Below are 40,553 nucleotides of genomic sequence, written 5' to 3'. Positions count from 1 at the left end.
GGCGTGGCTCATATTCACGCGTGCCTTCAGACCTTGCGGATGAACCTAGCATCGTCAGCGGTCCGCGGTTGCAAAAGATTCTGTAAAGTTATTTGAACGATCTGTTGCAATGTTTCCATGCCAGCGGGCGCCCTGCGAGACTTGGACATGATCTCGTTTCATCGTCCTGACGAAAGGTCTCGCTTGCGGGCTCTGAAACTGGAGTCGCCCTCGGCTCCAGTCCAATGTCGCGGACCTGATCTCGTTGGCGATGTAGTTTCGCTGCAGGCGCGCAACGCTGTCGAGGCGGCCATGGCCAGTCAAAGTTTCTCTAGAATGTGAATGTTCACAACCCATTCCAGAGAGACCGACCATGACCACTTCAGATTCTACACCCGCCGCCGCGGTGCTGGTAGCGATCGACATTGCCAAGGTGCGCAATGAAGTTCTGATCGAAGCACCGGGCCACAAGCGCCGGCGTCGCCTTTTGGTCCTCAACACCCGTGTTGAGCACGACCATCAGATCGAAGTGCTGCAGGCGTACGGCCGCCCTGTGGTCTGCGCCTTTGAGGCGACCGGGAACTATCACCGGCCGATAGCATGGCGCCTGGCTAATGCGGGTTTTGAGGTGCGGCTGGTGTCGTCGCTGGCGCTGGCCCGAACACGAGAAGCGTTGCACAACAGCTGGGACAAGAACGATCCAAAGGATGCCCAGGTGACGCTGCACATGCTCAGGATCCAGGCGACGCAGGTCTAAATGATCCGCTGCGCGCCGGCATCAACGACGTGCGGGAACTGTCGAAGACCCATGAAGCGATCGCCAGGGCCAAGACCGAGATCCAGCACCGTATCCTGACGCACTACCTGCCACTGTGTTTTCCCGAGATCGATCGATTCCGGGGGAACAGCCGCAGCGATTGGTTCTTCGCCTTCCTCCATACCTTTCCGACGCCAGCAAGCATCACGGCGCTGACAAAGGAGGAGTTTGTGACAGCAGCTTGGGATGTCGTCGGCCGCAAGGTCAGCAAGACACAGATTCTGATGGATATTTACGAGACGGCGCGCTCATCGATCGGACTGCCGCTGCCGCTTGATGCCCCTGCCATTCGCATGTTCCGGATGGTCATTGACGAAGCACGCAGCCTGATCCGGCAGCGCAATGAGATCGAAGCGCAGGCCGACGAGCTGTTGCGGCACAGCCAGGATTATCAGCTCCTGCGACAAATCCCGGGCATTGGACCGATCAACGCATTGACCATCATTGCCGAAGCCGGCGATCTTCGCCGTTTCGCTCATCATCGCCAGTTTCTAAAGTTCTGCGGGCTGGACCTCTCGACACAGCAGTCAGGCCAATATCGGGGCCAGACCCGCCTTTCCAAATTCGGCAATGCTCGGCTGCGCCGCACCCTGTGGATCGCCGGACAAGTCGCCATCCGCCAGCGGGAGAATGGCTTCCGTCATAAGTTCGAACGCTACATTGCGCGGGATCGCGACAATCCCGATCTACGCCGCAAGGCAGTGACCGCTATTACCGCCAGATGGCCCGCGTCGTGCACGCTGTCGTCAAAGGTGGTTCCGACTACCGGCCCTTCGTTGAAGGGCCGGTAGTCAGGTGTCAGCTAGGGCCGTGAGGGCATCGATTCGATGACCCTGTAGATAATGTTCGGGTCTTCCGCCTGGATCAGAAGCTCGTGTTGAGGACGGTGAGGGCCGCCTGCGTGCGGATCCTGTGTTTGCTATGGACGAGACCTTTTCCCTTGCCGGTGGAAGCCGCCTGGCTCGACGACTTGACCAACGTCACGCAGCAAGGGCATGCTGACGAACAGAGAGACCTGACTGCAGGCTCCATTTCGTTCCGCGATTAGGACGGTGTCGCTCAGCCGCTCGATCGTGTCGGGTCAACCGGTTGACCTAGCCGAAGCGGCCTTCGACAGCGATGATGATGAGGTCGGGCACCTCCTTACCCCCTGATGCCCAATTTAGTGGCAATATGGGCGATGGCCTCGCGGTGGCAGCAGTCGAGCGCGAAAGCGACGCGAACCCCCTCGCCATTGTCGCAGCCGATCTCGGCCCGTCGTCAGCGGCGGCGATCCGCCCGTCAGGACGGGTTTCTTGCGGCGGTAGCATATCTCGGCGGCGTCTCAATGATCCCATCGATCCGGGAGACCAGTTCGCCATTGGGCGGCCAATTCGGCCGTGTCCATGGCCCTGAACGCCCAGCAGTATTGGAGCGCGGCGACGCTTGTCTCGCATACCGCCTCCATTGGGAACGCTCCCAAAGCGACCGCCGCCGCCGCTTCTTTTTGCCGAGCAGGCGCCGCAACTGGCGCACCGGTGCTGGAGCGCCCGAAAGCCAGCCGAGTTGCGTGTTATGACCGGCTTTGGGCGAATGCCCAAATCCATCGGCACCCTGAAACTCTCTTCGTCGGCGCCTCGAGATTCCTAACGCTGCAGCCCGACGCCTCCACCGGTGCGCAGAGCTGTCTCGAACACCGCGCTGGCGACTGCAAGGTCGGCAAGGGCAAAGCCCGGAAATAGAAAGAGTGTGCGCTGGCTTGGATCCGAAGAGCGACCGCGCTCAACTCCACTCGCCAGCATTGCCAAATCCGAATCAAAGGGGCCGGGATAGGCGAGCTTGGATCGGTTTTCTGGATCCTCCGCCTGCGCGCGATCGTCCACGACGCGAAGATCGAATACGTTGAAAGTTTCCACGCGCCACGACCGACCGAGGTCGACCGCGCTGACGAAGCTGCCTGGACGCAGTAGGCTCGCATCGAGGAAGGGAGTGAGCGTAGTGGTCCCGGGCACTGTCGTTATGACGATGTCACAGGCGAGCGCGTCATCGGCCGCCGTAGTTTCGCGGCTTTGCAGACCCTTCTCTCGTGCGATGACTGCCAACCGGCGCGCAGAGGTTGCGTTCCGGTCGAAGCAAACTGCTTCGGCCAACCCTGGGAAAAGATCGTACATTGCTTCAAGGTGCCCAAGCGCCTGTTGACCGCAGCCTACAAATCCAATGGAGGTACTGTCCGGGCGAGCAAGATATTCCGCAGCAAGTGCCGACATGGCGGCGGTTCGTAAAACTGTGAGGCTGTTGCCATCCATGATAGCCAGAGGTCGTCCAGTATTAAAATCACTGAGGATAACAAGACCGTTTACGTTCGACAGCCCTCGTCCGGAATTTTCTGCGATGCCGACCCATTTGGCTGCAGCATAAGGAGGCTCGGGCGAGGCTGCGCACATCGCTTGAAAGAAATGTCCAGGAGCGATTGCAAGGGTCTGTTTCGGACGCACTTGAACTCGGTGTTGCGCGTGCAAACGAAACGCTCGCGCGAGGCTCAGGCGTAGATCGGCTGGATTGGGCCTAAGGGCCGCGATTTCAGCCCCGCTCAGGTAAAGCAACTGATCATTCATCGCCGACTCTCCTCAGCAATCGCCCAAGCGCATGGCTCACCACTCGCGAGCTTCTCGGGATGCTCTTTTCCGGCTTCAGCAATCTTCTGCCCCTGTTGTGTTTTCTCGACCATGAATCCTACCGCGACGCCGAACTTATTGTAGGAGCCGCCGGAGATCGCGTTCTAGTTCATTCAGTGCATGGTCGCATAGTTCGGCCTCTCCAGACGACGTCGCAGTTGTTGCGCTTGGCGAGCAAGTCCAGTCCTTGCTCGAGGAAGCACATCAGCGACTGCCGGGCGCTGCCAAGTACCGCGACCTTTCAAACACCAAGTGATGGCCTCCTGCACGCGGCGATCAGGAAACTGGTCACCGACCTTCGCGAAGAAGACGGGGCTGCAACCGCGAGCGCGAGGAGCCTCATCGTAGAGACGAGAGTGAGCGCAGGAGCAGAAGGTCGAGCTCATACTCGTTTGAGGTTCCCCTTTCAATCCCGGCAGCAATCGGTCATTGCCCTGGCGTGGCGCATAGATTGTCTCCTGATCGATTAGCACGGTGTCGACGTGGCACACTAGATGAGTTGCTGCCGGTCGCGGCTGTTGCGGGCAAAGCGCGAGATCTCTTCCTGTGCCGCAAACCGCACTCACCCGGCCAAGGCAGAGCTCGGCGACCGTCGGGTCAAACCGGCGCGTGCGATGCCGCCAGCGGCAGAGTGACCGAGTCATCGATCGTCTCCATAGGGGACCAGCCGAGCGCCATCAGGCGGTCGTGCATTGCATGTTGAAGCATACTGCTCTCGCGATTGTGCAGAACCTGATGGGCGCGGAGCCGCCGGGCACGGTCTTCCGGGAGTCGCGTGCCACGCGTCACCGCAGTCGTCTTCGTGGCGGGCTGATCGAGAACAGATCGAACTGGGGTGTCGTCAGCTGCCGCGGCATGGACATATTCCGATTTCGGATCGTGAGACAATGCTGCGCCTATCCCTGTGTTATGAAGAAGTCTCGCCAGCGATCAAGCACTGCAAGGTGGTCCCGCGGAGCAGTCGTGATGCGCCAGCTCGTGCTGAAGACCCACTCAGCCCCGGTCCATTGACTGGGCCAGAAAGGCTGCAGTGAAAAACCGTCGTGCTACCCTTCTCGATCACCTCAACGATATGGGGCAAGCTAACCGCTGCAATCACCCAGCGTGTTGAAACCTTTTTGCCACAGCTGAGAGCCGCAGGCGCTAACGTGGTCCAGTTTGCAGCGGGCATACTGACGCGCACCCGAGGGCAGCGCCTGCGGCATCGGTGGCCGTCACGATCCGTCTGCTCCCGTCACGGCCGTCGACCACGAATGGCGCGCCAGCGCGCGGCGCCGCTACGCCGGTCATCCGCTGCAGACGGTCGGTGGACCAGCTCGGCAGGTACAGCACGACGAGCCTCGTGCTCTGGTGCATCACCCAGCCGATATTTTGCGCCCGCCGTCGCCCATGCGGGCCTGCCGCCCGATCGGGTTACCTGGAGGCCGGCGGCTAGGCCAGTGTCCTTGCCTGCATGGAGGAGGGCCGCGGCATGGCGGCTTAAGAGGCCGCTGTCGGGGATGTCGCCCAGGTCTCAATGAAGGCCTCGCGACGCCTCATGCTCGCCGCGGAGGGGACCGGAACCATCGGTCTCGCGCTACGGCTGGCGGCGAGACCGACGTGACCGATTTCGGGCAGCCCGCCGCCCCACGCGCTGGCGGGTGTCGGTGCTGCCCTCCACGTCAAGGCAGGTTCCCGGTATGAGCCGAGCCAGCTGGCCGGTCGAGTTGATCCCCACCCGGGCTGGCGAAAGCGCTAATTTCGAATTGGAAGCCTGTGATGAAAAGGGGCGCCTTCCATGCGCGCGGCGATGCCGGCGATGAACCCGCATGTGGGGTTCATCATCGTCAAGTGGGAATATGGCGGCAGATGTCAAAAGAATGGCCGCAAATGTCCATGCGTTTCTAATTTGCGCGATCTAATCATCACCCGGTGATCTCGCGTGAATCGGCGTCACGAACGCCGCCATTTGGAGACCGAGCGGTTAGGCGAGTTTCGAGAAGCATGGTTCGGTGCTATGCGGACTTGTCCTCCTCGATTGGCATTTCCGTGCCAATGGCGGCATGCGATATGCAAGAGGAGCGAGCCGCTCAGCTTGGGCAATGGGATAAATCCCAGAAAAAGAGTTCGGAGCGTCCGCCGTGCCCGAACTGATGCGGCCAGATCTGAACGACCTTGGATCGGGGGGCGCGGGCTTGGGTCAAACGGGGGCTGTTTTGGAGGTAACCCACCTTCAGATTGTTTTCTGCTTTAGCGCAACCAGAATGCACGCAGCTAAATGTATCTATGCTCAGCTCCTGCCTGCGACCTCCAACCGTCGACAAGCATCACGTTAATCAACTGCGCTAGCTGCATAAGGTCGATCATGGATGACAATACCTGCCAATGTCCGAGGCTACTTTGAGCTCGCCATCGGGAGAAACGGCCCCGCAACTATGACGAGGGGCGGCGACAACGTTGTGGCCGCTCTACCTTGTTCTTTTCATGCTGCTGCTCTCGGCGGTGGTGCTGGCCTTCGCCATCGTGCTCGGCCGTGCCCGGAGGCATTGGTTCTGATGGCGGCGTTAGCGATGTCTCCTTCACTCACGCCGGCAACGTCGCATCGACCCCGCGCGGGATTTCGGTTCGGGCCGAAGCGGGTGCCGTGCTGCCAGAACCGCCGATGTCGGCGGAGTCGCCAAACTAAGCGTTCGATGGCGGCAGATGTCAAAACTGTGGCAGAGCGCGTCAAGGCGGTCCCAATTGCGCATCTAACCTTAGCCGATGGAGCTCGCGTGAATTTGGCTTCGTGAGCGCCGTCATTTGCCGGTAGGGATTGAAGCTCGAGGCGCCCAAAAGAGCCCAACTGAGAAGAGACGACACGATACGATCGGAGATTTCAAGCAAGGTCTCCAGGTTCCTTGAAGAGACCGGTTGTGAAACTGGCTATGGATTGGGCCGTAGGGGCCTTCGCGTGAACAAAATATCGCTAGTATAGACCTTTGGCTGCTTGCCGTGCCCGAACACATGCAAGTAATTGGCCGAGCTTGCAACTCAGTTTACCCATTGTGTGAGAGGAGCTGAAATGACTGATTGGTTCCGGCTGGAGCGAACCGTAGTACTAGCCGTTGATCTGCAAGGCGAGAACCTCCCTGAGGGCGCTTGCGCGGTGGAGAATTATCCAGACGTTCTGAGCAAGGCTCACAAGGTGTTGGACTCTTGTCGACGAACTGGTTTTCCGATCATTTACACGCGCCATTGGCTCGACCCGAGGGGTATCGACGCGCCGCGATATGAGTCACTGGATGACCGCGGCCGGCCGCCGCACAGCGTCGCCGGTTCAACGCGCGGCGAGATCTGTCCCGAGGTCGCCCCGCAGGACGGGGACACCGTCATCGACAAGCAGCGCTTCACCGCCTTTTACGGCACGAAGCTCGATCTTGTTCTGAACCGCATGGATATCGAGCACCTGATCATCTTCGGGGTTTGGACGGAGGCCTGCCTGGAGACGACGGTATGGGATGCTCTTTGGCGCGATTTTCGGATCACGCTGGTGAAAGATGCGTGCGGGAGCGCGACCGGGACAATTCACAAGACTGCCATGCTTGACATGGCTAATTGGCTGAGGGGCGGGATGATCTTTGGGGCGGAGGAATTGGCTAAGGCGGATGGGAATGACTATCGCGCATGGCGCTTCGAAAAGCCGTTCTCGATGCCGTACCGGACCGAAACAATCGATTCCTTGTACGAATCCCTGTAAGCGCGGAAATCGCGGCGCACATCAGATTGCATTCAAAGAGGGCGACAGACGAATTCCTGGAGACATTATCGCACCGCATCAGCAGCGGGATCGCGGCGCTGACGCGATTTGGATCGGTGCTAACCAGCTCAACCAGCAGCACTAGCCTGCCACGATCCGATAGGTGCGCTTCCAACATCGACGATATGGCGGATACTATCGGTAATGTGGCGCCATATGTCAAATGGTTGTCGCGGATCCCCAACTATGTTCAGCCTCGAAATTCAACAGGACATTGCTCTTATGGGACTTCCGAGTCACGTCAAATACGTCATCGTAGGCGCCGGCATCCACGGCCTGTCGGCCGCTTGGCATCTGGGCGAGAATTTGCGCAAGAGCGGCAAGGGCAGCGGCAAGGACATCCTGGTCGTCGACAAGACCGCCATCGCGGCGGGCGCCTCCGGTATTGCCTGCGGTGTGGTGCGCAACAACTACTTCCAGCCCGCCATGCGCCGCCTGATGGCGCACAGCGTCTCGGTCTGGGAAGGCGACCCGGAGGCCTTCTCCTACCACCCGGTCGGCTATATGCAGATCAGCCCCGAGGTGATGCACGCGGACGTTGCCAGCATTTACCAGCAGCAGAAGGAGATTGGCTATCCGTCGGTCTTCATCGAAGGCGAGAAGGACTGCATGAAGTACATGCAGGGCATCTTCTCCGACTGGCAGGCCAAAGGCATCACGTCGGTGCTGCACGAGGAGAAGGGGGGCTATGCCAACAACACGCGCTCGATCTACGGCCTCGCCAAGAAAGCGGAGAACGAGGACGTGCGGATCGCGACCGGCGTGAAGGTCCTCGGTTTCGAGAAGGACGCCAATGGCGCGGTCAAGGCCGTCGTCACCGACAAGGGCAAGATTGGCTGCGACCAGGTCATCATCGGCGCCGGCCCGTGGGTCAAGCAGATCTGGGACATGCTCGAACTGCCCAAGGCGATCTCGATCAAGGGCCGGGACGGCAAGATGCACCAGGACGTGCCAATGTGGACCTTCTGGTCGCTGCAGGAAGGCACGCTCGGCGTGAACCCGGAGCTGCAGCGCACCAATGACGGCAAGATGCCGCCAGTGATCCATGTGGACACCGATGCGCCGCTCCATTCCGATGTCGACGGCACGGTGATCACGGACAAGCTGTGGGGCATCTACTACAAGCCTGATTTCCACTTCGGGGGCGTGCAGGGCGGCGCCATGCCGTTCAAGGTGCCGACTGCGCCAGAGCAGGTGAAGATTGATCCCTACGGCCCGGAGAGCCCGGACTTCATTGTCGGCGACGACTTTGCCCACATGTGGGTATCGGCGCTGGCCTTCTGCCAGAAGCGCTTCGAAGGCACCATGCCGAAATACAAGAAGGAGCCGTCCGGCGGCATCGGCAGCTTTACAGCGGATTCGTTTCCGGTGTTCGACCGCTTCTGCGAGAACGTATACGTGATCGCCGACAGCAACCACGGCTACAAGATGATCGGCGTCGGCAAGCTGGTGGCCGACGACATCTGCGGTAACGAGAGCGACCTGCTGCGGCCGTTCCGCTTCTCGCGCTTCGCCGAAGGCAAGCTGCATCCGACCTCGCACTCGCCATTCCCCTGGAGTTGACCTGGCAGTCACAGCCAGACTTGGGACGGGATCGGGTGGACCCAATGAAGGCATTGCGCCTGAGCTCTCTTGCTTGACCGGAGGAAATAACTCGTGAGAGGATCGAACGAACCTCGTGAAACTCAGCTCGAGAGGTGCTCGGCAACGGGCTTCGCTCTTGAGCAGACGCAAGACTCAATTTTCCACCTTGATCTCCATAGGACTGCTGCGGGGCGAGCAAAGCCCGGCCCGCTGGAATCGGTCTATGTGACCATTCCGCGCGACGGCGTGAGGCTTGCTTTGGATATCTTCCGTCCACTGGGCGACGACCGCAACACCAAGCGCGACACAATTCTGGTGATGACACGCTACTGGCGTGGCCAGAAGGCAGACCTCTCTGCCGGTGATGGCGACCAGCTCGTGCTGCACAAGAACTTTTCGAGCCTCTTTGTGCCGCATGGTTATGCCGTGGTCGTCGGAGACGTTCGCGGCACCGGTGCATCTTTCGGGGTTTCGCTGTATTCCCGCTCGCGCGACGAGACCCTGGACTTCTCGGACGTGCTCGACTGGATCGTTGCACAGCCTTGGTCCACGGGCCGTGTCGTCGGCTATGGCTTGTCCTATACCGCCAACACCGCGGAATGGATGGCGGAGCGCAACCATCCGGCGCTGAAGGGCATCATACCGATGGCTGCCTCCTACGACCCCTACGAAGAGGTTTACTTTCCCGGTGGAGTGTCCACCGCCTACGGAACGGCATGGGCTGACATGGTCAGAAACCTGGACCTCAATTTGCCCTCGCCGGGCGTTCGTCCCGTCGGGCCTAGCGGCGAGGCCGACCTTGCCGCGGCCCTACGAGATCACCAGCCGGGACGATCCTTATCTGAGGGTCTTCGGCAAGTGACGTTCAAGGATGATCGCCTCGCGATTGGGGCGGAGCGTCCATGCTCGATTGGAGCAACAGGGAAGCGGCGGACCGGGTCTCTCGCTCGGGCACCCCATACCAAAACTGGGCGAGTTGGTTCGACCTCGGGATGGCGCACGGAGCCGTTTGCCGCTTCCTGCTCCAGTCAAATCCGATGAACGTAATCATAGGCCCGTGGAACCACGACGGCAGCGGCACCTACGATCCGCTCCAGGCAGATGGCGCGCCGATCCTGCCCACGCCCTCGATGCAACACGCGAATAACCTCCGCTTTGCGAACTTGTGCTTTTCTGGCCGGGCTGCCCGGGAGCAAGGGAAAGTCCTCCACTACTACACGCTAGGAGAGGGTTGGAAATCGACCGCGGTTTGGCCAGTCCCGGCCACCCGCCAACGTTGGTACATTTCAACTGGCTTCCGACTTACAGCATCGCCTGATCGTGCCGGCTTAGACTCGCTTCAGGTCAACCCTGCGGCGCAGGAGGACGACACGTCGATGCGGTGGGATACCGACCGCCTGGGGTTTGGAAATCGCCGAACGTTCCTCGATGGGCGCCTCGCCTATACGAGCGAGCCGTTGACGCGCGACCTCGAGATCACCGGACATCCCGTAGTCTACCTGAACGTCACCTCGACCTGCGAGGACAGCGCCGTTTTCGTCTATCTCGAAGCCGTAAAGCCGGACGGGGAGTCCTATCTCCTCACGGAAGGTCAGCTGCGAGCGCTGCACCGGAAGGTGTGGACCGACTCACCGCTCAGCGCGCTTGGACCTCAGCATAGCTATTTGAAACGCGACGCCGAACCGCTCATTCCTGGCGAGCCCGCCATTTTGATCTTTACCCTGTTCCCGATCTCCGCCCGTCTTCCCTCAGGTTACCGCCTCAGGGTGTGCCTTGCTTGCAGCGACAAGCCGAATTTTGCCAATATGCCCGCCGATGGCGCGCCCCCGTTGCTCAAATTTCATCGGGGCGCGGCGGGTTGTTACATCGACCTGCCGATCATCGAAAGCTGAGCGAAAGCCAATCAGCCCATTACGAACGACAATGGAGGCCGATAACAGCTAACTGGACCCTGGGTGCGTGTAGAAGGTCTTCCCGGATTCCGGTATGACGCCACGGCCACCAGGAGCCGTTAGGACGTGAGCACCAGAAGGCGGCCTGTAGGTCTAAGACTGACAAAACAATCCTGCCATTTGGCAACTGACATTTGACCGGTCGGAGCCAGAATATTTACGGGCAAAATCAATGTGGGCGTTGTGCCATTCGCGCTCGACCGGAGCAAACTGATGAGTGTATCGAAGGAATGTGGCGCAACCCAGCTCGATAGCCGCTCGGAAACGGGCTCCGATCGTGAGCAGACGCACTTTCGCCTAGATCTCAATGGCACGGCCGCGGGGCAATACAAGCTCGGTCCGCTGGAATCTGTGTACGTGACCATGCGCGACGGCGTAAGGCTTGCGTTGGACATCGTCCGTCCCCTGGGCGACGACGCCAGCACAAGGCGCGACACCATTTTGGTGATGACGCGCTACTGGCGCGGCATCAAGGGAGACCCGCCCCACCGCGATGCCGGCCGGTTTGTGCCGCATGGCTATGCCGTGGTCGTTGGTGATGTTCGCGGGACCGGTGCTTCCTTCGGCGTGTGGCCATATCCCTGCTGGCGCGAGGAGACACTGGATTTCACGGAGGTGCTCGACTGGATCGTTGCACAGCCCTGGTCAACGGGTCGTGTCGTCGGCTATGGCTCATCTTATACCGCCAACACTGCGGAATGGATGGCAGAGCGAAACCATCCGGCGCTGAAGGGCATCATACCGCGGTTTGCTTCCTACGACCCCTATGAATATGTCTGGCTTCCAAGTGGAATTCCCGCCGTCTCCGGCGCGCGGCTCTGGGGCAGCCGCAGCAAGAACCAGGACCTAAATATGGTCGTCAGCGGGGATGGCGAGCGCCGACCGTCGCCAGGAGTTCGTTCCGTCGGGCCGGGCGGGGAGGCGGACCTTGCCGCGGCCCTGCGCGATCATGAGTCCGTGCCACCGGTCTGGGAGGGTCTCGAGCAGGTGACGTTCAAGGACGATCGCCTCGCGGCTTGGGGCGGAGCGTCGATGCTCGACTGGAGCGTCATGGAAGCAGCGGACCGCGTCTCTCGCTCAGGCGCGCCAATCCAAAACTGGGCGAGTTGGTTTGACGCCGGTACCGCGCAGGGAGCCGTTCGCCGTTTCGTGGGGCAGTCAAATCCGATGAACGTGATCATCGGTCCGTGGAACCACGGCGGTGATTACCCTTGGGATCCCCTCCGTGCCGATGGCGACGCGATCCCGCCAACGCCGCCGACCCAGGACGCAAACGACGTCCGCTTCGCGGACTTGTGCTTCAACGGTCATGCCGCCCGCGAGCAAGGGAAGATCCTCCATTATTACACTCTTGGAGAGGGCTGGAAATCGACCCGCTTTTGGCCGCTCCCGGCTACCCGCCAACGGTGGTACATGGCAAGTGATTCGCGGCTGAGTTCGTCGCCCGGCGGGCCGGGGTTCGACTCGTTCCAGGTCGATCCTGCGCTGGCAGAGGTTCCCTCAAACCGGTGGGCCACCAGTACTGGCGGCGCGCTGAAAGTCGATTACGGAGATCGGCGACAGCTTGACGGAGTGCGCCTCGGCTATACCAGCGATCCGTTGATCAGCGAACTCACGATCACCGGACATCCTGTCGTGCACCTGAACATCACCTCCACCCGCGAGGACGGCGCCTTTTTCGTATATCTCGAAGCCGTTAAGCCGGATGGCGTATCCTGTTATCTCACCGAGGGCCAACTGCGCGCCCTGCACCGGAAGGTGTGGACCGACTCACCGTTCAGCGCGCTTGGACCCCAGCATAGCTATTTGAAGCGCGACGCCGAACCGCTCATTCCGGGCGAGCCCGCCATCCTGACCTTCACGTTGCATCCGATCTCCGCCCGCCTCCCGGCGGGATACCGTCTGCGGGTGTGTCTTGCTGGCAGCGACAAGACTACGTTTGCCGATGTGCCCGCCGACGGCGCGCCGCCGTTGCTCAAATTTCATCGTGGCGCGGCGGGTTGTTACATCGACCTGCCGATAATCGAGAGCTAGTCTCTAGGGCCTTCCGGTGCGCCATGCAGGAATTTTGCTCACGAAAGGACTAGAGGCGGATTTATCAGAACGATGGGTTCGACGGCCTAACAAGACGCCACCCGTACGAGAGGGCCTTCAACGTCTGCTAAGGGCATAGCTGAAACCTCGCTAGGATCATTCATCCAGCCAAAAGATCTGCTGGCCATTCTTTTTTCTGCGACGACAGGCACGTTCGACTGGCGGGTGCTATGCGACGTGAAGGAAGCCCTCCAGGGGCCAACGAACAAACTCCTCATCGCGATTGCCGTCAAAAGCCTTGCTTGCCCCGAATCCACAGGAACTGGACGCGACATCAGCTTCGAGTTTGCAGCAAGCTTGGTGCATCCTTCAAACTTGGAAGTGACTGACCTCCCGGAGCCCGCTGCCTCCATCTCGCGCGCAATGTCCTCCGAACACGTCCGCGGAGTGAACGAGCTAAGGGAAGTCTTCGGGAGCAGATTTAAGCTAGCGATCGCTAAGCCTCCATGCGATCACGCGCTGCGCATGCAAGCCCACTCGACCGGGGAGCAACCCTCCTCAGTAAGACGCGGCTACGCGGCTGCAAATCGGTGACCATCGCCGCTGCCACTCCGCTGTGGAATAGCAGAGACCGATTCAAGCCCCGGATAACGGCTTTGGTCTGCTCCAGACCATCCGCATTTGCGGTCGGATTCCCGAACAACGAGGCCTAGAGAGGACGGAACTCATAACACCGGGTGGATCCAGCAGTGTTGCCGCGGTCTAGAAACTTGCCAGGCATGGTGATCCTCCAGTCCATAAAGCAGCCGAACGGTCAACGGCATGACTCTTGTCCGAACGTTGAGACGGCAAAACCACCCAGGCGCACCATCGCCATGCGTTCTTGGAGAACTGCACCGTGAAGCGAGTCGTCACGCATGGCGAGGGGCAATTGACGGGGTGCGACGGCAAGGTGTTCGATGAAGAGTTTCGCGGTGGCTCGGACTGCCGACTATCGTTAAAGCAGAGATCGCGCGCTAATTTCAGCACATGCCAGCGCGAAATGGCGGCAAAAGTCAACGATATGACCGAAAGTGTCAATTCGATTCCAGTAGCACGATTTAACTATGCTCGATGAGCGCGCGTGAATTGCCATTGCGCGCGAGCACCGCCCGGGCACTTGAGCCCAGCTCCAGCGACGCGACAGCATCGCATGTTAAGCAAGTGTATGTTCAATGAGTGCCCCGCCGAGCCGATCATCAGTCATGCAGCGGTCTGAAATGGCTAAGACGGATTTCACGTTCTCAATGCCGCTTCGCGTCCGCTGGGCGGAGGTTGATGCACAGCGGGTCGTCTTCAACGCAAACTACGTCAACTATTTCAGTCTCGCATTGTGGGAGTACATGCGGGCGCTGAGATTCCGTCTCGTGGATCGTGAAGATCATATCGATTTCCATACCGTCAAGATCAGTGTTGAGCTAAAGGTCCCCCTCCATTTTGATGACGAAGTGGAGATTTTCGCCCGCGCATCCTGCATCGGACGGACGAGTCTTACCTTCGCCCTCGAGATCTACCCTAGGGACGGTGAGACGATGCACAGCTCGGGCGAGATCGTTTGGGTGAGTTTCGACCGTACCAATTATCGGCCGGCACCTGTCCCCCAAGCTTTGGTTGATTTGTTGCGCGGTAGAGAAGGGGAGCACATGCGGGTCAAGCCTTTCGTGCCGAGGGATTAGAGGAGTCATGAAGGGGAATTGCCGGATGGCGATGCAAGCGGGGCTCGAGCTAATCACGCTCGACGGCTCGTGCCTGAACCTTCTTTCTGTCGACTTTCGCGCCGTGATGCTCGGAGTGCTAGGCAACAGGACGGCCGAGACGCGCGTGGAGACGCTTAGCTACTACAGCTTCTCCGACAGCAGTGTTGGCTCGAGATTTGGACCAACAAGCCGCGCTCGGGCCGTGGGAACCTTCCCGGACGGCCAGAGCAGCCTGAAACGGATCAGCTGGACGGCGAGCAGGCACATCGCAGGCAGCCAATGGTCCGCCCGAAAATCCATGATCCGCTCTATGAGGAGCAGACCGCAGCCCTCGCCCGGAGAAAAAGTGCGAACGTTTTCTGGCCCAAAAATCCAAGAGACAGCCCTGCTACCGTCGCCGCATCACAATCACTGCGAGTGCAAACTCACGTGGAGGGGGCGATGACCGCGGCGCTTGAACGCTTGACAGCGTTTCTGTCCGAACTTCGGTTCGAAGACCTACCGAAACCTGTCGTCGCGCAGGCCGAGCGCTGTCTTATCGACTTGCTTGGTACGGCTGCCGCCGGCGTGCTTACTCCTGCATCCCAAATTGCTCGTGACTTCTCGGCCGCGTTTCTCGCCGCCGGTGCTGGAACCTCAGGTGCAAGTCTCTTATTCGACGGGCGTCGTTGCAGCGCGGTCGGTGCATCGCTGGCTGGCGGCATCACAATCGATGCCATTGACGCACATGATGGTCATCGTCTGGTGAAAGGGCATGTCGGGTGCGCCGTGCTTCCGGCGCTTCTCGCGCTGATTCAGGACCTGGTCGTGACGCCCACCGGCCGCGAGTTTCTCACGCTGTTGGTGCAAGGCTACGAGATCGGCACCCGCGCGGGGATTGTACAGCATGCGAGCACCTGCGATTTCCATTCATCGGGATCCTGGAACTCCATAGCCTGCGCCGCCCTGGGAGCGCGCCTGATGCATCTGGGCCATGAGAAGCTTCGGCATGCACTTGGGATTGCTGAGTACTACGGTCCGCGCAGTCCCATGATGCGCATGGTGGCTCATCCGACCATGGTGAAGGACGGTTCCGGCTGGGGCGCAATGGTTGGTGTCTCTGCCGCGTACCTTGCGCGGCAGGGATTTTCTGGCGCCCCGGCGACCATCATCGAGAGCGAGGAGGCGGCAGCGCTTTGGGATGATCTGGGCGTGCGCTGGCGCATCGAGGAGCAGTATTTCAAGCCATATCCCGTCTGCCGTTGGGCGCATCCGGCGATCGATGCCGCGCTCGATCTGAAGCGCCGGCACGCGCTTACGCCACAACAGATCGAGCGGGTTGAGATCCGAACATTTGCCGCGGCCGTCGCCCTCGGCTCGCGGGTGCCGACCGAGACCGATGCCGCACAGTATTCCACAGCCTTCCCCGTCGCCGCAGCGCTGGCCCACGGGCAGGTGGGCACCGAAGAAATCACCGGACGTGGTTTGAGCGACCCGCTCACCGCCGCCCTGCAAAAGCGCATTGTACTGGTAGAACACGGACCCTACAGCAACGTGTTTCCGGCGGAGCGATGGGCTGAGGTCGTCATCAGCACGACGGACGGACGCCGGCTAGCTTCAGGTCCAGCGACACCACGCGGCGACCCGGAATGTCCGCTCCGGACCGATGAGTTACGTTCGAAGTATCGCGCCCTGGCTAGCACTTCGCTTGAGACCGGCAGAATGACACGTATCGAAGATGCTGTGTTCAGGCTCGCCGACGGGACAAGTGGATTGTGCGAGCTACTCCAGGAGCTTTTTCGTCCACCAGACTGCCAACCACAGCTAAGCTAGGGACGTCGTGCTATAGCTCGTCCCACCATGGGCTTTCCAAGCACTGCCGTCATTAGACTTGCCGGACTGGTGAGACCCGTGGCAGCGTTGGCCTGAGGCGATCAGCCGTAACCGCGCCCGAGGCATGGGTGGCGCAACTCGTCCGCTTTCCTTCTCAATGGCATCGAGCGGGCGATCTGCCTGGGAGCTCGTCGCGACCGGAACGAGCCATTCGTCCGTTCTTCGCGTTGCCTTGCCGACTTCGAGTTGGGTGAAGGCGCTGGAGGACTGCGTCGCCTCGGTTATCCCCTGGATTGCGGGCCAAATCGCCCGCCTTCGCACCCGCCTCTCCTCGCATTCGCGGGCAAACCGCAAATCATCGATGGCGGCGGATGTCAAAAAAGTGGCTGAACGTGTCAACGCGATCCTAATCGCGCGGTCTAAGCTGAGCCGATGGAGCTCGTGTAAACTGGTTTGCGAGCGCCGTCGTTTTTTAGATCGCTTTGCTGGAGAATGCTTGATGTTGGGTGCCCCTCACTACAAACTGTTTGGTCGGGTTGCGGTCATCTATCTAGACAATCCTCCGCTGAATGCGATCACTGCCATTGCTCGTGCTCGATTGAAAGTTTTGATCGACCAGTTTGCGACGCGCAAAGACATCGATGCGATCATTCTGAGGGGCGCAGGACCGGAATTCTCTTCTGGAACCGACATTTCAAGATCCTCAGAGAAGGTAGATTTTGGCGGCTTGCAGGAACTGATTACCACGATCAAGACGTCCGCGGTCCCCGTTGTCGCGGCTCTTGAGGGGCGCGCCATTGGGGAGGCTCTGTCCATAGCGCTCGCCTGCCACGCGCGCGTTGCCACACCGAGCGTACAGCTTGCGTTTCCCGAGGCGACATGGGGGCTTGTTCCTTTAGGTGCCGCCGCTCTTCATCTGAGTGAATTGGCAGGATTGCAATGCGCCCTTGAAATGATCGTCGGGGGGAAGAACATTACCGGAAATGCCGCGCACGCGCTCGGAGTGGTTGATGAACTGGTCAGCAGCCGTGAAGCGTTGGTGGATGAGGCAATTCGGGTCGGGACGGATCGCAGTCCGAGGCGTTCAAAAAGCCCAACTGAGAAAAGCCGGCAGGAAATCATTGAGGATTTCAAGCAATCGTTTCCAGCTTCCTTGAAGGCACCGGCTGGGAAACTGGCTATGGAATGCGTTCTAGGAGCCCAGTCAGCTTCCCTTGAAGAAAACATCGCCATTGAAAACGGACACAACGAAAAGCTGCTCGCGGAAGCCGAGACAATAGCACTATTACATGCAAGCAGGGTCGAGCTTGCAACTGATCTGCCTCATTTCCGGTCTGGTGCCGAGACCTTAAGTCTTCCGAGATGCGTTGCAGTGGTTGGCTTCGGCTTCATGGGTCGCGGAATTGCAATCAGCTTTGCGACAGGCGGCGTGAAGGTGTTGGTTCACGATCAAGCTGGAGATCGGCTAGCTGGGGGCCTTGAGGCCGTTGGTGCGTCGTTGAAATCCATGGTTAGGCGTGGTCGCATATCCCAGGAGCAGGGCGACACGGCACGCAACAATATCATAGCAATTGGCGATATGAAGGCGCTAGAAGAGGCCGATCTGGTTGTCGAAGCGGTGTCCGAAGACCTTGAACTAAAGAAAACGATCTTCGCCAAGCTAGACAGTATATGTCCAGACCACGCCGTTTTGGTCACCAACACGTCATCGCTCGATATTGACGAGATTGCAGCTGCAACAGGGCGGTCAAAAAAGATTGCAGGGATGCATTTCTTCAGTCCTGCTCATCTCCTGAAGCTGGTTGAAATAATTCCAGGCAGGGAGACAGCGGAAGGGACTATCGAGCAGTTGAGAGCTGTCGCCAAGCACATTGGTAAGATCGGGGTGGTCGTCGGCAACCAGTTCGCTTTCGTAGCCAACAAGCTACTTGCCGGGTACCAACGCGAAGCACTCTTTTTGTTGGAAGAGGGCGCCCTTCCGGAACAGGTCGACAGAGTGCTTCAAGAGTTCGGGTTCGCGATGGGGCCATTCGTGATGAACGACATGGCCGGAAATGATATCAGCTATCATGTAAGGCAGGCGGCGTCATACCCGGCCGGAATGCGTTATCCGCACGTCGCGGACCGGATCTACGAAGCTGGCCGCTATGGTCAGAAAACAAACAAGGGTTGGTACCGATATGAGCCGGGACAGCGCGAGGCGCATCCGGACATCGAGGTCGCCGCGTTGATCGAGTCGACTTCCTCCGAACTAAGGTTCAAGAGACGGAACATCTCCGATGACGAGATACTGCAAAGATGCCTGCTGCCTGTGGTCAACGACGCCGCCTGGCTGCTCGGTGACGGCATTGCGAGGAGTTCCGGCGATATCGATGTAGTTTGGATGAATGGGCTGGGCTTTCCACGTCGCAAGGGAGGTCCGATGTTCTGGGCCGATCATTTGGGCCCAAAACGAGTCTACGACCAGGTCATCGAACTTAGAGAAGAACACGGCCCGGTGGTATGGGAACCTGCCCCTCTACTGGCATTCCTTGCCAAGAGCGGCATGAGATTTGCGGATGTCAGGTGAAAGATGCGAACTGTAGCTATCGTTTCAACAGCTCGGACTCCTGTAGGCAGAGCTTACAAAGGAGCGCTGCGCGCGGTTCATCCCGTTTCGCTGGCTGCGCACGCTATTTTTCACGCTGTAGCGCGTGCTGGAATTGAACCCGGTCGAGTCGAAGACGCGATCATTGGATGCGCACTGCCTGAAGCCGCCGCAGGACGAAATATTGCGCGCCTGTCGTCACTTCGCGCAGGCCTGCCGACGTCGGTTGCAGCTGCAACTGTAAACCGAGAGTGTGCCTCCGGGCTGCAGGCAATCGCTCAGGTTGCTCATCGCATCGCATGTGGCGAGATTGACGTCGGTATTGCAGGGGGGGTGGACTCAGTTAGCATTGTGGATAACGAGCAGATACGCAAAGGCTGGATTCCCGAGCCATGGCTCAAAACCCACAAGCCCGAAATCTACATGCCCATGCTCCAGACCGCTGAAGTCGTCGCTCAGCGATACGGGATCAAACGAGAAGATCAGGACGCGTATGCGGCGCAAAGCCAACGTCGAGCTTCGGCCGCGCGGGAAGGGGGTCTATTCAGCAGCGAGATCGCGCCGATCACCATAGATGACGAACTGGACCCTGCAGGTTCGGCAATCATCGAGAGAGATGAAGGCATCCGGCCTGGCACAACCGAGCAAACCTTGAGCGGACTTAAGCCGATCCTCGGAAGTGAGTACACGATTACGGCCGGAAACGCCTGCCAGATGTCCGATGGCGCATCAGCATGCGTTCTAGCTGACGCAGATTACGCGGTGCGATCGGGGCTGCCTATTCTGGGCATTTTTCGGGGATACTCGGTCGTGGGATGCGAGCCGGACGAGATGGGATTAGGACCGACATTGGCAGTGCCGCCACTGCTTAGGAAGGCGGGAGTTGCAACCAGCGATATCGACCTATGGGAGCTTAACGAGGCCTTCGCTGCCCAGGTACTCCCCTGTCAGCATCGATTGGAGATTCCCTCTGAACGATTAAACGTGAATGGTGGCGCGATTGCCCTTGGACATCCATACGGGATGACGGGCGCCCGTCTGACTGGCCACGGACTTATTGAGTTGTCCCGAAGAGCTGGCAAATACCTTGTCGTCACAATGTGTGTGGGTGGCGGTATGGGGGCGGGCGCACTGTTTGAAGCAGGGAGTGGTCGCGATGCCTGAAAGAATTGACCTTCTTGACCCATTTGCCTCAATCGACATTCCGGTCAGGGAATGGGTGAACAACGGAATGGCCTGGGTCACCTCACACTATCGTGAGATGTTCCAGTCTATCAAGGTTCCGTTTCAGCTTCTTCTCAACGCCGTGGAACAAGCATTGCATAGCTGTCCGCCAACTGTTTTGCTCGTGGTTGTCGGGTTAGTCGCGTGGCAGACAGGTGGGGCTGGCGTGGCGGTAGCGGTGGTTATGCCGTTGATTGTGATCGGCCTCATCGGCGCGTGGATAGAGGCGATGACGACGCTATCACTCGTCGTAAGTTGCGTTCTCGCATGTCTTATCATCGGCATTCCTCTCGGAATCCTCATGTCGCGTAGTGAAAAGGTCCAAGCCGGCATGAGGCCTGTTTTGGATCTCATGCAAACGATCCCTTCATTCGTTTATCTGGTGCCAGTTGTGATGCTGTTTGGCATTGGCAAGGTCCCGGGTGCGATCGTTACGATGATATATGCGCTGCCCCCGGTGATCAGACTGACCAACTTTGGCATTCGTGAGGTCAGTCACGATCTGGTTGAAGCCGCTCGTGCGTTCGGAGCGAATGATTGGCAGGTCCTGTTTAAGGTTCAGTTGCCCCAGGCGCGGCCGGCCATAATGACTGGCGTCAATCAGACAATCATGCTTGCCCTGTCGATGGTGGTTGTTTCTTCGATGATCTCTGTTCCAGGGCTGGGGCAACTCGTGTTGAGCGGTATAGGCCGCTTAGATCTCGGCCAAGCAACCGTTGGGGGTTTTGGAATTGTGATGCTGGCGATTGCGATCGACCGCCTATCACAGTCGTTTGCGCAGACTACCAGACAGCGTGTTGGCGCCACAGGGCCAGGATCGCGGCCTCTGGCGATCCTGAGCTTCCTGTTTCGTGGAAGAAAATGAACAACAATAAGCAGATCTCAAGGAGGATGAAATGATCACGTCAGTTTTGAAAAAATTGGCAACCGCCGTTGCGGTGTTCACCGTCGCGCTCGCACCTGGCGTCTTGGCTCGAGATCTCCCAGGAAAAGGGATAGTAGTTCGACAGATTAAAGGCGAAGATTACACCTCGGTGTTCCAACACCTGATCGTTCAGCATGGGCTAGAAGCACTCGGCTATACGGTTGAGGAGCCTCAGATCGCGAACTATCCCACAATTCACATCGCTGTAGCTAACGGCGATGTCGATTACACGGTGCACCATTGGCAGCCCCTTCATGACGCGTTCTTCGAGAATGCTGGTGGCAAGAAGGTGATGACGCGAATAGGAAACTTCACGCCCAACGTGAAACAGGGTTATCTTATCGACAAACGCACAGCTGACAAATACAGCATATCGAACTTCGGGCAGCTCTCTGACCCGAAGCTTGCAGCACTTTTCGATAGTGACGGTGACGGGAAGGCCAATCTCGTGGGATGCAACCCCGGTTGGGGATGCGAGCGGATAATTGAACACCATCTGACGACCTATAAATTGCGGGATACAATTCATCATGATCAGGGCGAGTACTTTGCCTTGGTGGCTGATATGCTGGAACGGTACAAGAATGGTCAATCAATTTTGTATTATACGTGGTCGCCAAATTGGCTCAATAATCGCCTGAAGCCTGGAACCGATGTCGTTTGGCTAAACGTGCCCTTCTCGGCAAGCCCTGATGACCCGAACGCGAACACGGAATCTCCAGACGGAACGAACACTGGGTTTGCTCCTAATACTATCCGAGTGCTCGCGAACAATAAGTTTTTGGAAAAAAATCCCGCGGCCAACAAGTTTTTCGAACTGGCCACGGTGCCAGTGGCGGACATTGAAGCTGAGAACAGCTTGATCGAAGAGGGCGAAAAGTCACCCGAAGATATTGAGCGCCACACTCAAGACTGGATCAAGGCGCACCGTGCCACATTTGACGGTTGGGTAAACGAGGCCTTGAAAGCGGCTAAGCCGTAGAAGGGTATATTGCGAACGCTTCATCTTCACGCCTGGATCAGGATTTCGAAATTGTCAGTCAAGAAGATTGAGTTCAAAAATGTCTGGAAGATCTACGCGGCGCGCGAAGGCGATGCGCTGGAGGAGATAAAACGATCACGTCTTTCCGGTGCCCCGGCACCCCCATATGTCGTGGGCGTCGAAGACGTTAGCTTCGACATAAATCAAGGTGAGATATTTTGTATAATCGGCCTATCCGGAAGTGGGAAGTCCACTCTGCTGCGCCATATCAATGGCCTGATCAAGCCTACCGCCGGAGAAATCGTTATCGATGGGGCGTCAATTAACGATTTGAGCGAGGCACGTTTGCTGCAGTTGCGCTCGAGAAAGATAGGCATGGTGTTCCAGCATGTTGCACTACTACCAAACCGAACTGTGACGGAGAACGTGGCGCTGGGACTAGAAATTCGGGGGGTCAAGAAGACTGAGCGACGTCAGCTGGCCCAAGAGGCGCTAGAAAGAGTCCAACTGCCAGAGTGGGGGACTTTTTATCCCGACGAGTTGTCCGGTGGGATGCAGCAGCGGGTGGGTCTAGCGCGCGCCTTGGTAACAGATCCGGAAATTCTGCTGATGGACGAACCGTTCAGCGCGTTGGATCCCATTATCAGAAGGCAGCTACAGGATCAGTTCATAGAGATCTCGGCAAAAGCGACAAAAACGACCGTATTCATAACTCACGACATCGAGGAAGCCGCGCGATTAGGTGATCGCATTGCGATCATGAACAAAGGAAAGGTGGAACAGATCGGCACGCCGCAGGACATTCTACTGAGACCTGCGACACCTTACGTTCGAGAATTCGTAAGCCATGTCACCCTCTTGGATAAGTTGGTTGCCGGTGACATCATGCAATCAACCTCGGAGACCGTCGATTCCTTAAATGTCGCCTGTGACGGCGGTTCTATCGACGCCCAAACGCCAGTGGCGGAGGTCATACGGAGGGGTATCTCTGGAACTGGAACGCTTCTCGTTTCGAGAGGCGGTACGAACGTCGGCATGATTGCTCGTGAGGATATCCTGACATTTCTCACAATGCGTCCAGACAGGGACCGTTAAGCGGTCACTGGATGTGGTTTGCATGGCCTCCTAGCTTAGCTAGCTGTGAGCCATCGCATCAAAAGGCGTTCGCTAAGAGTTAATTAATCACGCCGACGAGAGCCGACCTGTGCGACCTCAGGCATTGGCGACCGCCTGTTCTCGCCAATGCACTCGGTATGCCTTTGGGGGCATACCCGTCCAGCGTGTGAAAGCTCGAACAAATGCGCTGACCTCCGAGTAGCCCAAGATCATGGCGATGTCGGCAAGACCGTAATCAGATTTCTCCAGTAGATCGGTCGAGACGGCTTTCCGCTTGGCGTCGACTAAATCACGCAGCATTAGTCCCTGTTCGTCCAGGCGACGTTGAAGCGTTCGTGTGGTCATGCCCAGCTGCTTAGCAATCCAGTCGATTCGGGGAGCCCTACCCAGTAGCACAGCTTGGTCAATCTGCGCGCCTACCAGCGAACCCAGATCAGCAGAGTAGGCATCTCGTGATATAAGGCTCTCAGCCTGGTCCCGCAGAATGCCCAACAACCGCGGGTCTGCGTTGGCAACAGGATGTTCCAACACCCTGCTGTCGAAAACAATCGAACTGGAGCCCTGTTCGAAATGAACTGGCGATTGAAAAACCTCCCTGTAATCCTCGATAGCGGCCAAGGGACTATGCTTGAACTGCACGCGAATCGGGCGCCAGGTACGGCTTGATAGCGTGCGTATTATCTGCATGCCCCAGGCGAGCGCCAGTTCAACATCCTGTCTGCATTCGGCGACGCCGGGGGCGATCACTGCATAAGTCAACTCCGCAGTCCCGTCGGGTCCTCTAATGAGGTCGAATCGACAACCGTCGGCACGAAGTTTGAAATACCGCACAAATGTCCGTAGAGCGTCTCCCACATCCTTCGAGTTCAGCATCATGTAGCCGATGATCTCAAGGTCATAAATACTATAGGTGCGGCCGAGGTTAAGGCCAAACGCCGGCTCGGAAATTTCTCGCGCAGCAAACTCCATAAGAGCGATACACTCGCAAAGGAATACACGCTTACCGTCAACTTGAAATTTCGAAAGGTCAAAGCCAGTACGCGCATCACGTGCTGGGATCGCAACGCCGTGATCGCGCATATGGGCCAAGACCGGTTTGCAGACGCGCATTGGAATAGTGGGCAGCTTCAGAACCGCGGTCGTCATGATGTACTCCTAGGTGTCGACAACGACCCCTGTTGGCGGGCACTATCGAAAATGTGGCATGAAATGTCAATGTGCGTGTGGCTCAGCATGGCTATGTTGGCTATAAGAAATTGCCCCTCAAGGAGAATTCCGAAGTGCCCTCCAACCACTGGCTAAAGCCATTGCTTGAACCTCGTTCCGCCGTGATTATCGGCGCTTCGGCAACTGAAGGAAGCCTAGGCAGAAGCGCAGTTGACCACATGGTTGAGCGTGGGTACCGCGGGCGACTCTACGCCGTAAACAGCAAGTATAAGAAGATCGGAAATGTCGACTGCTTCAGCGCGGTATCTGAACTGCCAGAGGCGCCAGACCTGGCGGTAGTTGCGGTCAATCAGAGACTGTTGGAGCAAGTTCTCTCGGAATGTGTAACGCTTGGCGTGCGAGCTGCCGTCATATTCGCGGACTGTGGTAATCAGGAGCAACGCGATCGTCTGGCCCGTATCGCCGCGGAAGCGAGAATGCCGATCTGCGGCGGTAACGGGATGGGGTTTCAGAACTTCACCAACAGCACGCATGCAACGTTTAGCTCCTGTCCTGTTACCAAGGCCGCGCCTGGAAATGTTTCATTGATCGCCCATTCCGGGTCTGTCATTCAAGCGCTAGCCACTGATCTAACGCGTCTTAGGTACAATTTAACCGTGTCGTCCGGCCAGGAACTCAATACCACATTGGCGGACTACTTAGATTATGCGCTGGAGTTGCCATCGACCAAAGCAGTTGCATTGTTTATCGAGACGGTCCGTGACCCCGCACGCTTCGTGGAAGCGCTAGAAAAGGCCGCTAGCAAGCGCATACCGATTGTCGCGCTCAAGGTCGGCCGGACGGCAAAGAGCGCCGCTATGGCCATCAGTCATAGTGGAGCGGTCGTCGGCGACGCGTCGACCTATGAAGCGCTCTTCGACCGTTACAATGTGATCTCGGTCAAGACACTCGATGAGTTGGCGGCGACAGCCCAGTTACTCGCGCACGTCAAGGACGCCAATTCAGGTGGGCTCTGCGTGGCGATGGATTCTGGCGGGCTGCGCGAACTCATGGTTGATATCGCAGAAGACAAGGGCGCCACTTTCGCTGAACTTAGTAAGTCCACGCTGGCCCAACTGCAGGACCAGTTGGACGACGGTATGATCGCGGAGAACCCACTGGATGCATGGGGTAGCCGTACCGACGCCAAAGCACATTTTGCGCGTTGTTTAGAGTTGATGATGCGTGATCCCAACAGCGCATTTGGCGCTATTGCAACCGAGGCAGGGGACGCCTTTCAATTTGGGACCGTCTATGCCGAGATCGTGGCTGAGACGCAGCGGTTGACCGGAAAACCGATGTTTATGATGAGCAGCTTTTCGGGGATTGCAAACTCTAAGATAGCTACGCGATTGTTGGATTGCGACGTTCCTCTCATCAGCGGGGTCGATTGCGCGATGACGGCGGTGAAGGCCGTCGACACCTTTAAAGCGCGACTAGAAAATGCCGCGAGGGAGGTCGGCTTCTCGGTCCCACAATCAGCTCTTGAAAATGCTAAAGCCCTGCTCGCGCAGCCGGGTTCCGATGGTGAGAAGATTGGCCTGTCGGTATTGCAGGCTTTTGATATTCCGGTGGTGGCAAACCACGAGTGCGAGAATCTGCAGGAAGTGCTGACCGCAGTCGACATGACGGGTTTTCCTGTGGTGTTGAAGACTGCGATGCCGGGTATCTATCATAAGTCCGACGTCGGTGGCGTTTCGCTGAATCTGGACAGCGTTACTCGGGTGACTGAAGCCTACAAGGATTTAGCGCAGCGTCTGGGACCAAAGGTGATGGTCCAGAGGATGAGCCCCTCCGGCGTTGAGATGAGCTTTGGCATGGTTGTCGATCCTCAGTTCGGCGCGCTGGTAACCGTCTCTCCGGGAGGGAAATGGATCGAGTTGTTTGCCGACCGGCAGATTGCGCTGGCGCCCTTTGGCGAGGAGCGCGCACTAGAGCTGATCGACCGCCTCAAGATTCGACCAATATTCGACGGCCGTCGTGGCGAGAAACCGTATGATGTCCATGCACTGGCCCGAGCATTCTCGAAATTCTCTAATATGGCTGATGCGCTGAAAGACGAGCTTGCTGAGTTCGATGTGAATCCTGTGATTATTACTGACGCTGAGGTGATTGCGGTAGACGCGCTGCCGGTTAGAGCCGCCATCAAGAATCTACATACGAAGCACTGATCAGAAGGCTGCCGCTATGACCGCACTAGTTAGCACTCAGCGCCACGGACAGATACTTGTTGTCACGATCGACAACCCGCCGGCGAATGCCATCTCTCGCCGTACGAGCCGAGAAATTTATGCTGCGTTCGCGGCGTTTCAGGAAGACGAAGACCTACGAGTGGCAATCCTCACAGGCGCCGGGGACCGCATCTTCAGCGGCGGTTGGGACTTGAAGGAGTCCGATGAAAGCCTAACCGCTGACCTCTATTACGACACGCAGGTCGGCAACGGCCCTGGGGGGTTCGGTGGCATTGCGGAGTTCTGGGGCCTGACAAAGCCAGTAATAGCCGCTGTCAACGGCGCCGCGGCGGGAGGAGGCTTCGAAATCACGCTCGCGTGCGATATGATCGTAGCGGCCGAGCATGCGCGCTTCCTTCTCCCCGAGACGCGGATCGGGCTTTTGCCGATGGCGGGCGGCATTCAGAACCTGCATCGCCGGATACCGTACAATATTGCAATGCACCTCATGATGACCGGCGAGCCGATCTCGGCGTCTGAGGCTGCTCGATTGGGCCTTGTGAACGAGGTTGTTCCCCGGGGAGAGGCTCTGGCAGCGGCGATGCGCCATGCCGAGAAGATCTGCGAATCTGCCCCGCTCGCCATTGAAGGTCTCAAAGAAGTTATGCGCTATACATCGCACCTCTCTGCAAGGGACGGGTTCGCAGCGGTGAGAAACCCGCCAGGTGAATTGAAAAAGTACAAAGCTATAGCGAACTCTGAAGATAGCCTCGAAGGACCCCGGGCCTTCATGGAAAAGCGTAAGCCCCAGTGGAGGGGCAGGTAAATCACTAGAGATATATTCAGCGGCACAACCTCCTAGGTACAGTGACTGGCGTTTGAATGCGGGTTGGTGAGTGGGGACACAGCCGATGGACGCTTCTCGATATGACGGGCGCAGCTTGCATATCCAACTGACTTTGTTGGTGACAAGATGAACGACGCACGACTCCTAGATATTGAGCTTTTCCAGCATTTTGCTGACGAGCATGTCCGGTTCTGTGATACCGACGCTCTCGGTCATGTGAACGTCGGTGTATACTCGTCCTATTTTGCCGCTGGCAGGGCAATATTCGATACGATGCTGGCTTCCGACGACTACATACTGCCGATAGCGCGGATCGCCATGGACCTGCGAGCAGAGATAAAGTATCCAAACAAGATCGTTGTGGGATCATTGTTACTCCAGACTGGCAGATCATCATTTCTTGTGGGCCAAGGTTTATGGATCGAAGGTAAGCCAATGGCTACAGCTGAAGTCACTCACGTGCTGGTCGATCGCAAAAATGGTCGCAGCACGCCGCTTCCCGAACCCTTCCTCCATAAGTTGAGATCACTGGGACCGGTGTGTGCCGAAGGCTAAGAGCCTGCTTGGAACGCTCTACTGGGCCAAGCTGCTTAGTTTCTCCCCCAGGATTCTTCGGTCAGACTGATCCGGAGCCTCTTCGCGGCCGCGCCGTTTTCGTCGAGTGGCGGGGCCTATGCCAAAGTGGGCCTGGAAAGCGCGTGAGAAATGACTACGGTTGGAAAAGCCAGTGGCAAGCGCCACCTCGACGAGCGGAAGGTTGGACTGCTGCAGAATCTCGTCGGCCTTCTCCAACCGCAGAGACCGATAGAACTGCATCACGCTCTGTCCAAGCTGGTTTTTTGTCAGCCGCTCCAATTGCCGCGCCCCGATACCGCTCAGATGAGCCAGATCTTCCAGCTTTAGCGGGTCCGCGATATGGCTCGTCATCAATTGTACCATGGCGACCAGAGCGGGATGGTGCAGATCATACCTGCGCACCGGGTCCAATTGCTGCGGCGCCTCTGCCTGCCGGATGCCGGTATGGATGAACCAATCGCTGACCGCGCGGGCCAATTCCACACCGTGATCTGAAGCGATCAGGGCGTGGGCCATGTCCAGGGGAGCCATGCCGCCGGCGCAGGTAAAGCGGTCGCGATCGATGACGAAGAGGCGGCGTTCGATCAGCGCCTCAGGATAGACCTCGCGCATTGCATCGATGTGTTGCCAGTGGATGGTAAACCGGCGTGACGACATAACACCCGCCGCGGCCAGGATTGCCGCCCCGCCTGAGATTCCGCCCAAAGGCACTCCCGACCGGGCGAGACGGCGTAGCCACGCCAGGATCCTGTCGTCCCGATAGGTGAGCGGGTTGCCGCCGGCGACGACGAAGAGAATATCGAAATCAGTGCCTGCTTCTGAAACAGGTTCGGTTTCGAACGCGCCCGAGACGGAACTGCGCATCCACCCGCCTTTGGCCGAGATGAAGTTCAGATCGTAAAGGGTCCGCCCGCTAAGCAGGTTGGCGGCGCGCAGCGGCTCGACCGCGGCGGCCGCGGACATCAGGGCATAGCCTTCGATCAGCAGGAAACCGTATCGCTGCGCGCTGCCGTGATTCCCGTCAATCATCCTGTTGAAAATCCTATCGTCCACATCGTTCGCACATGTCCGGCAAAAGCACACATGTGTCAATTTTGAAAACACCTCGCTGCCCTTGCCGTGACATAGTCTCGGCAGTCCAAGGAGTCCTTGATATGAAGTTTTCCGGCTTCCGCGTCTTTGCTGAAGCGCTCAAGGGTCACACCGGGTGGCGGCCGCTCTGGCGCAATCCCGATCCAAAGCCTTCCTACGACTATTTGATTGTCGGCGGAGGCGGCCACGGCTTGGCCACAGCGTATTATCTGGCCAAGACCTTCGGACGATCGCGTATCGCCGTGCTGGAGAAAGGTTGGCTCGGATCCGGGAATGTCGGGCGGAACACGACGATCATCCGCTCGAACTACCTGCTTGCCGGCAATGAGCCCTTCTATGAGTTCTCGATGAAGCTCTGGGAAGGACTGGAGCAGGAGCTCAACTTCAACGCAATGGTTTCCCAGCGCGGCATCATCAACCTTTTTCATACGGATGCGCAGCGCGATGCCTTTCGCCGCCGCGGCAATGCCATGATGCTGGCGGGGGCGGGCGCACGGCTGCTGGGTCGGGAGGAACTGCGCGCCATGGTTCCGTTCCTGAATTACGACAACGCGCGCTTCCCGATCAAAGGCGGCCTGATGCAGGCGCGTGCCGGCACCGCGCGGCACGACGGCGTGGCCTGGGGCTATGCCCGCGGCGCCGACAGCCACGGCGTGGACCTGATCCAGAATTGCGAGGTGACCGGTTTCCGGCTCGATCGCGGCAAGGTGCGTGGCGTGGAGACATCGCGTGGCTATATCGCCGCCGACAAGGTCGGGGTGGCGGTGGCGGGCTCCTCGAGCCGGGTCATGGCAATGGCTGGAATGCGGCTTCCGATCGAAAGCCACGTCTTGCAGGCCTTCGTCACGGAGGGGCTCAAACCCACCATTCCCGGTGTGATCACGTTCGGGGCAGGCCATTTCTACATCAGCCAGTCCGACAAGGGCGGGCTTGTCTTCGGCGGCGATATTGACGGCTACAATTCCTATGCCCAACGCGGAAACCTGCCGGTGGTGGAGGACGTCGTCGAAGGCGGTATGGCGCTGATGCCCATGATCGGGCGGGCGAGGCTCCTGCGCATGTGGGGGGGTGTGGTGGACATGTCGATGGACGGCTCGCCGATCATCGACCGCACGCAAATTGAGGGCCTCTATCTCAACGGCGGCTGGTGCTATGGCGGCTTCAAGGCGACGCCTGCCAGCGGTTACGCCTTCGCCCATCTTCTTGCCACCGGCGCATCGCACGAGACCGCGCGCGCCTATCGTATCGAGCGGTTCGCACGCGGCCATGTGGTTGACGAGCGCGGCGCCGGTGCCCAGCCCAATCTCCACTGAGGCGGTTCAATGCTGATCACCCATCCACTTCTGGGCCTGCGCGATGCGCAGGAATTCACCTATCTGGGCGACGCGCGGCTCATCGACCGTCCAGCCCCCTCCGCGCCCGATGCCGAGGCGGCTTTTTGCGATTACGTCTTCCTGCGCGACAACCCGGCGGGCGTGCACCGCGAACTGTGGTACCACGAGCACGGCGACCGGTCATGGCTGGTGGTGACGCGCGACACGGTCACCCATGAAGTCCTCGGTGCGGAACTGGCCCGCAATGTGGCCCTTGCGCGGACGAGGTGCAGCAAATGACACGGCTAGCCGGAGGGCTGATTGATCGCTCGCAGACCCTGAACTTCACCTTCGACGGGCAACGGTATCATGGCCATGCCGGCGACACGCTCGCCTCTGCGCTGCTGGCCAATGGCGTTCGTCTGATGGGCCGCAGCTTCAAGTATCACCGCCCGCGCGGGGTTCTCTCGGCCGGTTCGGAGGAACCGAACGCTTTAGTCGAACTGCGAACGGGGGCGCGGCGGGAGCCCAACACGCGCGCGACGACGGTGGAATTGTTCGACGGTCTGGAGGCTCGAAGCCAGAACCGCTGGCCCTCGCTCGGCTTTGACGCGTTGGCGGTGAACGACCTGCTGTCGCCTTTCTTCACAGCCGGCTTCTACTACAAGACCTTCATGTGGCCGAAAGCCTTCTGGGAAAAGCTCTACGAACCGGTGATCCGCAGGGCGGCAGGCCTCGGGCGCCTTTCAATGCAGGCCGATCCCGATGTCTATGACAAGGGCTTCCTGCATTGCGATCTCTTGGTCATCGGCGGGGGGGCGGCCGGGCTTGCTGCGGCGCTGACGGCGGCGCGCTCCGGCGCACGTGTGATTTTGGCCGACGAGGATTTCCGCCTGGGCGGGCGGCTTCTGTCCGAGACGAGAACGTTGGACGGAGCGCAAGCCAGCGACTGGATCTCAGCGTTGGAGGCTGAATTTGAGAGCCTGCCGAACATTCGCGTGATGCGTCGCACCACGGTTTTCGGGGTCTATGATCACGGCATCTATGGCGCTGTGGAAAGCGTTTCCGATCATCTCCCGGAGGTGAGCGGGCGTGTGCGCCAGACACTCTGGCGTATTACGGCGAAACGCGCGGTCCTGGCGGCGGGCGCGACAGAGCGCCCGATCGCTTTTGCCGACAATGACCGTCCGGGAATCATGCTGGCCGGCGCGATGCGGGCTTACGCCAATCGCTGGGCGGCATGCCCGTCCGAGACGGTCGCCGTCTTTACCAATAACGATGACGGTCATCACACCGCGCGCGATCTGGCCGCCAAGGGTGTCCAGATCGCCGCCGTCATCGACGCGCGCCCCGAGGCGAAGGCTCGCGGTGACTACCGACTGATCGCGGGGGGCATGGTGACTGGCTCACGCGGCCGGCTTGGCCTGAAGTCGATCGAGGTTCAGGCAAACGGGAGGTCCGAATCAATCGAGTGCGGCGCGCTTGGGGTCTCTGGCGGCTGGAACCCGAATGTGCATCTCTTTTCGCATCATCGCGGTCGGCCTGTTTGGAATGAACCGCTGCAGGCGTTCCTGCCTGGAGAGGATGGGCCTGTAGGGTTAATTCCGGCAGGTGCGGCGGCGGGCCATTTTTCCACCGCCGACGCCTTGCGTTCCGGCGCGCGAGCCGCACAGCGTGCGATGGACGAACTTGGAATCGCGGCATCGTTGCCCGATTTGCCGCGCGCCGAGGAGGCAGACTACACGGTTGCGCCCGTCTTCCATGTACCGGGCAAGAAGCGCGCCTGGGTCGATTTCCAGAATGACGTGACGGTGAAGGACATCAAGCTGGCCCATGCCGAGAACATGCGGCCGGTAGAGCATTTGAAACGCTACACGACTCTGGGCATGGCGACGGACCAAGGCAAAACGTCAAATGTGACCGGTCTTGCCGTGATGGCGGAGCTGACCGGGAGGTCGATCCCAAAAATTGGAACAACGATTTTCCGCCCACCTTACACTCCAGTGACGCTCTCGGTCCTGGGCGGCGGCGATACAGGGCGGCATTTCCGACCGCGCCGCCTCACACCCACCCATCACTGGGCCGAGGCGCAGGGTGCGGTGTTCGTCGAGGTCGGGCAGTGGATGCGCGCGCAATATTTCCCGCGTCCGGGCGAAACGCATTGGCGCCACAGCGTGGACCGCGAGGCCAGGGCCGTGCGCGGCGCAGTGGGCCTGTGCGATGTGACGACGCTCGGCAAGATCGATGTCCAGGGTGCCGACGCGGGCGAGTTTCTCAACCGGCTCTACTGCAACATGATGGCCACACTGAAAGTCGGCCGGGTCCGCTACGGGCTTATGCTGCGCGAAGACGGATTTGCCTATGACGACGGCACCTGCGCGCGGCTGGCCGAGGATCATTGTGTGGTCACCACGACGACCGCAAACGCCGGTCTGGTCTATCGCAACATGGAATTCGCGCGGCAATGCCTGTGGCCGGAACTCGACGTCCAGCTCATCTCCACGACCGATGCCTGGGCGCAGATTGCCGTCGCCGGGCCGAAGTCGCGCGCTCTGCTCGCCCGCATCGTTGACCGGTTCGACCTGTCGAACGAGGCTTTCCCCTTTATGGCCTGCACGGAGCTCACCGTCTGCGACGGCCTGCGCGCGCGGCTCTTCCGCATCTCCTTCTCGGGCGAACTTGCCTACGAAATTGCGGTTCCCGCACGCTACGGCCACGCATTGATCGAGCGGCTGATGGAACTGGGAGCCGATCTCGGAGCGACGCCCTACGGCACCGAGGCATTGGGGGTCCTGCGGATCGAGAAGGGACACGCCGCCGGCCCTGAGTTGAACGGACAGGCGACGGCCCTCATGGTCGGGCTTGGCAGTATGGTATCGCAGAAGAAGGATTCCGTCGGCGCCGTGATGTCGCGGCGCGAGGGCCTTGCCGGCGACAGGCGACGCCTGGTCGGGCTGCGGCCCGTCGATCCTGCCGGGAATGTGGTCAGCGGCTCGCATCTTTTTGCGGAAGGCGCACCGAGGAAATTCGACACCGATCAGGGTTGGACCACGTCGGCTTGTTACAGTCCGCATGTCGGCTCGATGATCGGGCTCGGTTTCCTAGAGAACGGCGATGAACGGCTGGGCGAGGTGATCGTGGCTGCGAACCCGCTCGAAGGCGAAAGCTCGCGCCTGCGCGTCGTGCCGGCGCATTTTGTCGATCCTGAAGGAGCACGTCTTCGTGAGTGACCTGAGACCCATCACCGCGCTCGGTGCCGCACTACCACGCCTCGCATCGTTCGGGGCGTTGGAGATCCGTGAGAACGGGGGTCTGGCGCTTGCCTCCATGGCGCTGCGCCGCGGAACCGTTGAGCCCACGCCGTTCGGCCTCGCTCTTCCCGGACCAGGCCGCTGGATTGCAGGGCAGGGGGTTGCCGCGCTGTGGACCGGGCTGGATCAGTGGATGATCGAGGCGGAAGGCCGCGCCGAGCTGGATTTTGCCGCCGAGCTCAAGCAACTCGCCCCTGGCTGCTCGGTGACCGAGCAGACCGATGGCTGGGTCGCGTTCGAGATCGTTTCGCGAGCCGGCACAGGGCCTATCGATGCACTGCTGTCGAAGCTCGTTAACGTCGATCTCGCGGATTTTGGCCCGGGCTGCGCGACGCGCACCGGGCTTGAGCATATGAGCTGTTTCGTCATCCGCCGCAGCGAGGCTCATATCGCCGTGCTGGGCGCGCGCTCGTCGGCCGGATCGCTCTGGCACGCACTGGAAACGGCGGCGAAGCGGCTAGAGGAAAGGTAACATGACCGCTCAGATCATCGACGGCAAAGAGTCCGCGGCGCAGCTACGGTCGAGCGTTGCTGGGGATGTGGCCTGGCTCAAGGAGGAACACGGCATTACGCCGGGCCTGGCAGTGGTTCTGGTAGGCGGCGATCCGGCGTCGGAAGTCTATGTGCGCAACAAAGGACGGCAGACTATCGAAGCTGGCATGAGCAGCGTTGAACACAAGCTGCCCACCGAAACATCTCAGGCCGATCTGCTTGCTCTAATCGAGCAGCTGAATTCCGATCCGGATATTCATGGTGTCCTTGTCCAGCTCCCTCTACCCAGTCATCTGAACGCCGATCTGGTGATCAATGCGATCGATCCAGCAAAAGATGTCGACGGGTTTCACATTTCGAATGTCGGGCTTCTGGGCACGGGACAAAATGCGATGGTGCCATGTACCCCATTGGGTTGCCTGATGTTGCTGCGAAGCCATCTCGGCGATCTCTCTGGGCTTGAAGCCGTGGTCGTGGGGCGCTCGAACATCGTCGGAAAACCGATGGCGCAACTCCTGCTCAATGACAGCTGCACCGTAACCATTGCTCATTCGCGTACACGCGATCTGGCATCATTCTGCCGTCGAGCCGACATTCTTGTCGCTGCCGTCGGCCGCCCCGAGATGATCCCCGGCGACTGGATCAAGCCGGGCGCTACAGTGATCGATGTGGGCATCAATCGGATCGCGCGGGATGGCAAGCAACAACTGGTGGGCGACGTGGATTTTGGAAGCGCGGCGGAGGTAGCGGGAGCGATAACGCCAGTGCCGGGAGGTGTCGGTCCCATGACCATCGCCTGTCTTCTCGCCAACACGGTTACCGCCTGCTGCCGTGCTTATAGGCTGTCCGAGCCCGAGGGCCTCACCTTATGAGCCGCGTGCAATCCGGCACTCTCCCTGACAGGCCCGAATGGATCTCTTCCGCACACACGAGCAAGCTCCCTATGGACAAATACTACCTGACCGTCACCTGCAGGTCCAAGCGCGGGATCGTCGCTGCCATCGCCGGCTACCTCGCCGGCAGCGGCTGCAACATCACGGACAGCTCGCAGTTCGACGATACGCAGACCGGCAACTTCTTCATGCGTGTGAGCTTTATCTCTGAAGAAGGCGCTGGCCTCGACGCGCTGCGCAACGGCTTTGCTGACACCGCCGAGACGTTCGCAATGGACTTCGCCTTCCATGACGAGAGCCAGAAGATGAGGGTGATAATCATGGTCTCGCGCTTCGGCCATTGTCTCAATGACCTTCTGTATCGCTGGCGTATCGGAGCGTTGCCGGTCAATATCGTGGCGGTGATCTCGAACCATTTGGACTACCAAAAGCTGGTCGTGAACCATGACATTCCGTTCCACTACGTCAAAGTTACGAAGGAGAATAAGAGGGGAGCCGAAGCGCAGCAGATGCGCATCCTCGAGGAGACCGGCGCGGAGCTGGTCGTGCTCGCCCGGTACATGCAGGTGCTATCGAATGAGATGTCCGAGAAGATGTCCGGCCGCATCATCAACATCCATCACTCCTTCCTGCCGTCATTCAAAGGAGCGAACCCCTACAAGCAGGCTTTTGAACGCGGGGTGAAGCTGATCGGCGCGACCTCGCATTATGTGACCGCCGATCTCGACGAGGGGCCGATCATCGAACAGGACACGGTTCGCGTCACCCACGCCCAGAGCCCGTCAGACTACGTCTCGCTCGGGCGCGACGTCGAAAGCCAGGTTCTCGCACGTGCCATTCACGCGCACATCCATCGCCGTGTCTTCCTCAACGGGAATAAGACGGTGGTCTTCCCCGCTTCGCCTGGCTCCTATGCCTCAGAACGAATGGGATGATGCAGCGGCGCCCGGCGTTAGCGGAAGTGCTTCGGACCAACCATTCGACCTTGGCCGCTGCATTTTTCGCACTTGACGGACCGTCTCGCTTTCGCAGCTCGAACAGAATGGCGGTTGCCAGCGATCTCTGGGTTGCAGGGCAGCAATGACCCTTTGCTGCCCATCAGCTCAATCCGGCTTCTCTCCGGGTCGCCGAGCGAAAGAGCTCGCGAGCGTTTCGCGAGCGATGACGAAGCCCATCCGATACTGTTTCCACACCGCGCCCGCGCTAAGGATGGCGCGCGGGTGCTCAGAGGTTGCAGTTGGGTTCTTCGCCGATCTCCATGGCGCCATCGTTTGCGCAGACAGGCCGCCGCTCGGCTGCGGAATCTTCCGATTACGCGTTTCCATCTCTGCACGACCTCGCGCAGGCAATCAACCAAACGCAGGTTCCCCCTAAAGACGCAAAGAGAACGCAGGAATCCGATACCGTTCTCGACGAAATTGCGGAAAATAAGCAACTGAAGGCGGCATAATTCCAGTGGAGGTACATGAGTCATTCCGGCCGCACAGCTTATTGAGAGCGGCAGCCATCGAAGCGACTCCACCAAGAGGCATACAGTTGTGGAATTCATGCGCCTGAAAAAGTTTCGTCGATGTGGCGGGGGGCGGCAGCCTCGACAAGGCGGCGATGGGATTGCATGTAGCGCAACCGCATTATCAAGAACGCCACGTATCATCTGGAGTCGCGCTATGATTACCGAGCATATGCCATCGGCCAAGCGAAGGCTGCCCGAATTGCGTAAGTATCTTTGATGAACCAGCAGCGCCATCGAAGAATGGATCGCAGCCGTTCATTAGAACTTGGCATATGCGAGCTGAATTTGGCGCAAGCGGCCGACGCTCAATTTCGGTGACCCAAGGTGAATTGACAGCGGCATTTAACCAGGGTCTGGCGCGCTCTCGCGAAAGTTTCCAGAGTCTCAGCACAAATAACATCATTATGAGCAGGTAGTGCGATGTCGACGCAGATCCTTGTCAGTGACCCGAAGAGCCTCGAAGCCCTGAAATGGCGCTGCATCGGACCCGCCAGAGGCGGCCGCGTTGTGGCGGTCGCAGGCGATCCTACCGATCCAATGGTGTTCTACTTTGGCGCCTGTGCGGGCGGGGTGTGGAAGACAACCGACGGCGGCGTTTATTGGCGTTGCGTGTCCGACGGTTTCTTCACGAGTGCCAGCGTCGGCGCGCTCGCGGTTGCCCCCTCCGACTCGAATGTCATCTATGCCGGTACGGGCGAGACAACGATCCGCGTCGACGTCTCTTACGGCGATGGCGTCTATAGATCGACCGATGCCGGCCGCAGTTGGGTTCATCTGGGGCTGAAAAAGACCCGCCATATCGGCAAGATCTGCATACATCCGCTCGACCCGGACATCGTCTTTGTCGCGGCGCTGGGCGACGCGTTCGGGTCAAATGAGGAAAGAGGCGTGTTCCGCTCCAAGGACGGCGGCAAGACCTGGCAGAAGGTCCTCTACCGCAATCCTGACGCCGGCGCCGTCGATATTTCGATGGATCCCAGCAATCCGCGCATCCTCTTTGCCACGACTTGGGAGACGCGGCGCAGTTTCTGGAACCTGAACAGCGGTGGGCCGGGGAGCGGACTCTTCCGGTCGCTTGACGGCGGCGACACCTGGGAGGAACTGTCCGGTCGCAATGGCCTACCGGGCGGGGTGCTCGGCAAGCTTGGGGTCTCCGTCTCGCAGGCGCAGCGCGGGCGCGTCTACGCGCTCATCGAGGCGGAGGGCGACAAGATCGGGCTCTACCGCACTGACGACTACGGAGACCGCTGGATCCATGTCTCGCAAAACCGCGATCTGATCCATCGCCCTTGGTACTACACCCACGTCTTCGCCGACACCGGACATGCCGATACGGTCTATGTGAACAACTTGCAAATGTGGAAGTCGACCGATGGCGGGGCGAACTTCACCAACTTGACGACGCCTTACAGCGACAACCACGCTCTCTGGATCGACCCAGCCAATCCCAAGCGGATAATCCAAGGCAACGACGGCGGCGCCTGCATCACCTTCAACGGTGGCAGGACCTGGTCGTCGATCTACAATCAGATGACGGCACAGTTCTATCGCATCGATGTTGACGATCGGCACCCCTATCGGGTCTACGCTACCCAGCAGGACAACACCGCGATCTCAGTCCCGAGCGCCGCGGAAACGGGCGTCATCACCCTGGGCGACTGCGCCTATCCGGGGACCGGCGAGAGCGGCTTCATCGCTGTCGATCCTGAGGACCCCGACATCGTCTATTGCGGCGCGACCGGCTCGAGCCCAGGCGGCTGTGGAGCTCTGCAACGCTACGACCACCGTACCCGGCAGATTCGCGTCGTCAGTGTCTGGCCAGAAAAAACGAGTGGCATGGCGCCGAAGAACATGCGGTACCGCTTCGCCTGGACCTTTCCGATCACCTTCTCGCCGCATGATCCGAAGACGCTGTATACCGGAGGCAATCACGTCTTCCGCAGCCGCGACGAAGGATCGAGCTGGACGGCGATCTCGCCCGATCTCAGCCTTAACGATCCGGCTAGACAGGATTACTCGGGCGGCGTCTTGACCCACGACAACTCCGGCGCGGAGGTGCATGCGACGTGCGCATCGGTCGTCGAATCCCGGCATCGCAAGGGGGAGATCTGGGCGTCTACCGATGATGGCCTCGTCCATGTGACGCGGAACGACGGGATCGAGTGGAGGAACGTCACGCCTGACGCCATGCCCGAACTCGCCTATGTCGGCTGCGTCGAGCTATCGTCGCATGACGCTAACACCGTCTATGTAGCGGCCACGCGCTACAAGCTCGCCGACTATCAACCCTATCTCTTCCGCACCAGGGACGGCGGCCAGAGTTGGCGGTCGATCGTCGGCGACTTCCCCAAGGGCGAGATCACCCGTGTGGTGCGCGCCGACCCGGTGCGGTCGGGCCTGCTCTTCGTCGGCACGGAAACCGGAGTCTTCTTCAGTCTCGACGACGGCGCGCACTGGTCGCGTCTGGCCGGGGGCTTGCCCGTGGTCCCGGTCTACGATCTCAAGATTAAGGGAAGCGATCTGGTCGCCGGCACCCATGGCCGATCCTTCTGGATCCTCGACGACATTACGCCTTTGCGCGAGCTGGCCGTCGATCAGAAAGCTGCGAGGCTGATGAGCCCGCGCCCCACAGTCCGGACCAGGCTCCGGTACGGAGCCCGGAAAGGCTCCAATGCCGGCATGAGCTACAGTCCGTCTTTCGGCATCGGTGCCGGCACAGAGGACGTGGAGCTGGAGGGTGGACGCAGCCATCGCCACTATCTCGACTGCGGCGAAAACCCGCCGATCGGAGCGATCGTCTATTATTGGCTGCTTGAGGATGCGGAGGGTCCGGTCAAGCTCACTTTCCAGGACGCCACGGGCAAGACCATCGTCGATTTCTCGAGCGACGACCAAGAAGCGTCCTTCGATAAGAAGCCAGGCACGAAGGCCGGCCTCAACCGTTTCGTTTGGGACCTCAGGCATCGCGGACCGTCCAAGCTCGACAAATCGCTGATAACTCGGAAGTACGAGCCTCTCGCGGTGGAGGACGAGGATCCGAGCGGCCCGGCGGTGGTACCCGGCAGCTATAAGGTTGTGCTGCAGGCGGACGGAAAGAGTCAGACGGCCGGTCTCACCGTCGTTAAGGATCCCCGCATAGCGACGACTGACAAGGACTTCGTCGAGCAGTTCGCGCTCTTAGAAGAGCTGTTCGGCAAGGTCTCATCGCTCAATCAGGCGGTCAATCGGATCCGGCTCCTAAAGCGTCAACTCGCGGATCTCCAGAAGCGGCTCGGCGGCAGTGACAAATCGCTCGGGGAGCGCACGCAGGCACTGTTCGGGCGGCTCGAGGCGATCGAGGGAACGCTGGTCGACATCAAGCGGGAGACGCCGCGCGACAGCGACGACCGTAATCCTGCTGGCTGGCATGATAAGCTGATCGACCTCGTCACCGTAGTCGAAATCGGCGATGCTGCGCCAACCGTGCAGGCCCGTCATGTTTCCGATGAGATCATGTCGAAGGTCGACAGCGAGATCAAAAAACTGAATGGGCTCGTCAAGGACGAGGTCACTGCGCTCAACGCCGCGCTCAAGAGCGCTGGCTTCGAGCTGCTCGGGACCGGGGACGCCTAGGTGCCCGCGAGGAAACACATATAGCTGAGTGAGCCTTCATGCCAAGGAGAAGACAGAGATGAATTTTATCGAGCGAATATTCGGCGTGGCTCCTGACGGGGGCGACGGCACGACCGAGATACTCTATATCGCGGCCGTGCTTGCCGTCCTAGCGATGGTGATCGCCCGCAGTTGGCTCCGCAGACGCGCGGCAGCGCGGCGCCGCTAGTCTTTTAGTTGGGCTAAAGCGTGTCGCGATTAATTAGCCTCATATCCGGCAGCCTTGAAGAAGTTTCTGCATTCAGCTGGCTCGAACAGGTGGCAGATATCGCCGAGAGCCTGGCAGAGTGCGTCGAAGGTTCTGGCCG

At 59.3% G+C, this 40,553-nt stretch carries 27 protein-coding genes and 4 pseudogenes; 26 read left to right on the top strand and 5 right to left on the bottom strand.

The genetic code is table 11. The features are described from left to right. Window positions 1-352 precede the first annotated feature (352 nt). Window positions 353-1,610: pseudogene (locus tag EN845_RS32130) on the top strand (IS110 family transposase). A 283-nt stretch (window positions 1,611-1,893) separates the two neighbouring features. Here EN845_RS32130 and EN845_RS32125 read toward each other — a convergent pair. Both EN845_RS32125 and EN845_RS32120 read right to left on the bottom strand, forming a co-directional pair. Further along, window positions 1,894-2,047: pseudogene (locus EN845_RS32125) on the bottom strand (IS3 family transposase); the annotation flags it as partial. Between the two features lie 374 nt (window positions 2,048-2,421). Then, a complete protein-coding gene (locus EN845_RS32120; protein ID WP_127310398.1) occupies window positions 2,422-3,390 on the bottom strand; it encodes an ornithine cyclodeaminase family protein in 969 nt (322 codons plus the stop codon). A 3,103-nt stretch (window positions 3,391-6,493) separates the two neighbouring features. Between EN845_RS32120 and EN845_RS32110 the strand changes: the two genes are divergently transcribed. From EN845_RS32110 to EN845_RS32055, 13 genes and pseudogenes are all read left to right on the top strand, one after another. After that, window positions 6,494-7,168, top strand: a complete 675-nt coding sequence (locus EN845_RS32110; protein ID WP_127310399.1) for an isochorismatase family cysteine hydrolase — start codon at window positions 6,494-6,496, stop codon at window positions 7,166-7,168. Window positions 7,169-7,450: 282 nt separating this feature from the next. Next, a complete protein-coding gene (locus EN845_RS32105) occupies window positions 7,451-8,791 on the top strand; it encodes an FAD-binding oxidoreductase (protein ID WP_127310400.1) in 1,341 nt (446 codons plus the stop codon). A gap of 93 nt (window positions 8,792-8,884) precedes the next feature. Then, window positions 8,885-9,484 (top strand): annotated as a pseudogene (locus tag EN845_RS36400) (CocE/NonD family hydrolase); the annotation flags it as partial. Between the two features lie 230 nt (window positions 9,485-9,714). After that, window positions 9,715-10,704: a CocE/NonD family hydrolase gene (locus EN845_RS36395; RefSeq protein ID WP_245511867.1), complete on the top strand. Its 990-nt coding sequence runs from the start codon at window positions 9,715-9,717 to the stop codon at window positions 10,702-10,704. Between the two features lie 273 nt (window positions 10,705-10,977). Continuing rightward, window positions 10,978-12,798, top strand: coding sequence for a CocE/NonD family hydrolase (locus tag EN845_RS32095; RefSeq protein ID WP_127310402.1), 1,821 nt, complete (start codon window positions 10,978-10,980; stop codon window positions 12,796-12,798). 898 nt (window positions 12,799-13,696) lie between these two features. Continuing rightward, entirely contained in the window at window positions 13,697-13,915 is a 219-nt protein-coding gene (locus tag EN845_RS32090) for a hypothetical protein (protein ID WP_127310403.1), read from the top strand. Between the two features lie 142 nt (window positions 13,916-14,057). Next, on the top strand, window positions 14,058-14,513 hold the full coding sequence (locus EN845_RS32085) for a thioesterase family protein (RefSeq protein WP_164761555.1): 456 nt from the start codon (window positions 14,058-14,060) through the stop codon (window positions 14,511-14,513). Window positions 14,514-14,975: 462 nt separating this feature from the next. Beyond that, window positions 14,976-16,346 carry an MmgE/PrpD family protein gene (locus EN845_RS32080; RefSeq protein WP_127310879.1) on the top strand — a complete coding sequence of 457 codons (1,371 nt, stop codon included), beginning with the start codon at window positions 14,976-14,978 and terminating at the stop codon, window positions 16,344-16,346. A 250-nt stretch (window positions 16,347-16,596) separates the two neighbouring features. Beyond that, on the top strand, window positions 16,597-18,915 hold the full coding sequence (locus tag EN845_RS32075; protein ID WP_164761556.1) for a 3-hydroxyacyl-CoA dehydrogenase NAD-binding domain-containing protein: 2,319 nt from the start codon (window positions 16,597-16,599) through the stop codon (window positions 18,913-18,915). Window positions 18,916-18,918: 3 nt separating this feature from the next. Then, window positions 18,919-20,097, top strand: a complete 1,179-nt coding sequence (locus EN845_RS32070) for an acetyl-CoA C-acyltransferase (RefSeq protein ID WP_127310877.1) — start codon at window positions 18,919-18,921, stop codon at window positions 20,095-20,097. Continuing rightward, complete coding sequence (locus tag EN845_RS32065; RefSeq protein WP_127310876.1) at window positions 20,090-21,022, top strand: ABC transporter permease subunit; 933 nt, start codon at window positions 20,090-20,092, stop codon at window positions 21,020-21,022. The genes EN845_RS32070 and EN845_RS32065 overlap by 8 nt, the downstream gene beginning before the upstream one ends. Before the next feature lie 31 nt (window positions 21,023-21,053). Beyond that, window positions 21,054-22,064 carry a glycine betaine/L-proline ABC transporter substrate-binding protein ProX gene (gene proX / locus EN845_RS32060; RefSeq protein ID WP_127310875.1) on the top strand — a complete coding sequence of 337 codons (1,011 nt, stop codon included), beginning with the start codon at window positions 21,054-21,056 and terminating at the stop codon, window positions 22,062-22,064. Window positions 22,065-22,115: 51 nt separating this feature from the next. Further along, a complete protein-coding gene (locus tag EN845_RS32055) occupies window positions 22,116-23,159 on the top strand; it encodes a betaine/proline/choline family ABC transporter ATP-binding protein (RefSeq protein ID WP_127310874.1) in 1,044 nt (347 codons plus the stop codon). Between the two features lie 117 nt (window positions 23,160-23,276). Here EN845_RS32055 and EN845_RS32050 read toward each other — a convergent pair whose 3' ends face one another. Further along, window positions 23,277-24,326 (bottom strand): AraC family transcriptional regulator, encoded by a 1,050-nt coding sequence (locus EN845_RS32050; RefSeq protein ID WP_127310873.1) that lies wholly within the window; start codon window positions 24,324-24,326, stop codon window positions 23,277-23,279. A gap of 71 nt (window positions 24,327-24,397) precedes the next feature. On the opposite strand from EN845_RS32050, the gene EN845_RS32045 reads away from it, so the two are divergent. The 3 genes from EN845_RS32045 (at window position 24,398) to EN845_RS32035 (ending at window position 27,959) form a co-directional block, all read left to right on the top strand. Continuing rightward, entirely contained in the window at window positions 24,398-26,557 is a 2,160-nt protein-coding gene (locus tag EN845_RS32045; protein ID WP_127318120.1) for an acetate--CoA ligase family protein, read from the top strand. Window positions 26,558-26,573: 16 nt separating this feature from the next. Beyond that, window positions 26,574-27,383, top strand: coding sequence for an enoyl-CoA hydratase-related protein (locus EN845_RS32040; RefSeq protein WP_127310023.1), 810 nt, complete (start codon window positions 26,574-26,576; stop codon window positions 27,381-27,383). 147 nt (window positions 27,384-27,530) lie between these two features. Continuing rightward, entirely contained in the window at window positions 27,531-27,959 is a 429-nt protein-coding gene (locus EN845_RS32035; protein ID WP_127310022.1) for a thioesterase family protein, read from the top strand. Window positions 27,960-27,977: 18 nt separating this feature from the next. Here the strand turns inward: EN845_RS32035 and EN845_RS32030 are convergent, their stop codons facing one another. Then, window positions 27,978-29,009: a GlxA family transcriptional regulator gene (locus tag EN845_RS32030; RefSeq protein WP_206523013.1), complete on the bottom strand. Its 1,032-nt coding sequence runs from the start codon at window positions 29,007-29,009 to the stop codon at window positions 27,978-27,980. Between the two features lie 125 nt (window positions 29,010-29,134). On the opposite strand from EN845_RS32030, the gene EN845_RS32025 reads away from it, so the two are divergent. From EN845_RS32025 to EN845_RS35640, 9 genes are all read left to right on the top strand, one after another. Next, window positions 29,135-30,385, top strand: coding sequence for a sarcosine oxidase subunit beta family protein (locus EN845_RS32025; protein ID WP_127310026.1), 1,251 nt, complete (start codon window positions 29,135-29,137; stop codon window positions 30,383-30,385). Window positions 30,386-30,394: 9 nt separating this feature from the next. After that, window positions 30,395-30,685: a sarcosine oxidase subunit delta gene (locus EN845_RS32020; RefSeq protein WP_127310021.1), complete on the top strand. Its 291-nt coding sequence runs from the start codon at window positions 30,395-30,397 to the stop codon at window positions 30,683-30,685. Beyond that, window positions 30,682-33,615, top strand: coding sequence for a sarcosine oxidase subunit alpha family protein (locus EN845_RS32015; protein ID WP_127310020.1), 2,934 nt, complete (start codon window positions 30,682-30,684; stop codon window positions 33,613-33,615). Before EN845_RS32020 ends, EN845_RS32015 begins: the two co-directional genes overlap by 4 nt. Continuing rightward, the gene (locus tag EN845_RS32010) at window positions 33,581-34,168 is read left to right on the top strand and encodes a sarcosine oxidase subunit gamma (RefSeq protein WP_245463533.1); all 588 of its coding nucleotides are present in this window, start codon (window positions 33,581-33,583) and stop codon (window positions 34,166-34,168) included. Before EN845_RS32015 ends, EN845_RS32010 begins: the two co-directional genes overlap by 35 nt. Before the next feature lies 1 nt (window position 34,169). Beyond that, window positions 34,170-35,060, top strand: a complete 891-nt coding sequence (gene folD, locus EN845_RS32005; RefSeq protein WP_127310019.1) for a bifunctional methylenetetrahydrofolate dehydrogenase/methenyltetrahydrofolate cyclohydrolase FolD — start codon at window positions 34,170-34,172, stop codon at window positions 35,058-35,060. A 71-nt stretch (window positions 35,061-35,131) separates the two neighbouring features. Then, window positions 35,132-36,016: a formyltetrahydrofolate deformylase gene (purU, locus tag EN845_RS32000; protein ID WP_127310018.1), complete on the top strand. Its 885-nt coding sequence runs from the start codon at window positions 35,132-35,134 to the stop codon at window positions 36,014-36,016. Window positions 36,017-36,318: 302 nt separating this feature from the next. After that, window positions 36,319-36,531 carry a hypothetical protein gene (locus tag EN845_RS31995; protein WP_127310017.1) on the top strand — a complete coding sequence of 71 codons (213 nt, stop codon included), beginning with the start codon at window positions 36,319-36,321 and terminating at the stop codon, window positions 36,529-36,531. Between the two features lie 483 nt (window positions 36,532-37,014). Next, window positions 37,015-40,206: a sialidase family protein gene (locus tag EN845_RS31990; RefSeq protein ID WP_127310016.1), complete on the top strand. Its 3,192-nt coding sequence runs from the start codon at window positions 37,015-37,017 to the stop codon at window positions 40,204-40,206. Between the two features lie 58 nt (window positions 40,207-40,264). Beyond that, window positions 40,265-40,414 carry a hypothetical protein gene (locus EN845_RS35640; RefSeq protein WP_164761537.1) on the top strand — a complete coding sequence of 50 codons (150 nt, stop codon included), beginning with the start codon at window positions 40,265-40,267 and terminating at the stop codon, window positions 40,412-40,414. A 29-nt stretch (window positions 40,415-40,443) separates the two neighbouring features. Here the strand turns inward: EN845_RS35640 and EN845_RS36390 are convergent. Continuing rightward, window positions 40,444-40,553: pseudogene (locus tag EN845_RS36390) on the bottom strand (IS630 family transposase); the annotation flags it as partial.

Origin of the sequence: Mesorhizobium sp. M8A.F.Ca.ET.202.01.1.1 (assembly GCF_004791595.1) — a bacterium.
Taxonomy (GTDB): domain Bacteria; phylum Pseudomonadota; class Alphaproteobacteria; order Rhizobiales; family Rhizobiaceae; genus Mesorhizobium.
This window is presented reverse-complemented; position numbering and strand designations above follow the sequence as displayed.

Coding starts and splice junctions, on each gene's coding strand:
- EN845_RS32120 (WP_127310398.1), bottom strand. CDS start 3,390: ATGAATGATCAGTTGCTTTACCTGAGCGGGGCTGAAATCGCGGCCCTT.
- EN845_RS32110 (WP_127310399.1), top strand. CDS start 6,494: ATGACTGATTGGTTCCGGCTGGAGCGAACCGTAGTACTAGCCGTTGAT.
- EN845_RS32105 (WP_127310400.1), top strand. CDS start 7,451: ATGGGACTTCCGAGTCACGTCAAATACGTCATCGTAGGCGCCGGCATC.
- EN845_RS36395 (WP_245511867.1), top strand. CDS start 9,715: ATGCTCGATTGGAGCAACAGGGAAGCGGCGGACCGGGTCTCTCGCTCG.
- EN845_RS32095 (WP_127310402.1), top strand. CDS start 10,978: ATGAGTGTATCGAAGGAATGTGGCGCAACCCAGCTCGATAGCCGCTCG.
- EN845_RS32085 (WP_164761555.1), top strand. CDS start 14,058: ATGGCTAAGACGGATTTCACGTTCTCAATGCCGCTTCGCGTCCGCTGG.
- EN845_RS32080 (WP_127310879.1), top strand. CDS start 14,976: ATGACCGCGGCGCTTGAACGCTTGACAGCGTTTCTGTCCGAACTTCGG.
- EN845_RS32070 (WP_127310877.1), top strand. CDS start 18,919: ATGCGAACTGTAGCTATCGTTTCAACAGCTCGGACTCCTGTAGGCAGA.
- EN845_RS32065 (WP_127310876.1), top strand. CDS start 20,090: ATGCCTGAAAGAATTGACCTTCTTGACCCATTTGCCTCAATCGACATT.
- proX (WP_127310875.1), top strand. CDS start 21,054: ATGATCACGTCAGTTTTGAAAAAATTGGCAACCGCCGTTGCGGTGTTC.
- EN845_RS32050 (WP_127310873.1), bottom strand. CDS start 24,326: ATGACGACCGCGGTTCTGAAGCTGCCCACTATTCCAATGCGCGTCTGC.
- EN845_RS32040 (WP_127310023.1), top strand. CDS start 26,574: ATGACCGCACTAGTTAGCACTCAGCGCCACGGACAGATACTTGTTGTC.
- EN845_RS32035 (WP_127310022.1), top strand. CDS start 27,531: ATGAACGACGCACGACTCCTAGATATTGAGCTTTTCCAGCATTTTGCT.
- EN845_RS32030 (WP_206523013.1), bottom strand. CDS start 29,009: ATGATTGACGGGAATCACGGCAGCGCGCAGCGATACGGTTTCCTGCTG.
- EN845_RS32025 (WP_127310026.1), top strand. CDS start 29,135: ATGAAGTTTTCCGGCTTCCGCGTCTTTGCTGAAGCGCTCAAGGGTCAC.
- EN845_RS32020 (WP_127310021.1), top strand. CDS start 30,395: ATGCTGATCACCCATCCACTTCTGGGCCTGCGCGATGCGCAGGAATTC.
- EN845_RS32015 (WP_127310020.1), top strand. CDS start 30,682: ATGACACGGCTAGCCGGAGGGCTGATTGATCGCTCGCAGACCCTGAAC.
- folD (WP_127310019.1), top strand. CDS start 34,170: ATGACCGCTCAGATCATCGACGGCAAAGAGTCCGCGGCGCAGCTACGG.
- purU (WP_127310018.1), top strand. CDS start 35,132: ATGGACAAATACTACCTGACCGTCACCTGCAGGTCCAAGCGCGGGATC.
- EN845_RS31990 (WP_127310016.1), top strand. CDS start 37,015: ATGTCGACGCAGATCCTTGTCAGTGACCCGAAGAGCCTCGAAGCCCTG.
- EN845_RS35640 (WP_164761537.1), top strand. CDS start 40,265: ATGAATTTTATCGAGCGAATATTCGGCGTGGCTCCTGACGGGGGCGAC.